This is a genomic window from Paenibacillus sp. BSR1-1 (assembly GCF_030403775.1).
Taxonomy (GTDB): domain Bacteria; phylum Bacillota; class Bacilli; order Bacillales; family Cytobacillaceae; genus Neobacillus.
The window spans coordinates 1-57671 of sequence record NZ_JAQMWQ010000027.1 but is presented as its reverse complement, the minus strand read 5'-3'; the positions used below and the strand labels follow the sequence as shown (position 1 = coordinate 57671).

The window sequence follows — 57671 nt, the reverse complement described above, 5'->3', positions numbered from 1 at the left end:
TTATAAGAGCATTTATGCTCTTTTAGAAGGTTTACACATTATCGGAAAAACAGTTATCGTTCTGACTCACGATGTCGATTTTGCAGCTAACTGGGCGGATCATCTGTTCCTGCTAAGCGAAGGCCGTCTGTTAGCGGAAGGGTCACCTTCTTTGGTACTTGATGAAAAACTAATGGAAAAAGCGCGCTTGCGATTGCCGTTGCTGTCACTTCCCTTTATAAACCTTCCTAGACACAAATTTCGTACAATACCTCGAACAGTCGATGAAGCTATAACCATACTTAGAGAATTTGTCCAAAATGAACATTTTACAGGGAGGTTTTAAAGTGGATAATGCAATCTTTGGCCTTATATTACTTTCCGTTTTCTTAGGATTACGGCATGGGATTGATTGGGACCACATCGCTGCCATCACAGATTTGACAGGTGGTGAGAAAGAACAGAAAAAAGGATTTATTTTGGCCTTTTGGTACGCAATGGGTCATGAAGTCGTCATTATTGTGCTTGGAGGAATGGCGGTACTGTTCGGAAGCACACTCCCTTCTTGGGTTGATAACGTGATGGAACCGATTGTTGGAGTAACACTTATTATTTTGGCCTCTTTTTTATTGCTTTCTCTTTATAAAAACAGCCAAGAAATCATCATGGTTAGTAGATGGAGAATCCTATTTACAGGTTTTTATAATTTGTTTGCCTTACTTACTGGTCGTTATTTCGGGAAATACCGAGGTTTTGATTCCAGCATCAATATCAATGTTTCCCGTACCGGTTCTTTCGTCATTGGAATCGCTCACGGTATTGGCGCTGAAACTCCTACCCAATTGATGCTGTTTACCGCTGCTTCGAGCGTTGGTCATTTGGATCATGGGATCATCGTGGTCCTTGCGTTTGTCGTCGGCTTGTTGATTTCTCATACCCTGTTGGCCCTGGCTTGTTTTTTCGGGTTTACACGTATTCTCAAGAATAAAATAGCCTTTCGAAGCTTCGCATTTGCTACAGCGATATACAGTTTAGGCATGGGAATCCTCTATGTCTTTGGTGAATCTTCATTTCTTCCGGCAATTTTTTAACCGGATGTAAATCATTTAATACTTTCCTAGGAGGAATATAAAATGGGATTTTTTGATAATCATGGACTTAAATACAAACCGAGCACAGGTTTGGACGCTGAAACCAAAAACGATCTTTTAGGTGTTATTGCCGCCCAGAAAGAAAAGGAAGTTCCAAGAGTGAAAGCAGAGGAAGAAATCAAGCGTGGACTGGAATTTGGATTGGAAGCTGCTGAATCCATTGGAGATAGAACGATTTCCTGTTTTTCTAGAGGATCTTTACCACCCTATTCCGGCATTAATACTTTTCTCAAAGTCCCTTATTTAGAAGATGTTCGTGAAGTTGGAAAATATGATGTAGCCTTTATGGGAGTTCCTTTTGATATTGGAACCACTTACCGCTCTGGAACCAGATTTGGCCCGCAGGCGATTCGTCGCATTTCTAGTTTATTTACTTCCTTCTCTTTTGAATTAGGTGTTGATTTAAAAGAGTCACTAGATATGGTGGATATCGGTGATGTATTTACAATCGCCAATATTGAAAAAAGCTTTGATCAAATTACAAAAGCCGTATCACACGTATTTTCTTCGGGAACCATGCCCATTATTTTTGGTGGAGATCACGCGATCGGTTATCCGTGTTTGCGTGCCATTGCCGAAAATGTGGACGGGAACGTTGGAATCATCCATTTAGATCGACATATCGACATGGGTGAAAAGGATATGGATGAAAGAATGCATGGTACACCTTGGTTCCATGCCACTAATATTCCGAATGCTCCGGCTTCAAATCTGGTACAAGTGGGTCAGGGTGGATGGATTAGTCCACGTGAAGGCTATTCCAATGCTGGAAAAAGAAATACCACTATTTTAACCATGACAGATGTGGAAACGATGGGTATTGAGAAAGCAGCTGAAATTGCTTTGGAAACGGCCTGGAAGAATGCAAAAGCTGTGTATTTAAGTTTTGATATCGATAGTCTTGATCCTGGCTTTGCGCCTGGAACGGGTACACCTGAACCAGGCGGTTTCCTGCCACGCGAAGCATTGAAATTTTTACAGCTTGTCGCTAAGGAAGGTGTGTGCGCGATGGAAGTTGTTGAAGTATCACCTCCATATGATGTCAGTGATAAAACCTCCCTGTTGGCAGCCCGAGCCGTATTGGATGTCTTGGGTACAATGGTGGCAAATGGGAAAATTGGTAAAAGAAATCTATATTCTGAAAAAACCATCATGCGATGATTGAATAAAAATATCGGTAAAGCCTAAAAGCCATGGGGACGGTTCTTATAGTCTAAATTAGTCTAAGAGAACCGTCCCTGCGGAATACAAAAAAAGATGCCCCACCCCAATGGAACATCTTTTCCTAATATACGTTATCCTATTTTCTCTTCTGTCCCTGTTTCTGCAGAAGTCACATCCTCAATGGAAACAAACTCCTCCGACATGGGACGAAGATTCTTGGATCCTACTAAGAAATAGTAGACAATTGCCACACCAAAAATCGTCAGTATTACACCCGCCAAAGGCAGCTGTACTCCAAACAATGGAAGAGTTGTCGTTAACACGCTGTATTTTACCACGCAGAAAAAAGAGAAAACGCCTAATACTAATGCAATCGCCGGTACCACAGGATAGCTCACCTTAAATGGTCTTTCCAAATTCGGCTCTTTTTTCCGCAGCACAAACAACGAAACCATACTTAGGCAGTACATCGTAATCGCACCAAAAACGGATAGGATAATCAACGCATTTGCAAAGTTTGCGGAGCCTGCTGCGATAACGCCAATCGCTCCAGGAACAATCAAGCCCCAATGCGGCACCCCGCGTTTCGAAAGATTTGACAAAAACTTAGGCAGGTATCCTGCACGAGCTAGGGCAAACGTTTGACGGGAATAACCGATAATAATACCATGCAAGCTGGCAATTAGACCAAATAAACCGATAATAGCAACAGATTTCGGGATAAAGCTGCCTTCTCCATAAATACTTGCCAATGCCTGAGGAAGTGGATAATCCGCTGGTTTACCGGTACCGCCGCCAAGTCCTGCCGTTACGACTAAGGTTAAAATCGTTGCCACACCAAGCGTTAAAATACCGGAAATAAAACCTTTTGGAATATCCTTCTTCGGGTCTCGCACCTCTTCTGCTGCCATTGCTCCCCCCTCAATCGCAAGGAAGAACCAAATGGCAAATGGAATCGCTCCCAAAACCCCGGACCAGCCATGACTAAAAGCCATATCATTAAAGATATTGGATGATTGAATATGAGGTAAACCGGCCACATAATAAATCGCGAGACCAATTAGTGCCAAAACCGTTGCCACTAACTCAATGACAGCGGCACCTTTTACACCGATAAGGTTGACCAAAATAAATAAAATAAACATTCCGACCGTTGCATAAACGGCATTTATGCTTGGGATTAAGAAATTGATATACGCACCAACCGAAACCGCAATCGCTGGAGGGGCAAATACGAATTCAAGTAAACAGGCTAAACCAGTTATAAAACCCATAAACGGCCCCATTGCCTTGCGGGCATAGGCAGACGGCCCACCGGCATGTGGGATGGAAGTTGAAAGCTCTGAATAACTAAAAATAAAGGTCGTATAAAAAACAATAATAATCAGTGCGGCAATGCCGAGGCCAATGGTGCCGCCTGATTCAAAACCATAGTTCCAGCCAAAATATTGGCCGGAAATAACCATTCCTACGGCAATACCCCAGAGATGGATTGGTTTCAGCGCTTTTTGTAAATGGTTGTTTCCCTGCTCCATAAACCTTCCCCTTTCAAAGTAAATCTCCTGGAAATATTAAACGAAAACCATATCCCTCTACAAGACTATTTCAAAAGCTAGTAGTTACTAGTTTAATATAGAATTGTAGAAGGATTCACAGGTTAAATTAACCAAATATTAAAGTGTCTTCAATATCGACATGACATTGCGAACAGATTGCGCTGATTGATCCAGCGCTGTTTTTTCTTCAGGGGTTAACGCAATTTCAATAACCGTTTCAATCCCATCACCGCCAAGAATCGTTGGAACCCCTAAATATAAATCCTGATAACCATATTCCCCTTCCAGATAGGCAATACATGGCAAGATTCGTTTTTTGTCCTTTAATATGGCTTCAGCCATTTGGACCATCGAAGCTGCTGGGGCGTAGTAGGCACTGCCTTGCCCTAGCAAACTGACAATCTCGCCGCCGCCTTTACGCGTTCTCTCCACAATCGCTTCCAATCGGTGAGGCGGGAGAATTTTATCAAGCGGGATTCCCCCGGCATAAGAGAATCGAACCAACGGGACCATATCATCCCCATGCCCGCCAAGGACAAAACCCGAAATATCTTCCACTGACACATTTAATTCCTGGGCAACAAACGTGTTGAAACGCGCTGTATCTAAGACACCGGACTGACCGATAACCCTATTTTTAGGAAACCCTGTTGTTTTATAACAAACATAGGTCATCGCATCTACGGGATTACTTAAAACGATAATGTAGCTATTCGGCGCATATTTTTTAATATTTTCCGAGACTTGTTCAATAATCTTTGCATTGGTAGAAACCAAATCATCCCGGCTCATCCCAGGTTTCCGCGGCAATCCTGCCGTGATTAACACCAAATCAGCATCCTGTATATCCGCATAATCTGAGGTACCCGTTATATTTGCATCAAAGCCCTGGACAGGACTGGCTTCTAGCATATCCAGCGCCTTCCCTTTGGTCGGATCGTTTTGAGACGGGATATCAACAAGAACGACATCTCCTAATTCTTTTTGCGCAACCATCAGTGCTGCTGTTGCACCAGTAAACCCTGCACCGACCACGGCAATTTTTTTACGTTTGAAAGCCATGTTTCCTCCTCCAATCTTTTAAAAATTATTCCGTTTGTGGTGGTGGCTCTTCTTGTTTTGTTCTTTGACCCCTTTTTGCAGGTTTTGGTTTTTCTTCACTCTTTTTCGGCGTCTGCGCCAACATTTGGCCTACTCCCTCATCCGGTCGCGGGATCACATGCGCAGTTACCAGCACCCCGACACTTTGAGCTGCATACTTACCGGCATCGACCGCTGCTTGGACAGCCCCGACATCTCCTTCTACTAAAATTGAAACGAGTCCGGCGTCCACTTTTTCTTTTTTAACTAAACGGACATCTGCTGCTTTCACCATTGCATCTGCCGCAACAATCGAGGCAATCAGCCCTCTAGTTTCAATCATTCCTAAGGCCTTTGACATCGTTTACGCACCTCCTTCTACATCAATCGAATCGATAATTCCGATAATGACAGCATCTATCGGCATTCTAGACTCACCAATAATATTTGCCGCCGCACTTCCCGTTGTGACCATCACTTTATCTCCGACTCCTGCACCAATCCGATCCACCGCAATAAACGGTGAAAGGATAGGAGAACCGGATGGAAGCTCCGGCTGGACAAATAAATATTTTAATCCTGTTAGATTCTCTTCCTTCCTTGTCGCCCACACATTTCCAATCACCGTTCCAACTAACAAAAAATCATCCCCTTAAGCTAATCCATAACCTGGATGGTTTTTTTCAATTCTCTTGCGGCATCCCGTGCCAATGGAGTCACCATGGTGCCTTTGTGAACCGTAATCTTCTCGTACTGCCATGCCTCGACATCTCTTTTGGTTAAGAGATTTTTTTGAAATTGAACTTCTTTTGGTTTCTTTTGTTCAGGTGATGGCAGATTGGTCACATGCTGGGGTTTTACGAAAGGCTCCCCATCCTTGACAAGAAAACCTGCCTGACCGCTTATAATGAATCCAGCATTGGCTTCATCGGTATCGATATGCATCTCAAGCCGATATCTCGGTGAAACCCTTATAAGAACTTTTTCAAACGAAACCGGTCGTTCCCCTTCTGTTCGGATTCGTACATACTCGCCGTTTTCGACGGCAAAATAAGCGGCATCCTCTGGGTGCATATGAATATGGGCCTGGGCAATGATCAGTCCTTCATTTTTGAAAATACTTCCTTTGGGCCCTACGAGAGTAATCGGTGCAGAACCAGCAATATTGCCCGATTCCCTTAGGGGCGGGTTCACCCCAAGCTTTACTGCATCCGTTTTGCTGACTTCTACTTGTGTTAAAGAACGGGCTGGACCAAGAATTCGCACTTTTTCAATGCTTCCTCTTGGTCCGACAATGACCACCGTTTCATTGGCCGCAAATTGTCCGGGCTGTGATAAGTCCACTTTTTTCGTTAACTCATACCCTTTGCCAAAAAGCGTTTCTAAATCAGCTTGGCTTAAGTGGCAATGGCGTGCAGAGACAGCCATCGGAATTGTATTGGGTCTGGAGTCCTTTTTTAACAATTGCTGAATCACTTCTTCAACAACTGTTCGAATGGCTTGTTCATTCATCGAATTGGCTCCTTACTTCTTACACTTCCGCTTCTAATTTGGGTAAAATGCTCTCTAATTCATTGTGCGGACGCGGGATGACATGAACCGATAATAGTTCGCCAACACGTTCTGCTGCTGCCGCACCTGCTTCAGTTGCCGCTTTAACCGCACCTACATCTCCGCGGACAAGAACGGTTACAAGCCCGCCGCCAACATGTACTTTACCGACTAAATGTACATTTGCTGCCTTTACCATTGCATCTGCCGCTTCCACGGATGCTACCAAACCTTTTGTTTCCACCATTCCTAATGCTGTTAATTCTCTAGCCATTGTAAATTCCTCCTATTAATTCATTTGATATTTTTTTAATACTTGATTTACCAATTCAGAAACTACCTGCGGATCTAGCTGGCCCGATATATTCACATTGCTTAATACCTGATTCACAATCTCATCTACCTGGCTGCTGGCACCCCATTGTGGAGCAGTACTTTTGCTGGATGGTTTTGGAACGTCTACCTCTTTTGTTCCATAGGCCATTCTTTTGATATTGATTAAATGGCGGGCCGTTAGATTGTCTGATGTAATATTACCGCCAAATGATCCACAGCCAAGGGTCAGCGATGGCATCAATTCCGTTGTGGCACCCACTGCACCAATGGAAGAAAGTGTATTCACCATCAGTCGAGAAACTGGCATGATTAGCGCAAATTCACGGGCTACTTTGTCATCCTCTGTGTGAAGGGATAAGCTATGTCCCATCCCGCCTAGATTTAAGATTTTCACACACAGTTCTTTAGCACTTTCATAGCTTTCTGCTGTATAAATCGGAAAGATCGGCGACAGTTTTTCAATGGAAAATGGAACGTCCTTCCCTATCCGCGTTTCTTCAGCAATTAATATCGTTGTGTCGGCTGGAACGGAAATCCCCGCCAATTCCGCAATCTTGACAGCACTTTGTCCAACAATTGCCGGATTCAGCTTTCCTGGCGATGGTGAAATAACCTTTTCTACTAGTGATTTCTCCTGCTCATTTAAGAAATAGGCGCCATTCTTTTTAAGCTCTCTTTCGGCCATTTCTTTCACATTCTTGTCAACCACAATGGCCTGTTCCGTTGCACAAATTGTACCGTTATCAAACGTTTTGCTTTGAACGATCATTTTGACCGCTTTTTGGATATTGGCGGTTTTTTCGATATAGACGGGAACGTTCCCAGGACCGACCCCATATGCAGGCTTTCCTGAACTGTAGGCAGCACGGACTAAATCTTTTCCGCCAGTGGCTAAAATCAAATCAATATCACGATGACGCATTAATTCAGTGGTTGCTGCCATGGTTGGTTTTGAGATCCAGCCGATAATTCCATCCGGTGCTCCCGCTTCAACGGCTGCCTCCAAACAAATCTTTAAAGCGGCGACTGAGCATTTCACTGCCCGCGGATGCGGACTAAAAACAATTCCATTTCTTGTTTTTAGAGCGATTAATGCTTTAAAAATCGCACTTGAAGTTGGATTTGTCGTTGGAATAATCCCGGCAATCACCCCAAATGGTGAGGCAACTTCAACGATTCTCTTTGTACGGTCCTCGTTAATGATTCCAACTGTCTTTTCATTTTTAATAGATTCATAGACAGCAAGTGAACCGACGTCATTTTTCATTTTTTTATGTTCAACCACACCCATTCCGGTTTCTTCGACCGCCATCTGGGCTAATTCAAGTGATTTGGCAGCAGCTGCTTCGGCAGCCCGTTTCACAATTTTGTCAACTTGTTCTTGGGAAAATGCCAAGTACTTTTGCTGTGCTTCTTTCGCTTTCTGAACTGCATCCCGCATTTCTTGAATGGATTGTAGATCTAAATCAAATGGCAACAGGGACACTCCTTTCTTTCTTGTACTTTTACCACTTACTACTAATTTTTTGAAACATACGACAAATTTCTGCTTACTTACGACATATTTTTAGTCACTTACTACCTATTTTTCGAAGCTTACGACAATTGCTGGATTTTATATGGAAACTACTCCAATCTCCATAAACTTACGACATATTTCTGCTCACTTCTGACATATTTTCAGCCACTTACTACCTATTTTTCGAAACTTACGACATTTGCTGGATTTTATATGGAAACTACTCAAATCTCCATAAACTTACGACATTTTCTGGATATTATTTGGAAACTACACCAATCTCCATAAACTTACGACATATTTCTGCTTACTTACTACCTATTTTCAGTCACTTACTACCTATTTTTCAAAACTTACGACAATTACTGGATAATATTTGGAAACTACTCAAATCTCCATAAACTTACGACATATTTCCACTTACTTACTACCTATTTTCAGTCACTTACTACCTATTTTTCGAAACTTACGACATTTGCTGGATTTTATTTGGAAACTCCTCCAATCTCCAATTACTAATACTGCCGTGGATTTCTCACAATCTCGATAATCACATCACGGAATGCATCTGCTGCCGCCTGGCATGCCGATTGCGACCCGGTCAATAGCCCTCCTCCAAAGTTTGTTTCTGAAGGCGGTCCAAAAAACTTCACCAGCTCCACATCCGCAGCCTTTAACGCCGCATCAATTCCATACACTGCCTCAAGCGGCGGAGCAATCAAATAGGCTAGAGCTTCTCCTTGATTAATTCCTGCCTCAGCTGATAGATAAGAACCCGTTCTTGCTACCACATGGGCATACAAGGCATGGCTTTTTTCGTCATTTATGGCTTCAAAATACGCTTCATTTTCTGCGGTTTGAATCACCGCATCCATCCCGCTTTTCACTTCATCTGGACTTGGACCTGCCAACACGCCGATCATTTCGCCAGATAATGGCCCTGAGGCATGCGCGGAACCTGCGTAGAAGGACTTTGCATAGACAACATCAACATCAGCTCGTTTCGTTGCTTCATCTAGGGCTGTATAGCCGACATCGTCAATCGTGGAGGTAAAAATCGCTAAACTCCGTTGATGGGGTTTTAATTGAAACTGTACGGCTAAAGCAGGGTCAACATTTGGAATAATCCGAACAGCCAAGATTTCTGCATGAATTCGTTCTAATGCCATTTATTAACCCTCCCCTTATTGCTCTTTTTGTACCAGCGAAACACCGCTAGCTTCATATTTTAATATTTTTTGCACGACCGTTCCGATATAGGCGCCGGCCTCTACCGGTGGAATGCCGCCCTTATGAATATTGGAGATTACCATCCGGTCGGCCTCAATCGTGCCGTGGCGTGGTTCGTAGCAGAGGTACGCACTTAACGATTCCGCACTCACGAGACCGGGACGTTCCCCAATTAAGTAAACAATCACTTTCGGTGTTAGGATCTCCCCAACATCATCCATTGCCGCGACCCGGCCTTTTTCGATAAAAAATGGTGTTCCGACTTCGAGACCTAAGCTTTGAAGCGATTGATTAAGAGATAAATAAACATCCTCTAAGTTTTCCTCCACCGCTTTCGAACTTAATCCGTCCGAAACAATAATTTGAACAGTTGGAGACTTTTTACATTTTTGATCAATTAATTGTTTTGCCTCATCAGAGAGCTTTCGGCCGAAGTCAGGACGACGAACATAGACCTCTTTATCGGAAACCTTCGTGTTCACTTTTAATAAGGATAAGCTTTCAAGTATTTTCGAATCGACATCACCATAAACGGCATCGACTGCCGCTGCATGGTCAAAGCGAAATTTCAGCCAAGTGTCCGTTTTAGGCCTTAATCCCGCACGGCCTACGCCAATTCTTGCCGGTGTTTTGCTAATTAGAAGATCCAGCTCTTCCTTATTAAACGGATTTTCAAGTCCTACAGGCGGCTTTGGTTCAAGAAGTATTTCTTGTTCATGGACTGAAACCGTGCAGCCCGGATTTTGATTGCATTCAGTTTCAACATGATTCGTCCGGTGGTTCCAAAATTTCACTTCCATTTTTGCCGGTGGATCTTCATTCGTTATTTTCTTACCTTCTTCCACCCCCGTATCGCCAGCAGCGGTCATCATCTGCAATTTTTCAACCACCATTTTCGTGATTTGTTCTACTAACTCAGGATTCACTCCTTCCACCTCCTATCGCGAAAAAATCGTCGGATCCCCTGCATATTTACTTAATTTCCCGTTTTCAAAAATACCCATTTTCTCCAGCCATGCTTCAAATGATGGTGCCGGACGTTTATTCAGCGTCTGTCTTAATGTCGCAACATCGTGATAACTTAAGCTCTGGTAATTGAGCATACAATCATCACCCATTGGCGCAGCGATAATAAAATTCACCCCTGCCGCGGAAAGCAGCACGCCAAGATCTTCAATGTCATTCTGGTCTGCTTTAATATGATTCGTATAGCAAATATCAACGCCCATTGGAATGCCATGCATTTTTCCCATAAAATGATCTTCAAGACCGGCTCGAATCACTTGTTTGTTGTTGTACAAGTACTCTGGGCCGATAAAGCCGACTACAGTATTGACAATATACGGGTCATAGTAGCGGGCAAAGCCATAATTCCGGGATTCCAATGTCATTTGGTCGATATCATAATGAGCTTCGGCGGATAATTCAGATCCTTGACCTGTTTCAAAATACAAGCGTTGTGGACCCGTTCCTGTACCGTATATTTTCGCCAGTTCATTGGCTTCCTCCAAGAGGGATGCGGTAATCCCGAAAGACCTATTCGCCGCTTCGGTTCCGGCAATACTTTGGAAAATCATATCTGCCGGTGCCCCCTGCTGGACAGCTTTCATTTGAGCCGTCACATGGGCTAGCACACAGTTTTGCGTTGGAATTTCCCATTTTTGAATAAAGTCATGAGTTGCATGCAATAACCGTTTGACACTTTCAACGGAGTCATCTACTGGGTTTATTCCAATTACGGCATCTCCAATCCCATAGGATAGCCCCTCTTTCATTGAGGCCATCATCCCCTCGACATTATCTGTCGGATGGTTCGGCTGCAGTCTAGAGGCTAAGACTCCTTTTTGACCAATCGTAATATTGCATTTAGTTAAAACTTCAATTTTATTGGCGGCGTGGACTAAATCGAGGTTGGACATGATCTTTGCCACCGCTGCAATCATTTCACTATTCAGACCTCGGCTAAGGCGTTTCAAGTCTTCACCGCTTGTTGTATCGTTCAGGATAAACTCGCGAAGCTCCGAAACAGACCAATTTTTAATTGATTGATAGACGGGTTCGTTGATCTGACTCTCGATAATCCTTGAAACCTCATCCTCTTCAGGTGATAGCAAAGGATTTTCCCTAATATCTTTTAATGTTAAATAACTTAACACTTGTTTTGCTGCGATTCGTTCCTGAACCGTCTCAGCACCAATCCCTGCTAAACGGTCGCCGGATTTCTCTTCATTTGCTTTCGCAAATAAATCTTTTAGTGAGGAAAATTGATAGACGGCACCTAAATAGGTGGACTTTAATCTCATAAGAATGCCCCCTTTCGTCATTTCTGGAATGTTAATGTTTTTATGATGACAGGAACAACATCGGATTCGAGCACTTGGCCAATATCCAAATAGTCCCCATTTTCTACTTTAATTTGATCAATACAAATGATGGATTGCACCGGAGCCTTCCGCTTGAGTGTTTGCCCGAGAACTTTTGCATAATCCCGGTCAAGCACAAGGACCAAGGCTTGCGTTTGATTCGGTTTTTGTTTCATTGCATTGAGTATGGATTCAGCAAATTCATCGATTTCACGGAATCTTAAGTAAGGCAGTTCTGAAAAATAAACCGCAAAATTCTGACCATCGCGCTGCGGATCGTAGAGATCGAGTGCTTCCTCAATCCGCTTGGATAATTGGTTTATTTCCGTTTTAAAATCACCCTCGAATCGAATCTGGTAAACCGGCAAGTTTTTCATCGGCAATTTTCGATGATCAGCTTCAATCGTTGCGCCGCTGATTTCAGTCGTTTGCATTCCGGCACCCAGTACTGTGGCCCGAACCGTTTCCTGCGGCTTTACCCAGTTCCACCCAGCAAGACTTGAACTTTCCTTTAAGGAAGCGGCTAACATTAACCCGATATCATCGTACCCGTCGGTCAGTACGGTTCCAGTCTCATGCCGATAAATGCATTCACTTATCCCGCCTGAGAACATAATTGCCTCAATATCCTCCACCCAGTTTGGTTCATGACCTAGCAGCAACGGTAGATCCTCGTTTGTGAGTGCCTTATTTAACATCCGTGCAATGACATCTGCCATAAAATCGGTTACTTGTTTTATCGCTGATGGATTTATGTTTTGCCCCTCCACCATCCATGAATCCCATTGTGACAGTAAATTCTTAACAGGCGGAGAAATATTCTGGATTTTGTTATCCTTAAACTCAATTAATCTGCCGCCTACATGAAGAGTACAAGTTCCACAAAGTCTGCCAGATTTATAGACGGCCACATTGGCGGTCCCCCCGCCGATATCGATGTTGGCAATTACCTTCCCCGTATCTTTCGAATATTCATAGGCGCCCGATCCCTTAGCGGCAATGATTCCTTCTAAGTCAGGACCAGCTGTTGCAACTAGAAACTCCCCAGCTTGATCAGACAGCTGATGCAGCATGACTTCTGCATTTGACTTTGTGGCTGTTTCACCCGTAATAATCACTGCCCCCGTTTGAATATCCTTCGGCTCAATACCTGCTTCCTGATATTCCTTTCTGACAAGGTCTTCAATTTTTTTAATATCAATTGTGGTTGGTGAAAGCAGCGGGGTTCGGTAAATTGGGCTGCGATGGATGACCTGTTTGTCAATAATTTCAATTCGCGGCACATGCGCCCCGCCAGCCATATTCATTAATGTGAACCGGCTGATTACCAGCTTTGTAGTACTTGTGCCTATATCGATTCCCGCACTGATCATTTCTTCTTTTTGCGGGCCTTTGAACTTCATCTCAACTCCCCCAAAAAAACAAAAAGCGCCCCTAGTAAACTATCCAAAATTAGATAGTTTAAAAGAGGCGCCATTGCCAGTAAATTCATTTGTATTCATAATATAAATTATTTTCTGGATATTGTAAAGGTTTTCATTTAAAAAATAACAAATGGAGATGGATTTCCTTCAAGATAGTGCTTCATTTCCTGTGTTGAACAGAAGTTTACTAGATTCCGGATCTCTTCTATTCCTTCATTTTTTAGGGAAGAGGTAATGATAATCGGACCTTTGGTTACGATTACCTTTTTTAAAAAAGAAATGGCTAGTTCAACGTCAGCCTGGTCAGAATCACTTTTTGTCACGACCCCAATGGGGATTTTATTGATACCGCTGCTGAATCCTGGCGGGAAAATCATTTTCTTCTTGGTCGCATCCTGTAAATACAGGACATGGGTCACCTCTAATGCCGTTGCCATGATATTTTTATAGTAGAACGGGTTTTCACAATATTCTCCTGGTGTATCCACAATCCAATCATAATAAATCAGGGACTGCGTTTTGACAGCAGGCACTTCCCGGCTCAGCAATGCATTCGTTAACGTCGATTTTCCCGCTCCTATGGAACCGATCAGCATGGCTCGGTTCTTTTTCATCATCAGATTTTCTCCTTTCTCCGAAAAATTCTATTATCTGATTCTATGACTTCGTGATCTCCGCCGGGGTATATTTCAGCGTATTCTGCAAAAAACGGTTGATTTCCACCATTGCCATTTCTACCTCAGAAACATTTCCGACAATCACAAGACTTCCAGTAAAGCGATCCAAAAAACCTAACTTGACATTAGCCGATTTGGTGGCTAAATCTCCGGCAATTATCACCGTCTCACTTGGGGTCAGTGTCAAAATCCCTAATGCCCCAGCCTCCTGGATCCCCAGTTTTTCAAACATATCCGGGTCCGGATTTGCAATAATATGGCTTAAAGTGACCTGTTTCCCTGGGACAAACTCCTGTATAAATCGCTTTTTCTCATCGTTCACGATAAACCCGCCTCTCAAATTAATAAAAAAATGCCTAATAGATTTTATTTTTATAAAAAATAAAATCTATTAAGCACCATTGCTTCAGCTATTCACTTGTAAACTAACTTGGGTACTTCGAAATAATGTACTTTGCCACTTTTTCCAATGGCATTTGGTTTTTCATGCTGAGGTCTCTCATCTTATTGTAAGCCATTTCTTCCGGTAAATTCAATTGTTTCATTAATATTCCTTTTGCTTTTTCTACGAGCTTTCGGTTTTTCAGTTCCTGATTCATTTCTTCTACTTTTTCTTTGTAAAGGATCGCATTTTCAGCCTGTTTCAAAGCAATTTCAACCGCCGGAATCAAGTTAGCCTCCGAAATCGGCTTTACAAGATACCCTAAAATATTTGCCTGCTTCGCTTTTTCGATATATTCCTTTTGACTATAGGCCGTTAACAGCAAAATTGGGATATTGAATTTGTTGGAAATAATCTCACTGGCCTTTAAACCGTTCAGCTTCGGCATTTTAATATCCATGATCATTAAGTCAGGCTTAAGGCTGTAGGCCAATTCAATTGCTTTCTCGCCATCAGCTGCTTCTGCCACAACATCATAGCCCGCATCCTTTAACATGAGGGAAACATCCAATCGGACGAGGGACTCATCTTCCACTACAATAATTCGCTTTTTCATTCATTAAACCTCCCTCTCAAAGGGAAATTCGACGATTGCTTCCGTTCCTTCCCTTGTTCCTTCCATGGAAAAATGGCCCGATAAATCGTGTTCAACCATCATTTTAACGATATCCAGTCCTAATGACTGCTTCATGGAAGGAGTATAGCCTATTCCATTATCTTTTACGAGGACTCTTACTGCAGAAGCCTCCTCCTGGATGACTACATCAATTTGGCCCTCAGTCATCTCCGCAAATGCATGCTTCACACAATTTTGAATTAATTCATTGATAACGAGAGCAACGGAAACAGCTAGATTCGATTTAATAAGCATCTTGGGGCCCGAATAGTCGATCGAAATCAATTTTCCTTCATGATCTTCACTAGAGACGAGCATATTGCCGATTTTTTCTATTAAACTAACAAGTTCTACATCATCCTGATTCTCAGAATTGGATAAGATGATTTCATAGACCGAGGCAATACTTAAAATTCGGTTAAGGCTCTTGACAAAATGAAACTTGCTTTCTTCGGGGATCCCTCTTCGCATTTGCAGCCGAAGAAGACTCGCTACCGTTTGCAAGTTATTTTTTACACGATGATGGATTTCCCGGATGGCCACGGTCTTTACCGTAAGCTCCCTCTCCTTTTCGCGCAGCTCTGTTAAGTCTCGGAAAATGATAAACGATCCGCTATTTTTCTCATGCTGAACAAGAGCAATTTTTTTCATTTGAAAGACTTTATTTTGAATGATGATTTCTTGGACCACAAGTTCATCCGGCAGCCTGCATATTTCTACAAGATTAGGAAAATAAGAAGTAAAAAGATTGCCGCTTTTACATTCCTCCGAGCAAATTTCTAAAACAAGATTCATCGCAGCAGGATTTGAATATTGAATCCGTAAATCCTCGTCAATGATGAATAGAGCTTCCTCAATCACTTCTGGGATATAAGGACGGTTTTCTGCCATTCCCAATAAGAGTTCGCTAAGCGTCTCATTCGCTTCTGTTAGCGCTTTCAGTTTGTTTTGATTTTGGAGCTTATCACTGTTGTCTTTCTCCATGATCAACGCGCCAATCACACTGTTTTGGGTTCCAACAATCGGAACAACGCTTTGTTCGACTTTTTTCCCTTCCTGGGTTAAGGCATGATTGAGAAAAAGCGGCTTACCTGTCCGAAATGCATAAAAAACAGCAGGCTCAAACGTTTCGTAGGCAAACTTTCCGACTACCGGATTTTTATAAACAGAATTGGCCGTTGCTGGTGCTGCTTCTGCCACCACAATAGCATGGTTTTTTTCTCTTGTTTGACAATCGACAAATACATTTGCTTGATTTAAATCAGCAATTAATTGCAGGTTTTGAACCACTTCTTGGAGCTTTTGTATTTCTAGTTCTGATAGGTCTGTATGAAGCTGACATAAAGTTACAACGGTGTTCATCTCAGTTTTAAACATGTCTTAGCCCCAATCTTAATATTCCAATATATAAAAATATTTTATATATCATTTATATTAGTGTCAATCTTCTGTTTTTTTTCAACTCTTTTAATCGTTTGTTGAACAAATAAAAGAAAGGTTCTCCTAATGGAAGAACCTCTTTTTGATAGGATATTACATTTTGAAAAAAGCTAATATATCAACCTTATTAGCTTCTCATTCTTACTGCATATGGATAAATTGGATCCTTTAATTGAAATTCATAAGTAAGACCATCTACAATTCCAACTACTTTTTCGCTATCGTAAAGATCAAGCATAAATCCAGCCATTTCTTTGGCTGTATGGTATTTAGGAAGAAGCCCTTCAAACTTAACATTTTCTTCTAAATTATACGATACTTTTGCAAATTCAGTTTCCGTTGCAGCAGGAGCTAATACTTTTGCTTGCATGCTTGCACCTTTTTCTTTTAATTCATGTGCAAGCCCTTCAGTAAATGCACTTACATAGAATTTAGAAGCACAGTATGTGATGGCATCTCCAATAATCGTATAACCTCCACCTGATGAAACGTTAATTAATTGTGTTCCTTCAACCGTTGAATAGTCACGCACATAAAGAGAAGTTAAAATAGTTAAAGCCTCAATATTTAAATTAAGCATTGTCTCAATTTTAGTTAAATTTTGATCTCCAACTGATGCAAAATTACCAAATCCTGCGTTATTAATCCACGTTTCAATTTCATATCCCTTTAAATCTTCATATAATGTATAAGCATTTTTCGTATTTGATAAATCAACTGTTTTAATAACGACATCTAATTCTGCATTTACTTTCACGATCTCTGATTTTAGTTTTTCAAGCTCCTTAGTTCTACGTGCCACAATGACTAAATTTTTACCGCGAGCAGCAAAAGCAAGAGCTGTTTCATAACCAATACCAGAACTTGCACCTGTAATAACTGTATATTTTTTCATTTTATTGCCTCCTACTATTTTGTTATATAACAAAAATTGATTGTTACCTTTTACGGATTTATTATAGTGATTAGAGTAAACACTAAGTCAAACCTATTTTTACACTTGATTAGCATTGGTTAAAAATGGAGGATTTTATGTATACAATTGGCGAAGTGGCACAACTAGCAGGAGTTAGCACACATACATTCGTTACTATGAAAAAACTGGCTTACCTTTTTTAATAAAGAACGTCCCTCATTTTCGTTCTCTAAACTACGAATTCATTCAATGAGAATATTACTACTTCTAATTAATTAATGCACACCAAAATGGGTTATGATATTCTTGTAATTATTACCATGTTTTAATTATTTTTATCCATTCTCAGATGAAATTAGAGGAATAAAATGACAAAAGCAAATTGGAACGTTAACCCTGCCAATAGTAATGTTAATTTTTCAGTAAACAAAATGATAGTTTCTTCGGTTTACGGAGCATTTCGTAAATTTAATGCTTCAATTGAGGCTGACCCAGTTGATTTAACAACAGCAAATATTCATTTCAATATAGATGTGTCTAGTATTAAAACTCATAATACTATTCTAGATGCTCACCTTAGGTCGAATTTATTTGATTATGAGCAATTTCCTACAATCACATTTATATCAAAAAATATTGTGAAAAAGGATACAGATGAGTATGACATTTATGGTTTATTAACTGTTCGAGGACTTTCACGTTATGAAACTTTCAATATTTCTATTAATAGATCTGGAAAGAATTCTTGTGAAAATGAAAAGGTGATATTTAGTAGTAAGGGACAAATTCATAGAAACGATTACGGTTTATCTTTAACTTCAACAATAAATCCATTTGGTTTTCTAATAGGAGATAAAATCTCCATTTTCATCCAAGTTGAAGCCTTAAAAGAATAATAAATAAACCCCATTATAAAATACAAAAGGCGAGACAATAGACCTCGCCTATTTTTAATCCGAAGAATAGCTGACAAAACCAGGAAAGAAACGCAAGCTGTGTGCAATAACAAAAGCTGCCAGAATGACAGTTTAATCTGCAACTCTTGCACCCTTCTGTTTAAGTGTATTTCTTCACAATCCACTTATTAAATTAAAAAGGGACACTTATTATTTCCATTTATTTTTGTAACTAATATTTGTCTTTAAATAACTTTTTTTAAAAAGTATTTATTAATAGCAAAGATAACGTAGCCAACTAAAGAACCTAAAAATATTGAAAATAAAATAACTTTTGTAATTACAATGCCACTAATCGAATCCTTCTGCTGAGATAAAAAGAAAAGAACAAAGACTATTATGGGTAGAATTTCCCACAAGATATTTCTTTTCAACATATTACCCTCCTATGAGAAAAGGTATTTTAAAAGGTAATTAACAATACCATATTATACCATAACCACAATCACTCTTATATACCTAACCTGCTACCGTTAAAACAAAAAAGACCGCCGCAGCGATACATCTTGAACTCTTGCACCCTTTAGTTCAACAAGAAATATATTGCAGTTATCAAAATATATCCTTATAGAGGTTTCCAATTTGGGTCTTTAATGTCTTCTTGATTTAGCTTTCTAACGAACTTAATGCTGCCTTCATTACAAGCACCAAATTTATTAAAATTTTGCTGTGCTTGTCTTAATGAAATAACATTTGCTCCTCCTTCGAAATCAGGGTCTCGAAATTGAACATCATCATCTTCCCAAAAGCAAATATTGCAAATATCATATGTACCAGGTGGTTCCAGATCTAAAGTTTTATACCCACAGCAAGGACAAGTATATTTCATTTAATCTCTCCTTTGCACAAGACATTGCAACCCGTTAGAAAAATAACATTTCAGTTCATACCTGAAAATGGGTCACAGACGTTCCCTTTAACTCCTTAATGGTAGATTCAATTTCCTTCCTTAAATCGATATTCAAATTTATATTCGTTAATGAAGCTTTGGCTTTATCAAAACTTTTTTGTAGGCCCAATAAAGCGATTAAGGACAATAAATTATCAATTAATTTATAATTGTCAATGTCCCAATTGCAAATTACCCAATTATCAATAAGTTGCTTTAGACCATCTTCTACATATTCAAATGTATTACTTTGTCGTTCCGCTAGTTCTTTTAAGGCTTCAGATATGCTTAAAGGACTTGCAGCATAATTTAATTCAATATAATTAAATAATTCGCAGAAATGAGATTTTATTTCTTTAACCGACAAATAATCAGGCAATTTCCTATAGAAACTTAAATCCACAAAAGCACCTCATTTCAACAATATTCGGTACTTTATTCTATGCCAAAGGCACGTATTCCTTCTTCAAGTAACCTGCTTACGTAAGTACAACAAGAAAAAAGGATCGCCGCAGCAACCCTTTTTAAACTAAAGAACCCGTTAGCTGAATAATATTAATTTCATCACTCCTTAATTGTTAGTTCATATATTTTACACATAAAATCCTTGTTGCACTAACCTGCCCCTTTAGCCCAAGAAGAAAAGATGCCCAATAAAAAAAGGGAATATCATCTTTAAATGCCTCCTATTCCCCTTAACTTATAACAGTTTTGAGGACCTCATTTCGTTTTCCAAAACTGCTAAACGAATAAGTTTCAACTTTATTTCCTTGCTAAGTGAAAGCCATTCTGGTTTATAAATTCTCATTTTATAGTCCCCCAATTGATTAATATTTGTCTAAAAAGTGTACTGTTCACTTATTATCCAAAGTAACATATTTAAATTCTCAGTTATTTTGTTTTTTCCCGCTTATTTTAATTTCCTAACATAGATTTCATTTGCATTTTATTCAATTATTCTACATATTTTTCTTATCTTGAATCAATTGGATAGAGATCGGAGATCACGCTCGACCTCTTATTGTATTGTTAGTGGAACAACAGAAAAAGGCTTTACTTCTTATGAAGTAAAGCCTCGTTTGCAAAAAAAACGAGATCTCTGCAGCTACCTAATCTTAAACATTAGCACCAGTTAGTTGAACAACTCCATGGCTAATTTAAACTGTTCATAATTTCCTTTGGATTAGAGATACGGTTCTCAATAAAAATAGTTCCCTATCCTTAAACAATTTCATATAAGCTTCTTCAATCATATTTGAATTCAGATAGGTAACTAGGCATACATCCAATCCAAGCTTTGACCCTAAGAATAAACTTGGTTATAAGTCTAATTTCAATAAGGAGAGAACTTCGAATTATAATATATATACGACAAATGCCATCTGCCCTGAGTCCCGGGGGTCTTCAACATTGTTTGTATCGTTTTACGTACTTGTGGCTTAGAAACGGAGACAATTTTTGGTTTTATTTGACGACTGTCGGGGAATCAAGAGTTTATGGATATAGGTTTTTCGGTGGAAGATGGAATAATTATTCGGTTGCTTTAAGAGATATTGTTAACTTCCATTGTTCTCCTCCGACTCCAACTCCATATTAAAACACTGAGCTGACCTTCCTAATGGTATCGTTCAGTCTTACTTTAATAATGTGGTCACCAGATATCAGCCACCTGCGTGTTCCCTTCCATTGTATTGAACGTTAATCATTTCGGTTAGCGTTGTTTATACTGAGATTAGACTACAATCCAAAACGAACATAAGTTTAATCCTGAGGCTTCGTTAAACTTCTCCTTTAGTGAAAAAGCGTACCTGTTTCATACAGCAACGCTATTGTTATTTGAACTAAAGGAAGGTTTCAGCAAATTGTTCTTCCGAAATGACTTTTAATCCATTTCTTTTTAGTAAAGCGGAAGTAACTCCCATTCCCGCAATTTTTTTACCAATAAATTCGCCGTTATAAATCATTGAACTGCCGCAGGATGGACTATTCTCCTTAAGAACCACTATAGTGGCATTTATTTCTTTAGCTTTTTCGAGTGTAGCATAGGCTCCTTTTAGGTAAAGTTGAGTAACATCTTTACCTAATTTATCAACTACTTTAGCCTTTACATCAAGCACATCTTCACCGTTTCCACCTACTATTTCAGCAGGTTCTCTGGGTGTTGGAAATCCACCAAGTAATTCTGGACATATTGTAATAGCTTTATTATCTTCTACTAGTTTACTTATATTTTTATTTAAACTATGCGTACCATTATATCTCACCTCTAACCCAGCTAAGCAAGAACTCACCAATATCATTTATTAACCCCCATCAATATATATCCTACTTATTAATTTTAGTCGAATAAAAAAAGGATCGCAGCAGTCCCAATCTTTTACTCTTGCACCCGTTAAATTTCAACTTAATTGATGAATAACTATCAACTGTTGCTTCCATTTATATCATTCCTTACCTTTTCAAAACATATATTAACTGTCCGTTCGTTTGAACGAGTCCGATGCATTGTATTAGCAGGTACAGTAAATATTTCACCTGGTTTCAATGAGACTGTTTCATCATTTTCTAAGTCTATGAAAAGTTCCCCTTCCAATACATAAAATAATTCATCACAATCCTCGTGTTTATGCCAGTGAAATTCTCCATTAATCACCGCTATTCTAAGAGCGTGGTCATTTATTTCACTTACAATAAAATTTATGTAATCACTTTGGTCTTTTATTAATTCATTAAGGTTAAAAACCTCTAATTGTCCTTTTTTCTGCATCTTCATTCTCCTTCAAATCTAATCATCTTAAATTGACTTAATTCGACAGAGGAACGAAAATACCTTTTCCTTACTAAACTATCCTGCTTCATTACTTAAAGAAGAAAAAAGCTACAAACCTTGGAGAAAAGTATTAAAGGCGAGGCAACACTTTATCATTCCAGAACACTTTATCATTCCAGAACTTTTCAAACTCCTCTTTAGTAATTTCTTTAGGTGAAAATTCTGACTCTGATGCAATCTCATCAAATGGTACAATTCCTAACCCTGCATTCAACACTTCAACATGGTTAAACGCAAAACCAACTTGACCATCTTTGTATATTTCAATTTTCCTTGTTTCAAATCGGTTTTCATCTAATTCAGAAATTATGATAAGGGCTTCATCAATAAAGTCATGTATCCATTCAACATAAATATACTCCACAACCAACAATCCCTTCGGTTGCACTTTCCTCTTATTTTATCATTTCTTATTTAACTAACCTGCCCCGTTAGTACAACAAAAAAGGGATCGCAGCAACCCTACCTATTTAACACTTGCACCCGTTAGCAGAAAAAGCCCCTGTCCTGCTCGTTTTAATGTTTATCCTCGAAACGATAAAAGCCCTCTTGGGATTCTTGTGGGCTTACTTTAGGTTTGTGCGAAATAGGATTGCTTTAGATTTAGCTACAATTTCTTGTTTATCGTTATAAATCGAACACTCCGTATGAATTAAAGTTTTGCCCTGTTTTTCAATTTTGGCATTTGCCATCAAGTATGTACCAGTAGCGGGTTTCAAAAAAGAAACATTTAAATCAACGGTTACAGCTTGTTGTATACCATCTTCATTTGCTGGTAACAAGTTTGATACGGCTACATCAGCCAATGAAGAAATGATACCACCATGTATAACCCCTGTACTATTAATGAATAGGTCCTGAACTGGCAATATAATTTGCAAATTATTATCATCAAGCTTTTTGTATTTCAAACCTAAATTCGTCAAATGGCTGTTTTATAAACATCTCATACACCTCTTATATATTTAATTTAACGCTGCATTACATATTTTTTTAAGTTCTTAAACAATCTTGCTCCGTTAGTACAATAACTTCCACATAAAAAGCGTCAATCCCTTCTTGGATCAACGCACCCGATACTTTATTAAGGAATATTTATTTTCGCCAAAACATCAGGGCTTAATAAAATCAATTACAAATCCATCGGATATTTTACAAATACTTTTCCAATTATATTGGCTAAGTTCAGATATGATTTTTTGATAAGTTTTCAGAATTACATCTACCTGATTGGAATTTTCATTATTATAATCCGCTGCAATGGCACCGAACTCATAATGCAGTTCTTTTGGCTTTACAAATTCTGTTTCCAACTCTATTTCATCATTGTCAGTTGAAATAATAACCACAGGTGGGAAAGGGAAGTCATACGATTCCACCTTTATAGAAATCGCTTCTACTTCATTTTTTATCTTCATTTGTTTTATTAGTCTCGTAACTATATTCACGGTTTTTTCAACTATTTCCTTATCAATATAAATTTCATCATTATGAAGATTTTTTTCAAATTCTGCAATAAACTCTTTATTATTTAATTTTTTAAATATTTCACTAGCATTATCTAATTCGCTTACTAATTTTTTTCTTTCATCATTCGATACAGTTTGATTACTATTCAACGCTTTTTTTAATGCATTAGCTACTTTACTGAAGTTTGTCATATATCAAAACTCCTTCATAACAATTTTTTTAACTCAATGTTCTACAACAATTATTGAAATTCCTTTTTTCACTATCCTGCCCCGTTAGTACAACACACAAAAGGACCGCCGCAGCGATCCCAATTGGGACAAATAAAGAAGGCTATAGCACGATACAAAGCTATAGCCTTCTTATTATATTAATTATAACTCACATATATAATGAACTAAGTCCTTATGATAGAGTTGACCACACAATACAAAACTCTATCTTCTTATATGATAACCTCGTTCATATTGTTTCGGTACATTTAACTGCTTGCTACGTAGTTCAATAGCTGCATGGGTTGACCAATATGGATCCACTAGCATTCCACGGGCAATTGCCACCAAGTCTGCATCTCCATTCCCAATCACTGCCTCCGCTACAGCAGGTTTCTCGAGCATTCCTACTGCAATTACCGGAATGCCGACTTCCTCACGAATCTTACGGGCAAAAGGAACCTGGTAGCCTGGGTAATTTCCTGGCTTTCTTTCACCTGGAATTGCTTCACCACCGCTACTAACATGAAGAATATCAGCACCTGCTTCTTTATAGGCTTTACTTAGCATAATTGCATGATCTAAATCATAGCCTCCATCAGCGTATTCTACTGCTGTGATACGGACAGATAAGGGCATGTCAGATGGTATTTCTTTTTTAACAGCTTGGATAACCTCTCTTCCAAAAAGGGAAAGATCCTCGCCGTATTTATCCTCACGTTTATTCGTAAGCGGTGATTGGAACTGATGAATCAAATACCCGTGAGCGGCATGAATTTCAATCATGTCTACACCCGCTTTAACTGCCCTTCCTGCTGTATCAGCAAACAACTGAACCATTTCCTTTACTTCCTCATTGGATAAAGCACGTGGAGTTTTATAGCCCTCATCAGGGAATTTTATAGCCGAGGGGGCAACTGGATTAGCAGCATCCTCGGCTTTTCGTCCAGCATGGGCAATCTGTATGCCTATTTTTGTACCATAGGCATGTACCTGGTCAATAATTCTTGAAAAGGCTGGAATTTGGTCATCTGACCATAAACCCAGGTCATAGTCCGTAATTCTTCCTTCAGGATCTATATCAGTCATTTCCATGATGATTAGACCAGTCCCTCCGATGGCTCTGCTGATGTAATGAACATAATGCCACTCGTTAGGCTTCCCGTCCTTTTCAGTAACCGAGTATTGGCACATCGGAGCCATAACAGCCCGGTTCTTTAGTTTTAAAGATTTCAGTTCAAAAGGTGAAAATAATTTATTACTCATTCCTTTTCATCTCCAAATAATTTTTTAATTTCTGGATCAGCTTTTTTTGTTCCTTTTTTCCTTACAAATCATATAAAAACATCCGTGTGAATTATGAAAAAATAATCAAATATTCTCTATGTCCTTTTTTAACTATTTTTCACTTATTAAGGTACACTTATTCTGACATTAGCCTTGTTAAGCTAAACTGCTCCGTTAGCACAACAAGAAAAAAGACCGCCGCAGCGATTAAATATTTAACTATTGCACCCGTTAATTTAAGTGCAATGGTTCACAATCTTTTTATTCCGGAATAAGGCAACCCGTTTTAATAACAGCTGGATTATTTTATCCTCTTAAATTCTCTATAAAAAAGATTCTTCTAAAGCTGAAATTAAAATAGACTAGACTTTGTGTTTTTTAATTTAATTTTAAACTCTTCCAGTACCTTTTTTCTTTCCTGATAACTTTCATCATCGCCTTCCTCCCATAGTGCAAGATCTGCACCTTTTTCAATTAACTGGATCGCCTTTTTTTAACCGAAGTTGTCAAAACCCTATGTCTCATTTGAAGACCTGCAAGAGAAATGAACAGAATTGATTCATCTGCCTATTTCTCTTCTTCATCATCGTAATCAGAAAACTCTTCCTGCCACGATTTTAGAATTATTTTTGTAGCTTTTCTAGGACTTACCCCTTCATCCATTAGTTCATTCCATTCATCTTGAATATCGCAAGATAAATCATCTTCCCATAAGCTAGAACCCCAAGCTCCCATCCTTTTTCCTCCTCCATTTATAATTATTTACAGTTGTATGCTGTCTTTTTTAACCAAGTAATGGTGGATGACCCTCTAAACTAGCAATCACTCTAAACCTTATATTTGCACTTTTATCAATAGCTAATTCCTTTAATACTCCGGAGGCTTCATCGTAATAATGAGATAATTTAACCAATCTGCTTCAAGCAACTTCCCATACGTACCTGTCGATTGTTTTTACACATTTTATAAATGGCTCTAGTGTTTTTATAGTAAGTTTTTCTTTCTCAATTATTTCTATAAAGGAATCAATTATTTAGTAAAGAATTTCTCGTTTTTCGGGTTCTACTACCATAGCATTTACGTGCTTTACTTCGGATTCTCTTGAAAAAGACAATTCATTTAAATTCTTTCTATTAGTTGATTTTGTTTGTTTTGCATTTTAAACTTCATAGTAGGGTTCCTCCTTCAGGATTTGAGTTAGAGTGGTGTCTATACTCATATCTTACTGAGGAGCCCTATTTTTTTCAAAGTCGAAAAATAACGATCAACAGGAATGCTAAACTTCCCCGTTAATGCAATAAAAAAGAGATCGCCGCAGCCATCCCAATCTTCAACTCTTGCACCCATTACTTGAATAAGGGGCATAGTTAATCCCAATGATTAAAGATTACATCTCCAATTCTTTCTGGTTTCCAATATGCTAATTGCTTCAATTCCGCACTGTTTAATTCATTTTGTTCGGTTAATAGCGGTTCGTTCAGTTCCTTAGTTCCCAAAACATAATAAAATGAACTAAATTGTTTATATAATTGGGGTTCATTAATAAAATTAACTTCTCCAAAATTTACATCCGACGCAAAAGCTAAAAACGGATAATGTGCATTCATCAGAATATGAAGATGTTTGTTAAAAACATTAACTTTTACATCAAAAAAATTAGTTTCCTCTTGAGGTGCTTTAAATTCTAAAACCTTTCCTCCATTATTTATAATGATGTTAAAACAAAATTGTTTAAATTGTTTTTCATCAATTTTTGGAGGTTCATTTAGCTTTTCATAAAAACCAGTTACACCCATAGGAAGTTTCATTCAATATCACCATCAATCAGTTGTAATTAATTATAAATTCGAGTTCCTTCTTCAACTATCCTGCCTCTATAGTTCAATAAAAAAGAAGGCTGCGCAGCAACCCTTTGTTCCACTAAAGAATTACTATAAACCATTAAAAACGTGTATTGATTTATAAATCGATACACGTTTTTTTATAATGTTTATTGTCAATTTGATTTCCTATTATTTTTTTCTTCCGTTCGAATACATTTTATAAAGGACTTTTTTTTGAAAATATTTATTTCAGACGAAAGGTGATGATATGTTTTCCATTCTTACATTTCCAAACCCAATTTTGTTTCAAAAAGCAATGGATGTTGAACACATTTATAGTGTAACTCCACTTTTGAATGAAATGAAAACGTTCGTGGAAAATTCGCCACATGTATTAGGAATTTCATTACCGCAAGTCGGCGTATCAAAACGGGCTTTTGTTGCTCGATTTACAACAGGAACAGAAATTTTAATCAATCCAAGTTTTGATATACTTGATCCAACACCCAACTCATTACCATCTGGCGAAGGATGTATCTCTCTCCCAGGGATTATAGGGATTGTTCAGCGCTACCTCATGATAAGGATTTCCTATTTATCAATCTTTGGTGAAAGGATATTCCGTGAGATGGGAGGTATGGATTCGATTATATTCCAGCATGAATTTGATCATTTGGAAGGAATTCTTTTTACAAGCAAAACTTTGCAGGCATTTTAAAAAGGCAACGGATTTTGGGGCTGTTGACAAAAATAATAGGATTTTCTAAAACCTGAATAGAATTTTTTCTATACAGGTTTTTTATTAGGGGAAATTTTTATGATGGGTCGTAAAGATGATTATCAAAGTAAACTTGAATTTAATGATTTAATTATGTTTCTTCTTCAAATCATATTCTTCGTCAAATTAATTAAAAAATAGATTTCTACCACGGTAGTGGAACAAGAAAAAAGGCTTCCGCAGCAACCTGGTCATATTCAACTCTAGCACCCTTTAGTTTAAGTACAACGTTTCACAATATCTTTGTAGAGTGCATCATTCTAATTGTAAAATAGGTGTTCAACTAGTCCACAAAATATGAATTTGAATAGACTATTGATATACCAAGACAAATTCATATGGAGGTCATTTAATGATGTCAAGAAATAGAAATGTTCCACCAAATATGTTTCCAAATGCCATGCCAAACGCCTTGCCTAATCTGATTGCTCCTATACAACAAATGCCATCCCAATTCTGCCCACCACAACCATGTCCGCCAATATACTGTCCGCCACAAGTATTTCCTACACAGTATGATCCAGGACTAATTGACCCTGCACAACAATATGTAAAAACAAATTTATTTAATAAGGTTGTCAAGCATATCCATCCTTCTCATACGACAACAGTTAACAAGCTGCATATTAATCATCAACACTATTTTCCACACACAGAGTCCTATGTAAACGAATGCTGTGAAACACATACTATGTGCGGTGTTCCAGTCAACCCTTGTTGTCCTCCGTTGGGACCATTTGGTTTTTAGCTTCTTATTAACCACATTTTTGGGGTTTATTTTTTATCATTTTCTGGACATTTGTATAAACTAAAATCGTTCCTAGATACAAAATCTCCATGGTACCCAATGGGTACCTTTTTTAAATAAAAATAAATCTCTTCTTAAAGTATCCTGCCCCATTAGCACAATAAGAAAAAGCTGCCGCAATGACAGCCCTGCTCTTCAACTCATGCACCCGATACTTTAAGTGTAATATTTCACAATCTAAATTTAGTTATTATTTTCATTTAAAGTTATCTCCGCTACCATTTTAAGTAAACTATCACCATCTGCTACCTTTTTTAATGCTTCTTTTGATAGTTCAGGTTCGAGGGAATAAACGTTGCTTGCTACTGCAAATTTGACATAATCATTTTCGTGATTGAGGTACATACTCAATTTTTTCAATTGATTTCTTTTACTTATTTTTCCAAATATTTTTTCTGCTTTTGTATCAAGTTTATTATTAATTTTATCATTAGCATCTTCAAATGCTTTCCCTTGTTCTATAAATAAAGAAACATATTCTTCTATAAGTTCATCGTTTTTCATATCATACCGCCCTAAGTAACTATACCTTTTTTTCTGTAACTACAAGTTCCTTATTTTGAATCTCAGTTGTCTCTATAAAGGTATTCCACTAAAGCACCCTTTACTTGAATAAGAACTATTACACAAAAACGATGCGAAAAAATGTATTTTTAAAACATTAAATTAATGTGAGAAGTTTTTCCTTTCTTTGAAGGATAGATTCCAAAAGACTCTGGAAATATTTGCGTTGAACGGTATAGCAATTCAGTTACCGTTACACATTTATACCCGTTCTTGTCTAAAAACTCCAAAATGTTTTCTAATGCTTTTGTTGTAGAACAGGTTTGAGTATATTCACTACCATGCCAATCATGAAATATAATGATATTACCTGGTTTTACTCCTTTTGTTATATTATTGTATATTTGATTTGGTGGAGGATCTGCCCAATCACGAGAATCTTGACCCCATGTCCATAATACGACCTCTTTGCCATTTTTTATAGCGGTATTAATAATTACATTATTATAAAAACCCGCTACTGGACGATAGAGAGACGGTTTTAAACCTGTGAATTTCTTAATAATTTTATCTGTTTCATCCAATTCAGAGGATAGTTTTGCAGAGGTTATATTCCCGTAAATATGATGGAATGTATGATTGGCAATTTCATGTCCTTCTTTAACTTCTCTTTTTAAAAGATCTGAATATCTGACTACTTTATTGCCAGCTACAAAAAATGTAGCTTTTGCATCATGTTTTGCTAATATATTAAGTATTTGAGGTGTGAAAACAGGATGAGGTCCATCATCAAAAGTAAGGGCAACTAACTTTTCTTTTGTGTTTACTTCCCAAATAACACGCCCAGTTTTTTCATATACTGCTCGACTGTTAACGGATGCATCCGAATTTAATTGAAAGGAGAAAAAAGAAATCAATAAAAGCACTGTAATGAACAAAATTTTTTCCATTGGATAAGCCCCTCCTTTAGGATGAACTTATTTTTTCAAATTTTTATTAAAAATATTTATCGAAAACAGATTATGAAATGTTGTAGGATCTAGTTTCACTGTTTGTAACTATTGTGTTTATTAAAGTAAACTGCCCCGTTGGTACATTAAAAAAGGAGACCGCCGCAGCGATCTGGTATCTGTAACTCAAGCATCCCGTTACTTTAAGTACATTTCTTCACAATCTGCTTGGAGAAACATTTTATCTACAAAAAAACTAATCGGAAAAACTTCCGATTAGTTTTTCTTACTTATTGATTTGCCTTTTTTACCCATTCTGCAACTGTTACAGTACGTTTTACTTGATGTTTTACAGTAGCTTGAACATCTTCAATCATTTTTCCATCGTGCCCAACAGTAACACTTGTTCCATATGGATTACCTCCAGCTCCAAAAGTAACTGGATCAGTATATCCAGGAGCGGCAACAATTGCACCCCAGTGATACATGGTCGTATAAAGAGATAAAATGGTTGCTTCCTGCCCACCATGAGCGTTTTGTGCAGAAGTCATGGCACTTACCACTTTATTTGCAAGCTTGCCTTGGAACCATAGACCGCCAGTAGTATCGAGGAACTGTTTCATTTGTGAAGGCATATTAAATTCCCCGCTAATAAAAACACTTTACCACAATTACACATAATTCTACGTCAATAAACTGCTCGTTAGTTGTGGTATGACCCCAATGTTTATAAAATTAATATCATAGAGCTTGCTATGGCAAGCCAACTGACAAATGGAAATCATATAATAGTGTTTAAGGAAGCTAACCCCTAATGAATATATTTTTATTTAGGGGTGTAAGTCAATAACCCCTGTGAGTTTCTTATTTTCACAATTGAATCGGTTCACGGTTATTTAAGAACCGGTATATTGGTGGTAACAAGAGTAGAATAGTGATTAACCGTAATGATTGAACAGCTACAACAAAAGTTGAATCCGCACGAAGAGCAAGAGCTGCGGTTGCCATCTCAGCCACTCCTCCAGGAGCGAAGGCTAGAATACAGGTTACTAGTGGAATTCGTGTCGTGATAGAGATTAGATAGGAGCACAGAAGCATGGTGATCACTAGAAAAATGGAGCTTAGTAATCCTACGATAACGATTTTACCTAAACCTTTGAACATATTCTTATTTACCCGTGAACCAATACTGCTTCCGATCAAAACCTGAGCAAGGATTATCAGTTCATGAGGCCAGAAAGTTGCGATGGCATGTCTAAATAAGACAGGGAATATCAATTGAACAATTGCCGCGCCTACCATACTTCCCATAAGCCAAGGGGCCGGCATCTTGATTATTTTGCTGAGATACGCTCCAGCCAGTGCCCCGAGCATGATAATTCCGGTAAAAAACAATGACTGGAGGGAAAAGGATCCTTGATGGCCCCCTAAATCGATTGCTACTGTTCTAGTTGTAAGGGTTCCTGCGACAAAAGGGATAACCCCGACAACCAGTAAAATACGCAGTGTTTGAATAATACTTACGACAAAGGCATTTGCGCCTACCTCTTCTGCAATTGTCGGCATCGCAGAAATACCGCCAGGAGTGGTGCCAAAAAGGCTGGTCATCATATTTATGTTACTAAAGCGCCATAATAAGATCCCCGAAAGAAAGGCAACCGCAATTGAAGAAATCACCATTAATATAATAATGAAAAAATAGTCTTCAAAGGTATCCATAATGGAAACGCTAAAGCTTCGTCCTAACTCAATTCCTAATATTGCTTGTCCAATTTGCCGCCAATAAGGGTGGATGCCATTTTTCTTTATTTGAGTTTGAATACATTTAGTAGGTAAGGAGGACAAAAGTGTAGCAAATATTAAGCTTCCCATCATCCAGGCAATCGGAATCCCTGAAATCGAAAGAATAAGTCCGCCAATCATGCTAAAAAGAATATAAAAGGTATTTTGGGGAAAGGTGTAATATGTGATTCTCATCCATTTTCTACTTCCTTTTTGAGTGAATTCGTCAATTAGTTAATGTGCCCAAAACGCGATAGACTTAATCAAAAAATAAAAAAAAGCCAGTCTCCTTTAGCGGTGTTTCCCTCAATTCTTTGCAATCCGATTTTTCCAAAAATGGATACTAACGTTTTGAAACCGCGGACAAATTTGCAAAACGTCAGTTGACTCTTTAAATTTCTCATACAAAATAGCTCTCCTAAATATTTTAAACGGTAGATGAAAATAGAAGATGGAAATAGAAGATGGAAATAGAAATAATATTTCTTCACAATTTAAGATTTTTGTTGGAAAGGTCATAATCCTACTTAAAGTCATGCCTCAAAAGGGAATATTATGGTCTTTGTAAATGGCTCCTTTTTCGTTCCCCATTTTTTTGCCAAAAAATAATTGAAACAATTACAACAACAAAAATCCCGAATGCAAAAATATACATACTATATTTGGATAGGTACTCGTGAACAATTTTCCATTGTGGACCAAGAAAATTTCCTAGCGTAATAAAAGTAATACACCATAATGCCGCACCTGTAAAAGCAAATAAAGAGAATCTTTTGATTGATATCCATTTATGCCAGCAAGATAGGCAGTAATATGACGCACGCCAGGAATAAAGTATCCAATAATAAGCAAATACAGTCCTAACTTAGAATATAATTTTTTTATTTTAACTATTCTAGGTTCCGTTATATGGATTTTTGGACCGAACTTGCATAAAAGGCAGACCTAATTTCATTCCTAAAAAGTAACTAAGGGAGATTCCTGTTACAAATCTTTTAGCAGCACTTTGAAATAACGGATAAAGTTCAGAAGATTGCTGAATATACTCCTTTATTTCTATATTGCGAGCAACGGATTTTAAAGCATCTGCAAATTGTTTTTCAATGGATAGAAGTTCCGATCATATCCTTCGTTTCATTTGAATTTCCATAGCAATTATAATACAAATAAAATTCAAATAAATTGACAATTAGCACAATAAGAAAAGCTGCCAAAATGACAGCTTTATCTTCAACTCTTGCACCCGATAGTTTAAGTACAATTCTTAACAATCTTACAAACCACAAAAATATTCGTAGCTAAATTTCAGACATTCCTAAAAATATATAAACCGAATCCTAGTTTCTCTTCCCCATTTTTAAGTACATTTCTCTCCAACTTCTAATTCTATCTAACATTTCAGGACAATCAGGGTCTTCAGGTGGTTATATCAATAGAAGAAACGCTCACCTTTAGTTAATGTTTTTTTGATTATCCTATTTAATATTAGTCAAGTAATAATGAGATAGAACAGAAAAGGTAAATCAAGTCCTTCCATTATGAAACTCCCATTCTTATATCCTTACAAGGAAAATTCACCAAAAAAAGAGGATTACTACAAAGTTCAGTATGAACCCGGTAAAAAAACAAAAACTAAAGACACGAGCAATTCTTTTTGATTCATCAAGTGATTAATATATAGTAAATATGATTCAAATTTAGGGAAAAAGGAGTCTCATACTGTGCCAAAACAAATACTATTAAAAAATAGACCAACAGGGATGCCAACACATGAGAATTTTGAAATAAGAGAAACTGAAATTCGCCAACCAGGACAAGGTGAATTACTAATCCGTACCGTTTATATTTCAGTTGACCCTTATTTGCGGGGGCGTATGAACGATACGAAGTCTTACATTCCACCCTTCCAATTAAATGAGGTTATTTCAAGTGGTGTAATTGGCCAGGTTGAAGAGTCTCAATCAGACCTATTTAAAAAGGGCGATCTTGTTTTAGGTTCTTTAGGATGGGAAGAATATTCCATTGCAAAAGAAACAACCGTTCGTAAAATAGATTCAACCATTGCACCTGCTTCTTCATATTTAAGTGTGCTCGGAATGACGGGACTTACAGCATATTTTGGTTTAATAGACATTGGTAAACCAAAGACGGGCGAAACGGTTGTTGTATCTGGTGCTGCCGGAGCAGTAGGATCAATAGTCGGTCAAATTGCCAAGCTTAAAGGCTGCCGAGTGGTAGGAATTGCCGGTTCAACCGATAAGGTCAAGTACTTGGTGGAAGAACTCGGGTTTGATGCAGCAATTAATTATAAAACTCAAGATGTTGGTGAGACCCTTAAAGAAGTGTGCCCGAATGGAATTGATGTTTACTTTGAGAACGTCGGGGGAAAAGTGACAGACGCAGTCTATCCTTTATTAAATAACTTTGCTCGAATTCCGGTATGTGGTGCCATTTCCTCCTATAATAACGAAACTGAGGATATCGGACCACGCGTTCAGTCCTATCTAATTAAAACGAGCTCATTAATGCAAGGCTTTACGGTTGGCAATTATTCATCACGCTTTGGTGAAGGTATCCAAGTATTGGCGGGTTGGCTTAAAGACGGCAAATTAAAGTATGAAGAAACCATTACTGAAGGATTTGACAATACAATTGAAGCTTTTCTAAGTCTTTTCAAAGGAGCCAACCTTGGAAAAGCAATTGTAACAGTCTCAGAAATTCAGTAATGAACTAACAAAAAAACAAACAGAGTAATACCAAACGTTCCGTTTTGAGGTGCATATCGATAAATTGACAAACAAAATGACACTTTATCTTTATACTAAGGTTAGTTAGTTCAACGATAATAAAAGGGCCACACATTTTATATATGTCTAAAATGTGTGGCCCTGTTTCATTTGGGTTGCTTTTTATTTTATTGAATTAAACTCCACGTTCAATAAGAAAAACGGGATCGCCGTAGCCACCCCGTTATTGAACATAAGCACCCGTTATCTGAATAATAACTTTTGTTTAATTTTCCTGTTGCTTTTTCTTATACATCTCTTTAAGTACATCTGGTTCAGGGATGTTATTTAATATCTTTATTAGTTCATCTACACATTTTTCACATGTAAAGTCGCCTTTTCCACTTTTCGCTATTTCTAAATAAGCAGCGGTCATCATTACAATGCTTTTAGCATCTAACTCATCTAAAGCAATGATTTTTTCTCTTGTTTTATCTAAATCCAACCTAAAATTTTCTCCCTAAATTTTGATTGAATGTATTGTATATTCGCTTTGAGAAAAAATATTCCTTCTTAAAGTAACCTGCCTCTTTAGTTGAAGAAAAAAAGCGATTACCTTTATTCAGCAATCTCACCCGATAGTTGAATTACACTAATAAAGATTGACAATTTTAGCCACATCTACAAAAGCACATTTAAATGTTTATTGAAATGTAATTAGGAGAATTCTTATTTATGTGATACACTTTGTTTACCATTTGATTTACTGTTTACATGTTCCCTACTCATTCGTGAGTGGGGTTCCTTGCTTTTAAAAACAAACAAATAAAAAACAGACTCTGTAAAGAGCCTGCTTTAGTTTGGTTTTATTATTAAGCTTTACGCACGTTAGCTGCTTGAGCTCCACGTTGACCTTGCTCAACATCGAAAGTCACAGCTTGACCTTCTTCTAAAGATTTGAAACCTTCGCCTTGAATAGCTGAGAAATGAACGAATACGTCTTCTCCACCTTCACGTTCGATGAATCCGAAGCCTTTTTCGCTGTTAAACCATTTCACTTTACCATTTTCCATTTTTGTTGCCTCCTAGTGTGTAAAAACACACATTGTGTTACTATCCTTGCTCTCAGTGATCATCAAGACGAAAAGTTTTACTAATACTATCCTTTACACCGAACAAAAATAATTCTTATATAGATTAACATTTTTCACAAGTATTTGCAATAAGGCATAAAAGAGACCATTTTTGCCATTTATGAATATACACATCTGGTTTTGCATTCTTTTGTTGTTCTTATTCAAGTAAAGCACCTGTTGGCAGATTAAGAAAACTCGAGAAAATTATTACGAAATTCAAAGGATAAAACATCCTTTATGTCGAAAATAATAGATAAAGGGGATGACCCAATGAATAAAGTTGGTTTATTAAAAAATCTTCGCGATGCCAGTCGAGGTAATTTTTTTTCAACAGAGATTCCTAAGGCTACAAAAGAAGATGAAAAAAAGATTGAAGACTGGGTTGGAGAATTAGAAAGTGAAGGAAAAATCAAGTTAAGAGAATGTGTAAAGCGAGAATACTCAGTTTATTTACATGGAATAATTAAGTATGCATCCGAATAATCAGGTACCTTTTTATTCGGGTGAAACACAACAGGAGATCCGAGTTCTTCAACATATTAACTCTGTTAACGAGTAAGAAAAAGTCTGTCACAATAGCCTTTCATCCTAATATGATGACTTGTAAATTATAACAAAAATTTAAATCGGTTTTCAGTCTTTTTAAATTTTTGTGTCTTCATTTTTCCTTTTGGATCGGCTCTTAAAAAATTGTAGAGCGATTACAAGCAGCAGATTATTTATAGTTTTTCCGTAACAAAATCGTGTTCTAAACGTCTCTCTAATTTTTCTAAGTTACCCCCATCTTCTACAAAAGTTTTGAATTTATCAGCCATTAACTTTCCTGAGTTTTTATTAATGTGTTTAACTTTGAGTAATGTATTCACCTTCACTATATCAGGAGTCACATCTCCACGGTGTAATTTACCTGGAATTTTTGTCCACAATTTTTCCCAATCATCTAATAACCCAATCTCTTTAAAATAAAGTTTTTGTAAGCCGCATAGCCACGCAATACAAGAGGTGTTACGTTTTTGACAACCTTCCTTATCCTTTAAGAATTCACACCCATGACAACAAGAATTTCCACTTCTAATACAGACGCTGCAAATTTCATTAGCCCCTATTTCTTCAAACACTTTTAACCCGTACTGGATAAGATGCTCTTTTTCCATTTCAATACTCATTATTTTCTCCTACTTTACTGCTTAATAAAGGGATTTAGTATTTAGTATTTGTAAACATCCACTTTATATTAGTTTTGTACCAAATTCAACAATCCGACCCTCTAATAACCTAATTTAAAGCGGTTGATTCTGCAGTTTTTATAGTTGCTTACACCGGAAATCTTGTTCCACTACCTGCCCCGTTAGTACAACAAGAAAAAGGACCGCCGCAGCAATCACCTTCTCTAATTCTAGCACCCGTTAGCCATCCATGAATCGAAAAAATCATCTCTTCACCACAAAGAATGAAAGTAGGGTTTTTGTGGTCATACTGATATTGCGACATGAGGTTTAATTTTAGGCTCAGCTTTTTTTAAAATTAAAATTGCTGGGTCTACTTTGGCATTGTCTTTTTTAGATTTTCACTGTTTTGTACTTTCATGGTAGTTAATAAGAAGCTTCAATTTATTTAGTTAATTTCTTTCTTATATAGAATTAGATTAATAGGTCTAACTATGAGGAAAAGGATTAAAAAAAATATTGCACCTATACCACTGAAATAAGTGAAAAGGCGAATTCCTCTAGTAAATTTATTTAACGGTTCAGGCAGGAAGTAGCCCAAAAATAACTTGTGCCAAATATATCAATTAAGGATGGAAGAACCTTTAAACAATGATCTTTTACGCCCTTTCTTTCGAAATATTTCAATGAAAGATCAACTAATCTATATATTAAATATAGATAGATAAACCCTATAGCTGAACTACCAATGAAATATATCACTAGTTTTTTCCTCCCTGTTAACTATAAAAAATAATTCCACCCACATTTTTACCATAAAATCCCTTATTTGCTTCGGATTTTTTTTACTGTCAAATGATGTTTTCTAGGCTATCCTAATTCCACTGAATACTTCCATACTTGAATAAACACTGTCCCAAAAATTGTTTCAACTCTCTCCTATTTTACTTTATAATCATTACTAACAAGGGGGAGTTAGATGGAACAAGAAAATACAATTACAAAATTAAAAAACTACGCAAGAAAACTAAAACAAAATTTATTCGTTCTTTATTTATCATACAAAGATAATAGAGTACCTTGGTACGCTAAATTGGTTGCTATCTGTGTAGTAGCTTATGCTTTTAGTCCTATCGATTTGATCCCTGACTTCATTCCTGTATTGGGTTTATCTAGATGATCTAATTATTGTTCCACTGGGCATTTCACTGGCACTAAAATTAATACCACCTTACATTATTGAAGAAAACAGAGAAAAGGCTGAAGATATTAGGAATAATGGTAAACCAAAAAACTGGTTTGTTGCTGTACTATTCATTCTGATTTGGATTTTACTTGCGTTTGGGTTGGTAAATTATTATACCGTATATTTTATTGAAAATAGTTATTAAATAACCTTTGGGAAATGCTTCTTTTCATTTCCTTTCTTCATCAAACCTGCATCCGTTAGCGGAACAAGAAAAGCGATTGCTCTTATTGAACAATCGCCCTCGTTAGTTAATTAACAACATAGTATAATGTGTTTATTTTGAGTGAGGCTTTAACAGATCCTTACTCCTTCAACTGCTAACATATACATCGTTAAAGATTCAGCATCACGCATCATCCATTCTCGATAATCGTTTTCAGCACTCACATAATCCTGTTCACAAATAAAACCGTCTCTCGCCATTTGAACTCCTCTGCTTGAAGCAGTATCAGCCCATATCCCAATGCGAGTTGGAAAATCAGGGTCCCTTCTGTTTGTTACCTCATGAATGGGGGTTATAGTAATATCTTCTATACCAACTTTTCGAAACAGTCCAGGAAGGTTATCTGCAATTGTATTATCCATACCTGCTTCTGCACGCCATTTCAAATAGGCAGCGTAAAAGTAGAGCATACTTGAAGGTGGCAGGGGATTCCATGAAATCTTATCATGGTTATAATCCGCAATTAAAATGCGACCTCCAATTTTTGCAGCAGATGTCATCTTTATCAATCCTTTTAATGGGTCGGATAACCATATTAAAACCCGTGAACAGGTAACAATGTCAAACTGTTGTTCATAAGGAAGATTATAAATGTCGCCTGTTTCAAATGATAATCCTGGTATTTCGCCATATGATTGACGTGCTTTTTCAATTAAGGCTGGATTACTGTCAATTCCCACTACACGTCCATTTGGACCCACAGCTTCTGCTATGCCTCTAGTAATTGCCCCTGTACCACATCCAACATCAAGAATTGCCATGCCTTCCGTAATAATTTCTGCGAGTCTTTGGTGTGAGTTTGTTAATGTTCTGGAATCTAATACATTTGTTAACTTTCCAGATAATTCAGCACGATTTCGAGCCATTTTTGTATCCAACCATAATTCCCCTTCCCTGTATTTATTGCAATTTTCAATAAATTAATCTTACCATTTAAGATTTTATTGTTCTAATAAATAATAACCACTCTTTTAATTCCATAATGGAATTAATAAGGTACTTAATTAAAATTTAATTCCGTTGTTGTTGCACTAAACTGCTTCGTTAGCACAACAAGAAAAAAGACCGCCGCAGCGATCACTTTCTTTAACTCTTGCACCCGTTAGTGGAATAAGACCCTTTCCAAAAATGTAATTACGAAAATACTCAACCCATAAGCCGTAATTGACTTGTGTAGATTATTTCACTTATTTTCAATTACAACACATCATCGCTTAATCAATCCCGACAGGTCTACTTCTAATACTTTATCTTCTTTATCGTTGTAAGTAGATAACAATACAGTAATGATTCCCGATTCATTCTTCGTCTCTTTCTTATCGATAACCTCGGCGATGGTATACAATTCATCACCAGGATACACCGGTTTTATAAATTTCAAATTATTCATCCCTGTTCCAGCGATGATATCATCACCATAGATACCTTGTTCAATCCAAAGCCTTACTGAAATGCTTAATGTATGTAGTCCGGAAGCGATGATTCCATCAAATCTCCCCTGCTTTGCTTTTTCCTCATCTAAATGCATGTATTGAGGATCAAATTCTCCTGCAAATCTCATAATATCCGCTTTTGTCATTTTGAAGGACTTAGTTTCAAACACCTGTCCAACTGTAAACTCATCAAACTTCATAATTACACCTCTTATTTAGAAACTTTTGCACTTGTTTATATTAAGGTAGCATCAAATGCACATCAAGTTAAAAAAATACTCAAAATCCTCTAAAATCAATAGAAAAGAATACTTTTTGGGGATATATATAATTCATCTTTGCAATTGTAAATACCTTATTTAACTATCCTGTTTCGTAAGTTCAATAAGAAAACAAGACGCTGCTGCAGCAACCTCTTGTTTAACTCTTGCACCCGATAGTTTAAGTGAAAACATTCACAAATAAAAAAACGCAATCGGCACATCTTCCGATAGATGTAATCTTTATACTTTTGTGTGAAGGGTTAAACTTTCAAAGTTTTTTCATGTTGGTAGATAATGTGATAAAAAATAATCCAAATTGAGTGAACCAAAAGGTATATCATAAACGAAATCCCAATCCAGTAGCCATTATTATAGTGAAAAAGACCTGCTACCCCCCCCAGCCATTCGAAAAGTGATGAAGCCAACGACCAGAATAAAATGTATATTGGAATAAAATTTGTTTTGATTTTAATGAAATCATAAATGTAAAAAAACAAATAACTGAATGGACCGTACATTAATAAAGAGGGAACATCTGTAAGGTCAAAATCGGATGTATTACCAGTATCATATAAACTCTTTGGGGTTGTGCCTATGTAATGGTCGGCTAATGTTCCGAAGGTTAAACCACATAAAAAAAATAGAATCGCAATTTTTCTTGGGAAACGCGACGGAAGTTTAATCATAAAGAAGAGTCCAATGCACAATCCAATAATACCAAACCATTCATTAGCATTGAATCGATTATCGTAAACGATTGTAGCTATCATGTATGCTCCTCTTTCTGGTATAATCAAACCTTTTGTACCACTTCAACAACCCCCATGTAATTAAGATTAAACACAAATATGCTATTCCAATTGAGGTCCTTACGTACAAAATTTGATACTTGATAATTTTAAAATGGTCGAGTGTCCAATCATATGTGGTGAGCCCTATCCAAATGGCAATGGATAAGGTCCAATTTGTTTTTCTTTCTTCTGAAGGCTGTAAAGCATTAAAAATCATCAGGATTAGAAGTGGAGACGTAACCAAACGATATATCGTGACTGCCCACAAGTTTACACCGAGCATTGGAAAGGTAATAATGTTAAAATTCAACTCAAAAATTGTAAACGAAGTTGAGGTAAGGCATAGTAGAACACAGTATAAAAAGACAAAATCGAGTATAGACAGCTTTTTTGGTATAATCGAAATTAAAATGATTGTTATCCAAGCGATACATGAACTTATGAGCAATTGCATACTCTACCGACAACTCCAATATTACCCTTGCAATAATTTTTTTTATTATTTCCATTTAATTTACTTGTATTCTATCGTAAATTTATTCCTGCTACATTTTCTCTATCGCCTCGGATTTAATCGAAAAGTTAACTTACTCATTACTTGAATAAGGAAAAGCGTGACTTGTTACAGCATCTCACCCGTTACTATAAATATAATCCTTCACAAACTAACTTCAAAGTTTTTCTTATATGTAATCAAACCAAATCAACATGAAAAGAGTACATGGAATACTAAGCAATAAAGCCAACTTGTAATTAACAAAGTGTAGTCGATCCATGATAATGTTTAATTGAGTGAAAATATTTCAACCCTATCCATTCGATTAAAGCAAGTAAGGAAATGAGCTAAATTGAACCAATAATGACCTGTCGGCTCCATTCCTACGATCACTTTTTCCATTTTATTTTGATCCATCAACTTTTTATGCCACTCTATGAAACAGTTAAAGCTCGAATTTGTATTTTCAAAATAAAAGGGTGCCGAAAACTCTAAACCTCTAAAGTCCTTGGCTCTTGCCACATGCTTGTATTTAGCAATATCAACACCTTAATTAATGTTTGAGAAGTAATTTGAGCAATCTTTTCATTTTGGTTATAATTCATTTAAATAGCCTCCTGGTATTATGTTTGTGTCCTTTTTGCCGCCAAGCTTTGGACACTCATATCTTACCAAGGGGCTTTTTTATATTCAAACCTCATATTTCTTCATTACAGGAATGCTGCCCGTTAGTTGATCAACAAAAATAGCGGCCAAATCGGCAGCTGATTCTTTAACTCTTGCACCCGTTAGCTTAAGTACATTAATTCACAATCTTTCTTATAGTTTAAGAACTTATATTCTTAGGTATCGTTGCCAAACAGAAGAAGTACAAAAGTATTTCCAAGAAGGAAAAAACTTTGTGAAAAGCAATTCGGAGAACTAAGTGCTATTCTAGCAAAAGATGAATTGACATCTCCTGCTTCATGGGTATCTGAAGTTACAAATTCCACTGTTTCCCCTTATTCTGATAAATTAATGTTAAATCATATTGATATTTTGGTTTCCGCAGCAGTTGGTTATTTTGCAGCTGGTGCTTCTATTTCTCAAAGAAGAGGCCTTGCCATGAAATTCACAAAGCACATGGCTGAGATAGGGCTGTATACGGCGGACGGAGCTCAACTTTTAATTAAATATGGTTGGATGGAGCAACCACCTTTAGCTGAAGATCGTGAAAGTTTAAGAAATATAAAGTAAGTGTACCTTATGAATTGGCTACCAATGTTATTTGTGATACCGGGTGTAATAATTAGATTGAAAAAATAATTAATCACTCCTACTAAAGAAAATACATTTTCTCATTCAGGAAAAATGGTATTTTTATGTTAACGAAATTTATGTAACCGTTCTATACGTGTTGTGGTGAAAAAAGGTCTAAAAACTTAATGGCACCCAAATAATTAAGTCGGTGTATTTATTCTGCGGATAAGTTTTATCTAAAAATTGTTATAAATTATATTCCCATAGTCCTAGTTTTCCTTTCGCTGGAATAAACTCATCCAGTATCTGCATGTCCTGAACTTCCCAAGCAAAACCTCCCACTTGAAAGTCACCTAAAAAATAGTCATTACCTGATACAATTCTTCCATCCTCCAGGATTGAACTCGTCTGGTTGTTTTCAGTCACCATCAAACAATTTTCCAGCCTGCATACCGCAATGATCATGCCAGTTGGAAGGTTCTCTTTTGTGTACCCATGCTTTCCAAGCAACGCCTGGATTGCTACATGGTTGCAGACAGCCTTATCTATTTTTTTACTTGTGTGAATGGCCAATGGCCCTCGATAATTCGTTCTCCATGTCCTTGTTTCATATTTGGCCTCACGAAGGACAAAAAGACTTGCCCAAGGCTGGATCATTGATAAAACCTTCATTCTAACGGCCTCCAACCGATAAAAGTTTACTTTGTTTATAGAGTTTCCCTGCAGAAAAATTTTATCAACATAGACCTTGAAAAAACATCCATTTTTAATTATGGGAAACCACTCTGTTTTGCTGTTTCATTATGTAACTAACTTTTAAATCTATCGCTCAATATTGGGTTCCTTACTGAAAACAAAATATAAAAGCCAAAACTAAAGAGAAAATCTAACTAGTCGATTAGCTCTTCTAACTTTATTGATTCCCTTTCTTCACCCATTCCGCAACCGTAACGGTGCGTTTTGCTTGGTGCTTTACAGCGGCTTGAACAGCAGAAAAATCCTCAATCATTTTGCCATTCTGGTCAACAGTTACACTTGTTCCATAAGGGTTTCCACCTGCTCCAAAGATTACTGGATCAGTATAGCTTGGAGTGGCAATAATAGCTCCCCAATGGTGCATCGTTGTATATAATGACAAAATGGTTGCCTCTTGACCACCGTGAGGGTTTTGAGCAGAAGTCATAGCACTTACTACTTTATTTACGAGTTTTCCATTAAACCACAGCCCCCCTGTTGTATCTAAGAATTGCTTCATCTGTGACGGCATATTTCCGAATCTAGTTGGAACGCTAAAAATGATTGCGTCTGCCCATTCTAAATCTTCAAGTGAAACAGTTGGAACACATGCTGCAACTTCCTCGGAATAATGTTTCCATACAGGATTTGAATCAATAACTTCTTGCGGAGCTAATTCAGGAACTTTTAAGACCTTAACATCTGCTCCAGCTTCTCTTGCTCCTTCGGATGCCCACTGTGTTAATTGATAATTTGTTCCTGTTGAACTATAAAAAATAATTGCAAGATTTACATTTGTCATTGGAGCCAATCTCCTTACGTTTTATTAAAATAAGAATCCACATTGATAATGTTGCCCTTCCAATAATTTTCAATCCCTCTTTAAACTTCTTTTTTAGATGTTTCTATTGTTATTTATAAACTTAAAAAACTATGGGTTGTGTAGTGTTAATTGGATAAAGATTACCATTAATCGCAAATGAAATTTGGCCAGTTTCCTCTGAAACAACAAGAGCAAGGGCATCACTTTGCTCAGATATTCCGAGAGCTGCACGATGACGGGTTCCAAGCTTCTTTCCATCAAATACTTTATTAGTTAAAGGAAGTACATTGGCTGCTGAAACCACCACTTTTCCTCGGATCAAAACAGCCCCATCATGGAGAGGGTTCCCAGGGTAAAAGATAGCTTCTAATAATTTATGTGTGACCATAGCTCCAATTGTGGTTCCTTTTTGGATAATAGTTTCAATAGAGTCACCACGTTCGACTACTATCAATGCTCCATGTTTTAATTTGGAAAGGTGCTGTACAGTAGTTGACAGGGCCTTATATGTATTAGTAAAAGAGGATAAATAGCATTCTAAATAATACGAGGCTGCCGTAGATTCAATTGAATTTAGCTGGTTTTTAGCATCCTCTAAACTACCTAATACACAATAATTTTCATTTCCTAGAACGTTTAGGTTAGATTGCAGTATATGTATTAGGTGTTTAATACCATTTTCTAAATTCTCTTTCATTGGTGAAAAATCACAATTTGTGTTCTCCAAGACGGTCCCTCCAGATCGTTTATTATCATTAACCATTGAATGAGTAAATTCCAAATATGCCCCTTCTAAAATGATTCTGATTTAACTTAATATAAGAATGGTATGTTGTTTAAAGTGTTCCCTTCTTTTGTTTAATGAATGACAAGTAGCATGGGCTTTTTAAAATAAAAAATAGAACTTCTTATCTCTCATATAATCGAAAAAACAAAAGCTAATCGTTAGTTACGATTAGTCTTTAAACGAATAGTTTATTGATTTTCTTTCATAACTCATTCTGCAACTGTTATTGTACGCTTTGCTTGGCAGGTATCAATACCATTTGTAACAACAAGCCACTCATAATGGTATTTATGCATATATTACTTCATGAATAAAATTCTTATCCCCATGAATAATTGGAGGGAAATTCACATGAACCCTGTAGTTTATAGTTGCCCAATTTGTAGAAACCATTTTTACGGTATTCCTACCGAAGTTTCTGAAACGTCAAGAATTACAACTACAGATCGCAGTTCTCAGAATTTGCTTACTCCGACTGACCATACTCTGATGGTAATTGATCATCACCCCAAATGACATTTTCAGTGCAATCACATGATATTGCACATTTGCGAAATAACCTCTCTTGATTGGCAAAAACCGCAAAATTATTTAGTATCCCTACTATAATGACAACTATTACACCCAATCACTTGGTTACAATATTTGTTAAAATTACAGCGTGATTTTGCTATTAAAGAAACTTACAATGAGACACTCGATATTATAAAACAACACGGGGGTGCTTACGGACTAGGAATTAAATGCTTTTTTATCTTGAAGTAGACCAATCGGGCCGTTTTCTGTATATTTGAAAGTTTTCCCAGCTACAGAAACTGAATCAAGATAAGCCTTCATAACTGGAGGGAATGAAAAGTTCCAAAATGGTGTAACAAAAACATATTTATCTGCAGCTACAAATTGGTCACTTAACTCGCCTAAACGGCCAACTTTTGCTTTTTCTTCGGTATTAACTGCATCAAATGATTGTCCAGATTGAAGTTTTCCCCATCCGCTAAATAACTTTGTGTCCCTAATAAGTGCACCTTAATTGTTCAATTATTTTGCTATTACGCTTTCGCTTTTTCCGTTAGTTTAACTCTTGAAGTATTGGACCGACGGACGGATTGCATGAACCAGAGCATCGTGAATAACGAGAAAATGCATACCGCAATTAAAGCGCCGTACACATTTTCATAGGCACGGACCATCGTATTCCTTTTTTGAAATTCGGGTAATATACCGCAAACCACAACGGAAAACGAACCGCCGAAAAACTGGATGAGCTGCATGAGTCCCATGCCTGAACCGATCAACTTGGCCGGCAAAATACGTGAAGTTTCGTAGTTTAAGAAAGCTAAAGTTACAGAGGTTGCAGGCGAGAAGAATAGGTACCCGAACAAGATGACATTTGGTGATGTGCCTAGGACCGCCCAAAAGGCTATCAAAACGATAGCTAAAATCCCATGCCCGAGAATCAGAAACCGCACACTGCCGTACTTATCGATCCAGCGTCCGATGAAGAACGTGAGAAAGGCTGAAAAAACGGCGCCTGGTCCGATAGTAAAGCCTATAGCAGCGGAGATTTGCCAAATAAATTAGCAAGTGCCAGATAGAAAATATTTTTCTATAAATTGTTACCCACAAACCACATCCACTGATTTATTGCGAGCCACTTTAAAATTTATATATTTCATAAATTAAAATGGATGGTAATAAAAATATTGGATTGGAGGGTTACAAAGCTGTTAAATCTTTTATTATGAAAGAATAGCTAAAATTATGTAATTTTATAATTTTTAATAGAATACAAGCAAGCACTTCATATAAAAAGGGGGAGAAACATGAATAGTTTTCCAGAGGATAGAATTAGCAGGAATAGAGTATCCTATAAGGATTTAAATCATAAAAATATTTCGGCAGGTTTGATTGCAGGAATATTCATTATTACGGGACCTACTGCTCTTATATTGGAAGCAGCAACAAAGGGAAACTTCAGTACCACACAGACGATTCTATGGATATTTGCAGTCTATGTATTTGGAGGATTATTTGGCATTATTCTTCCCATGTATAGTCGGATACCGATTGTTGGTGGCCATACGCTTACTGGTATTGCATTCCTGACAACGATGACATCGCAGTTTAGCTACCATGAATTAATCGGAGCATATATTATTTCAGGCATTTTAATGGTACTCATTGGATTTCTGGGTTTTTTCTCAAAATTGATTAAGTTGGTGCCTAAAGAAATTATTTCGGCAATGCTGGCAGGAATGATTACAAACTATATGGTGAATTTTATTGTTTCCATCAACAAGCTAATATTAATTGGATTTATTCCATTGGTGGCCTTTTTTATTTTTAGCAGGTGGAAAATAAAAATTCCGCCTGTAATTGCAGCGATTGTCATTGGAACTATATTATTGATCTGGTTCTATCCATTGAATAACATTAAATGGAATACTGGAGTGATTATGCCCCAAACTCAATTACCTGATTTTAATATAGTAAGTTTCCTTTCTGTCTCTATCCCGCTTGCATTTCTCATTTTAAGCAACGATGCAGCAGTTGCGGTCGGTGCATTGGAAAAAAATAATTATCGGACCCCTATCAATCAAATTATTACAATTAGCGGATTATTTTCAATCATAACAAGCTTTTTTGGAGGTCAGTCTGCAAATATTGCTGGAATGGCAACAGTAATATGTGCAGATGAAGAGGCAGGTCCAAAGGAAAAAAGATACATGGGGGCTGTAGTGGCGGGTGTTCTTCTTCTCGTTTACGGTTTATTCTCTAGGAAACTGGTTCCACTAATCCAAGCATTACCGAAAGAGTTCATTTCAATGATTGTTGGATTTTCGCTTCTCGGTGTATTTGGAAATAGTTTGCATCAATCTTTCTCAAAGCAAACAATGAAGATAAGTACTGTATTTGCCTTCATTATTGCCTTATCAAAGATTACCTTATTAAGTATAAGTGCGCCCGTTTGGTCCTTACTTGTTGGTTCTCTCATTGCACGGTATATTGAAAATGATACTATCGGAAAAATTGAAAAAAAGGAAAAAGAAACAGCTTAACTTATAAAAGTAAAATGAATTTTGGCCCTATAAAAAGGTAGAATTCAATTAGCGAATTCTACCTTTTTTCTGTAAACTGTACACTTTCTTTGCATCAGAGCCTATATGAACAATTTTCTCAAATCAGATTAAAATCCGTCCCATGTAAAACAGTGTTAATTTAGCATTTAAAGAAGTATGGTTAAATTAAATTAAATTCGTTCTTATTCAACTTTTAGAACAATCTTACCAATGTTCCGATTTTCCTCCATATATTGATGAGCTTCGGCTACATCCTGCCATTCGTAAACACGATCAATAATCGGAGCCAGTTTTCCATTTGCAAACTTTTCATTCGAAAATGCTTCAAACTTACGAGTTAGCTCAATCTTAAAAGACTTACTCGTTGATCTTAATGTCGAGCCGATAAATTTTATCCTTTTTTGCAGAAATGCCCCCAAATTCACATTGGCTAATTGTTGCCCTCCTAGTACCCCAATCAAGATCCATCTCCCATCGATCCCAATGGATTTGATATTGGCATCCCAATAGGAGGCCCCAATAAAGTCGAGAATCAGTTGGACCCCGCTCCCATCGGTAATTGCTTGAACCTTTTTAGAAAAATCTTCCTCTTTATAATTTACAGTATAATTGGCCCCAAGAGCTAAACATCTATCTAACTTTTCAGCAGATCCGGCGGTGACAATGCTGGTTGCCCCTAATTCCTTTGCAATCTGGATAGCAGCTGTCCCGACACCACTTGCTCCGGCATGAATCAGAACATGTTCTCCTGATTGCAAATGACCTAATTCAACCGTGTTTAAAAAGGCTGTCAGAAAAGCTTCCGGAACGGCAGCGGCTTCCTCAAAACTCATCCCATCCGGTATTTTCATCGCCATCTCTGCGGGAATGACAACTTTCTCTGCGTATCCGCCGCCTGGCAACAAAGCATACACATGGTCACCTTCTGTCCAACCGGTCACACCGCTACCAACACCTTCAATCACACCAGCCATCTCTAATCCAAGAATGTTCGATGCGCCAGCAGGCGGGGGATACAATCCTTTACGCTGCAACAGATCGGCACGGTTAACAGCAGATGCTTTGACTTTTACAAGCAACTCACCCTCTGTTGGGATAGGGTCATGGACATCACCTATATACAAGTCTTGATTTCTTTCATCCACAAGAACAGCTTTCAACCTGATGACCACCTTTTTTTAATCATTTCATTGATTTACTTCGTAACTCCTTTATCTGTATTGCCTCAGGCAAAGATTCAAAATCTGTTTGTAAGGACGAGATTGGGCAAATGTCAAAACATCTAAAGCGTTCCATTCTGTCTATAAAAAACACCTTTAGCTTCTCTTTTGGCGCTTTAGAGGCATTGCTATTCGAAAATCTATCCAATCGTTCCATTATCTTATCGATAATCGCCGCTCCTAGATCCTCCTTTTTCTCAAAATGATAGTGAATGCTTGCCTTTGTGACACCCAGTTGTTTAGAGATGTCATCGTAGCTAAACGCTACATACCCTTTTTGTCGAATCAACTGTATTGCTAAATCAATTATTTGTTCTTTTCGATTTTCCATAATGCGATTTTAACTTACTAATAGGTAAGTGTTAATACCTCCATGTTGTTATGGTCACTTTTTATTTACCAAGTCTATTTTTCTTCAATTGTTCATTTATATTCCCTATCTCTACCGAGCTTCTTCCGTTATGTTACCCCTCGATGGAGAAATACGCGGAAGGACGATTGTTAATCTATAACTAGCTTAGTTTAAATCACAATAGATATACATCAGTTATGACTTGAACATTTTATGTCCAAAACGCCTCAGAAATCTTCTTCTAAGGCGTTTTAATATGATTCATAGAGTCTTAACTAGTCTATACTAGTGTCGTAGATTTTTCATGCTTAGAAATAATTAGTTCCAACACACTAAACTGATTTATTCAACAACCTGGAGAGTGACGTCAATATTCCCTCTAGTTGCTTTTGAGTATGGACAGAATTCGTGAGCCTTATGTACAAGCTCTTCTAATTTTCCCTTTTCCACACCAGTCCCTTTTACATGCAACGTTACTGCAATTTTGAATCCTTGATCGGCCTCATCTTTTAAGAAATCTACATTTGCCGTTACTTGTGATTCGAATTTGACATGTTCCTGCCTTGCGATGTGCTGTAAAGCTCCATCGAAACAAGCAGAGTAACCACAAGCGAACAACTGCTCAGGGTTTGTAGCATTTGGTAATTCTTTCGCTCTTGGGGAACCTGGCATTGCTAAATCCACTTTTATTTTACCATCAGATGATTCAACTCTGCCTTGTCTTCCTCCAGTAGCTGTTGCAGATGATGTGAATAATGGTTTTGTAGTCATCGATTTTCTCCTTTTTTGGGGGATTATATCTTGCCTTAATGTTTTAACAAAGAGAGAGCTTATTACCCTTTGCTCAAAACTTAGCATTTTGAAAAGCTAATCGGAAATATTCCGACTAGCTTTTCTTTTCGATTAGAATTTTATTGATTCGCTTTTTTAACCCACTCTGCAGCTGTAACGGTACGTTTAGCTTGATATTTAACAGCTGCCTGAACATCTTTGATCATTTTCCCGTCTTGTCCAACAGTAACACTTGTTCCATAAGGGTTACCTCCTGCTCCAAAGGTAACTGGATCTGTATAACCAGGAGCCGCTACAATAGCCCCCCAATGATACATGGTTGTATAAGCGATTAAATCGTTGCCTCTTTTTTTGCATCTAAAATGAACTAGTTCTTTACGAAGAGTTTTATCAGTAATGGAATCGTCTTCCTTAAGAATTTTTCCAAGTTCACGGGAAATATACCTGGAATAATCATCTAACAAGTATTCACCAGAATGCCTTGCTTTAAATTCATCATGGGTGTATATTTTTCGGTCCTTTGTGCTATTAGCATTAACCAATTCTGTCCGTTCATTTCGATCGTATATATGACAACGTCCAATTATTTTATCGGAATCTGGACCAGTGAAACCTCTACTAGGCTTCACACAATATCTTCAGACTTGTTATTTTTAAAACCAAGTCTTCCATCTTCTGTATCGGGCAAATGAATATAAGTCACATGCTTCATAATTGGTTCCGAATATTCCTCGCATCTTTTACATACTCCAATATTATTTACTACTAATTTTTGCGCACAATGCTTACAAATATTTTCATGTTAATACTATTTATTTACTATCCATTATGTGCCATAAGACTTGAATTTCTCATTTGTGATTTTATTAAACGCCTGGCGGGTAGATGATAGGCGATTGTATTGATTTAGTTATTCATGATATACCCATAATTGATTCGGTACTAAACCGTCAGGTATAAATGATTTGTTACAAACATTAACTGATGTTATTTATACTTAAATGCAATTGCCCCTTATCATCTGTAAACAAGTTTTCTTCTTCAATTAATTTACAGTAGAAAAGAATTTTAGGATAGCAAATCTAAATTATTATGCCGTGCCTTGGCTATTTTCACAAAAGAAAGCGGCGGATAAAATGATCCGCCGCAACAAAAGAATGAATACTATAATGCTTCTACAATTAACATTTTTCATTAAAAAAAGCACTGTGCGTCGCATGTGTAATGGTTTAAACATAAGGCTGTGTTAAGGCTTGCCGTTGATTTTATAAATAACTAAACCCCGCCAAGTGATGGCGGGGTTTAGTTAACAACCGATCTCCGTTACTTTAACCATTTATTTTTTCATTTATTGTAAAACAGGCTCTTCTTCTTTATTCAATACTTCTTCTAGATTGATTTCACGAGCACGTTTAAGAATATCAAGGCGTACATTCATCTGTTTTTTCGCAAACTCCAACATGTCATTATTATCAATTCCAAAAGGTTTAACACCACTTTGAATATGTTCGTCTGGGTTTTTACCATTTGTAATTGACCCTATGCACAATGGCATCAATTCATTAATTCTGTTGGTTATTACATTATAAATGTGGTCACCGTGTTCTTTAATTAATCGCTGCAGTAAATATGTACCATAACTAATGTGACGTGATTCATCCATTTTTAAAAGACTAATACCTTCTAACAACCCAGGTAATTTCCCCAATTTCCCGACACCCGAATAAAAAGCATGGTATCCTGTTTCAGCCATTATACCTTCCACTACCATATTGTAGGTTGTGGATGCTATTGCCTGTGCTTCTGGTGACTGATCATGTACTAGCCTTTCCATTGCTGCTGGTAGTTCTTCATAAAATATTTTCTTATAAGCCTCATTATGATACCGTGATAAATCTTCTTTCGAACCAACAACTTCTTCCAGGAAGCGTGTGAAAAATTCTAAATGCTTAGCTTCCTCAAATAAAAATGTAGTTAAATACATTTCCTCTTCTAAGCGTCCTTCTTTTGCAATCGTCATAACTAACGGGAGTAGGTCAATAGTAACGGCTTCTTCTCCACCGGAAAATTGTGCAATTTGTATTAAAATATTCTTTTTCTCAGCTTCTGTCAAAGTTTCCCAATCAAACCTATCTTGACTGAAATCAATATCTTCTGGATTCCAAATACCAAATTTCTTTGCTTTTACATAGAGCTTGTATGGAAATAGCTCAGTATTAAGACGACTTTTACTAACTGATTGTACTTTATTACGCATAAAAGATTCCCCCAAAGAAATAAATGAATGAATGTTCATTCAATTTTGCCTTTAATTAACTTCATCATTCATATTTCAAGTGTCTAGCACTCAAACAATGAATGAATGAACATTCATTCTAAAATCAATTTTAATATATTTTTATAACATTTCAATTATATTTTTTATAATTTTCGTAAAAATCCTACCTTTTTTTCCATCTTTTTAATTAGATGAACAATTTTCATGAGGTTTTGGTTTATCTACTAATCTCTTATCTTGCACCCGTTAGCTTAAGTACATTTCTTCACATACTCACTTTGGGCAAAAAAAGAAAGTGACCTATTTAAGAAATGAATAAGTCACTTTGGTATTAGGCTATCTTTTACGGAATCCAAGTGCAACAGCAATAAATGATAGGACGACAGCAACAATGGATAAAAATTAAAGGAAGAGAATTCGACTTATCAAAGTCTGTTGTTGCTTCATCCTTTTTAGTGTCTTCAGTTGCAGCCCTATCATCATGACCATCTGTTGAAGTTCCTTTAACAATATCCGTAAATTAGATAATTAGTCCATAATCGATAATTTCAATGAATCCAGATTTTTTTTCATAACACCAATATAGTCTAAACCTTGTTCTTGCTCTTTTTTCGTTAATCCTTCTAATGGATTTAATACTTCTGTTTTAGCTCCTATTTCTTTAGCTAACGTTTCGGCCACTTTTGAAGATGCCATCTCCTCAAAATAAACAACCTTAATATTTTTCTTCTTTGTTAATTCCGTTAATTCAGCTAATTTCCCTAATGTTGGTTCAACGTCGGGTGATAATCCTGCGATAGGAATTTGAGTCAGTCCATATTGTTTTGCCAAGTACCCAAATGCAGCATGTTGTGTTACAAATTCCTTCTTCTTGGCTTTATCAATTGTCTCTTTATATAAACGGTCCAAATCAGCAAGCTCAGAATTTATTGACGTTGCATTTTTTTGAAACTGGTCTTTATTACCAGGATCTGCCTGTTCTAAAGCCTTAGCAATTGTGTTAACTTCTTGCTGAGCTAACACTGGAGAAAGCCAGACATGTGGATCTTTAGAAGCAGCATGCTCCTCGCCTTCCAGTGCATCCATCATTTTAATCCCACTAGAAGCTTCAACAACCTTTAATTTTGAATCATTAATACTTTTCAATACTTTTTCAGTCCAAAGTTCAAAATATTGGCTATTGTAAATAAAAATATCAGCGTCTTGAATTTTTGCCATATCCTTTGCTGTCGGTTCCCAATCATGTGGTTCTACACCATTTGGTATTAAAAGTTCCACGTTTGCTGAGTCGCCTGCCACCTTTTTTGCAAAATAGTACATTGGATAAAAAGTAGTGACAATTTGCAGTTTTTTAGATCCTTCACTTGCTTTTTCACTTTTCGTTGAAGCTGCGTTTGAGCAACCACTTACCATTAATAGAAAAATAATTAATGGGACTAAAAGCCTTTTCATGTTAATTTCCCTCCCAAATTGCCTTTAATTAGGAATTATTACGATTTAAAACGAATAATTATTTTGTATTATTTAAGATTTATAACAATATATAAATCGTAATTATTACGAATTAAATCTTATAACGATTATTTATTTATGTCAATCATCAAATTTTAATGAAATGAATTAACTAGAACTGCATATCCATATGATAGAGTTGATAGATTTGAGGAGGTAGAATGGTTGTGAGCTTTATAAATAAGATGGTAAAAGATAGCCTCGTATTACTATTATTTTGTTTATTCCTTTTTCTATTTCTTTTTGCGGAGGAATTAAAAAACATTTCTTTTTTTACTAGAATCCCTAGTACGTTTTTTAATGTAAATACCATTTTTCTTAGTATTATTTTAGAAGCCATTCCATTTATTTTACTGGGTGTATTTGTATCAGCAATTATCCAATCATTTGTTTCCGAAAATGTAATTCGAAGAGTTGTGCCCCGTAATGCCTATTTAGCCCTTATACCTGCTGCTTTACTTGGAATAATCTTTCCTATTTGTGAGTGTGCCATTGTTCCTGTCGTTCGCAGGTTAATAAAAAAAGGTATGCCTTCACATGTAGGTGTGGTATTTATGCTTAGTGCTCCGATTTTAAACCCTGTCGTTTATGCATCTACTTATTTTGCATTTAAAAGCACGCCTTATGTAGCCAATGCAAGGATGTTTGTAGGATTTATAAGTTCCATTATTATCGGATTAATCATTTACAGACGTTTTAAAGGTGAAAATATTCTTAAAGTGCAGAAGGAGGACCAGCACCACCACCACCACCAAAGAGGAAATAAACTATTAGTAACCCTCTATCATGCAAGTGATGAATTATTTGATACAGGGAAGTATTTATTCATAGGTGCATTTCTTGCCAGTTTATTTCAAGCTTTCTTAGACCGAAATGTTCTCTTATCAATAGGGACAAGCACAACCTTTGCACCAATGGCTATGATGGGATTAGGATACGTCCTTTCTGTATGCTCTTCAGCAGATGCCTTTGTAGCTTCGTCATTTGGTTCCACTTTTACAGAAGGTTCCATCCTTGCATTTCTTGTTTTCGGTCCTATGATTGATATAAAAAACACCTTAATGTTATTCGGTTATTTTAAGAAAAAGTTTGTCATTTATCTACTATTGGTAACTCCTCTTGTCGTCTATTTTTCGGTATTTATTTTTCAGCAAATTTTTTTATAAAGGGGGTGTCCAATATTGAGATCTAATAAAATCCAAGATTTTTCTTTTCATCATCTTATCAGGGGAATCATTTTAATTGGATTTATGCTACTGTTATTTAAATTACTTCTAACGAATAATATATCTCTTTTAATCGCACCAAAAATGATTCGATTTATTTACTTTACTCTCTTTATATGCCTTATTCTTGGAGTTCTTCTGATTATAAGAGGAACTTCAGGGAAAGATCATTCTTATCATTGTGATTGTGACGGCGGTCATACCTATCCTTCCTCTTTCGGGAAAAGTGTCTTTCTTTATTTATTGTTTATTATTCCTATAACCACAGGATTTCTTTTCTCGAACAATGTTCTGGGCAGCTCTGTTGCAATGAATAGAACAATTAAATTGGGAGCTACCTCTCAACCGACTGAACAAAAAAAAATCATAAATAACAGTTCAAATTTACAATCATCATCTAATACCAATAAATCTAATACATCAAATAACACACAAAGTGTACTTGATAATCAACCTGAGCCTTTAACTCAAACAGAATATGATGCGTTGAAGAATAAAATATTAAAGGCAAATATGATTAATATAGAAGATAACCAGTATGTAAACATAATGAACATTATTCAAGATAATCTAAATGCGATGATTGGAAAAACGGTAACCACAAAAGGATTTGTATATCGGGAAAAAGAATTTATGCAAAACCAGATAATTGTTGCTCGATTTGGAATCACATGTTGTGTTGCCGATGCTTCGGTATATGGAATGATGGCAAAAGGAGATGTAGCTACATTGCCGAAGGATAAATGGGTTCAAGTAACAGGAAGAATTGAGCAAACCCAATTTAATGGAGAGACAATTCCCGTTATAAAAATTGTCCAACTTTCAAAAATAACTGCTCCGCAGCAGCCCTATGTGTTTGATTTAGGCATTAAAATTGAATAGTCCTTGAGGCTTAAATATGACCAATCCATTTAAAATTAATATAAAAAAAGCCGATTTTCCTAAATTGAGAAGATCGGCTTTCTATAACTTTGTGAAGAAATGTACTTAAACTAAACTGCCCCGTTAGTCGAATAAGAAAAAGCCACCAATATGGCAGCTACGATCTTTAGCTCTTGCACCCGTTAGTTGAACAAAAGTCCTTCTTTATTTAAGGTTTCGAATGAATGTTACTTAACATTTTCCTTTTCAAAGATTCCTTCCTGCCATATCTGATAAAGATATAGAATTACTGCTAATATTGTCATTGCTAAAAGATTTTGTAGAGGAGAGAAACTGCTAGCTTCTCTTATCTCTAGTTTGTTTAACATTTTAGTAAGACCCATCCCGTAGAAGAGGTCGATAATTAAATTAACAATAATATATATCCAAAATCTACGAAATGTAAAATAAAATATCCATATAGTACCCACCAAGAAAACACCATAAACTGTAAATAATGGTGCTAATTTATCCCATATAAAAAGAGTCTCTTTAAATTTCCACCAGTTATATGACCAAGCCATTTGAGCTAATATAGTGTTTAACACGGTGGCAAATAGAGCAACAGGCATATATCTTCGAATCGCTTTACCGTTTAAAAAGAACAAAGAAATCCATGGAATAATAAATAAGGACCAAATAATTACCTTAACCATATTTTTGTCCCTTCTAATTGACTTTAATATATTATGCCCTTTCTGGTTAGGTAATATTATTTTCTATTCAACTAACCTGCCCCGTTAGCTCAAAAAGAAATAAGACCGCCGCAGCGATCACCTTCTTTAACTCTTGCACCCCGTTATTACAACAAGAAAAGCCACCTTTGTCGGCAGCTGAAGTCTTCAATGTATTCACCGTAAATTCATTACTTTTTATTTAACTTTTTAATGAATTCCTTTCTAACCTACATATCCACTTATAATATCCTAATAAGATTAACAGAAGTATTGGGTCAACAATCGCTGAATGCCATAAACTCCACCATTTGTAATGAAAATAACCCCAAGGTTCAGGAAGTAATGTGTTTATTTCATAAATTAAAATACCTACTACAAAAAAGCACATATAAAAAATTCGATTTATCATTTTGGATTTAAAAGGGAACCAATTTAAAAACATCATATTCACTGGTGGAAGTAAAACTGTATGTGCAGGCAACGCTTTCCAATCAACACCTGAGGTAATATACCAGTAAGCATGATATTTCATATCTATAAACAAATCGAAGATATTTTGGAAAGCAATAGTAAATGTCCAAATGCAAACTATTTCAATTGAATTTAGTCGTTTGTTTGTCTTAAAGGCAAAAAAATTAAATACAATTATTGCAATAATGAGTCCTATCATAAGATGTTCCTTTTTATTATTAAACATTTCCAATAAAGGGGTAATTATTCAACTAACCTCCCTCTATATAGAAAGGAAAATCTCACGATTTCTCTTGTTTTCTCCAAATTTCGTAGTAGTTTGTTTTAAAGTCCAATTGAACA

Annotated in this window: 59 protein-coding genes and 5 pseudogenes (1 of these 64 running past the window's edge); 13 read left to right on the top strand and 51 right to left on the bottom strand. The window is 36.8% G+C overall.

The annotated features are described in order from the left end of the window. The 3 genes in view from PH210_RS25520 to PH210_RS25510 are tightly spaced (at most 42 nt apart) and all read left to right on the top strand, a layout consistent with a single transcriptional unit that may run on beyond the window. Positions 1–325 carry the 3' portion of an ATP-binding cassette domain-containing protein gene (locus PH210_RS25520; protein WP_289989182.1) on the top strand. 515 nt of this gene lie to the left of the window's left edge, so the window shows 325 of its 840 coding nt (coding positions 516–840); the start codon falls outside the window, past its left edge; it ends in the stop codon at positions 323–325. A gap of 1 nt (position 326) precedes the next feature. Beyond that, on the top strand, positions 327–1070 hold the full coding sequence (locus tag PH210_RS25515; RefSeq protein ID WP_289989181.1) for a HoxN/HupN/NixA family nickel/cobalt transporter: 744 nt from the start codon (positions 327–329) through the stop codon (positions 1068–1070). A 42-nt stretch (positions 1071–1112) separates the two neighbouring features. Beyond that, positions 1113–2291 carry an agmatinase family protein gene (locus tag PH210_RS25510; protein WP_289989180.1) on the top strand — a complete coding sequence of 393 codons (1179 nt, stop codon included), beginning with the start codon at positions 1113–1115 and terminating at the stop codon, positions 2289–2291. 134 nt (positions 2292–2425) lie between these two features. Here the strand turns inward: PH210_RS25510 and eat are convergent, their stop codons facing one another. From eat to PH210_RS25430, 16 genes and pseudogenes are all read right to left on the bottom strand, one after another. Beyond that, a complete protein-coding gene (gene eat / locus PH210_RS25505) occupies positions 2426–3829 on the bottom strand; it encodes an ethanolamine permease (protein WP_289989179.1) in 1404 nt (467 codons plus the stop codon). A 138-nt stretch (positions 3830–3967) separates the two neighbouring features. After that, a complete protein-coding gene (gene mdh, locus PH210_RS25500; RefSeq protein WP_289989178.1) occupies positions 3968–4912 on the bottom strand; it encodes a malate dehydrogenase in 945 nt (314 codons plus the stop codon). A gap of 25 nt (positions 4913–4937) precedes the next feature. Next, entirely contained in the window at positions 4938–5291 is a 354-nt protein-coding gene (locus PH210_RS25495) for a BMC domain-containing protein (RefSeq protein ID WP_289989177.1), read from the bottom strand. 3 nt (positions 5292–5294) lie between these two features. Further along, on the bottom strand, positions 5295–5570 hold the full coding sequence (locus PH210_RS25490) for a EutN/CcmL family microcompartment protein (protein WP_289989176.1): 276 nt from the start codon (positions 5568–5570) through the stop codon (positions 5295–5297). Positions 5571–5812: 242 nt separating this feature from the next. Next, a pseudogene (locus PH210_RS25485) lies at positions 5813–6442 on the bottom strand (phosphate propanoyltransferase); the annotation flags it as partial. Positions 6443–6461: 19 nt separating this feature from the next. Continuing rightward, positions 6462–6755, bottom strand: coding sequence for a BMC domain-containing protein (locus PH210_RS25480; RefSeq protein ID WP_289989174.1), 294 nt, complete (start codon positions 6753–6755; stop codon positions 6462–6464). 15 nt (positions 6756–6770) lie between these two features. Next, positions 6771–8294, bottom strand: coding sequence for an aldehyde dehydrogenase family protein (locus PH210_RS25475; RefSeq protein WP_289989173.1), 1524 nt, complete (start codon positions 8292–8294; stop codon positions 6771–6773). A gap of 557 nt (positions 8295–8851) precedes the next feature. Then, on the bottom strand, positions 8852–9505 hold the full coding sequence (eutL, locus tag PH210_RS25470; protein ID WP_289989172.1) for an ethanolamine utilization microcompartment protein EutL: 654 nt from the start codon (positions 9503–9505) through the stop codon (positions 8852–8854). A gap of 15 nt (positions 9506–9520) precedes the next feature. Then, the gene (gene eutC / locus PH210_RS25465) at positions 9521–10492 is read right to left on the bottom strand and encodes an ethanolamine ammonia-lyase subunit EutC (RefSeq protein ID WP_289989171.1); all 972 of its coding nucleotides are present in this window, start codon (positions 10490–10492) and stop codon (positions 9521–9523) included. 12 nt (positions 10493–10504) lie between these two features. After that, positions 10505–11869, bottom strand: a complete 1365-nt coding sequence (locus PH210_RS25460) for an ethanolamine ammonia-lyase subunit EutB (RefSeq protein ID WP_289989170.1) — start codon at positions 11867–11869, stop codon at positions 10505–10507. A gap of 17 nt (positions 11870–11886) precedes the next feature. Continuing rightward, the gene (locus PH210_RS25455; RefSeq protein ID WP_289989169.1) at positions 11887–13332 is read right to left on the bottom strand and encodes an ethanolamine ammonia-lyase reactivating factor EutA; all 1446 of its coding nucleotides are present in this window, start codon (positions 13330–13332) and stop codon (positions 11887–11889) included. A gap of 137 nt (positions 13333–13469) precedes the next feature. Beyond that, on the bottom strand, positions 13470–13970 hold the full coding sequence (locus tag PH210_RS25450) for a EutP/PduV family microcompartment system protein (RefSeq protein WP_289989168.1): 501 nt from the start codon (positions 13968–13970) through the stop codon (positions 13470–13472). Positions 13971–14010: 40 nt separating this feature from the next. Then, the gene (gene eutS, locus PH210_RS25445) at positions 14011–14352 is read right to left on the bottom strand and encodes an ethanolamine utilization microcompartment protein EutS (RefSeq protein WP_289989167.1); all 342 of its coding nucleotides are present in this window, start codon (positions 14350–14352) and stop codon (positions 14011–14013) included. A 103-nt stretch (positions 14353–14455) separates the two neighbouring features. Further along, entirely contained in the window at positions 14456–15028 is a 573-nt protein-coding gene (locus PH210_RS25440) for an ANTAR domain-containing response regulator (protein ID WP_289989166.1), read from the bottom strand. A gap of 3 nt (positions 15029–15031) precedes the next feature. Then, on the bottom strand, positions 15032–16465 hold the full coding sequence (locus tag PH210_RS25435) for a GAF domain-containing sensor histidine kinase (protein WP_289989165.1): 1434 nt from the start codon (positions 16463–16465) through the stop codon (positions 15032–15034). Positions 16466–16655: 190 nt separating this feature from the next. Continuing rightward, positions 16656–17423: an SDR family NAD(P)-dependent oxidoreductase gene (locus tag PH210_RS25430; RefSeq protein WP_289989164.1), complete on the bottom strand. Its 768-nt coding sequence runs from the start codon at positions 17421–17423 to the stop codon at positions 16656–16658. Positions 17424–17812: 389 nt separating this feature from the next. Here PH210_RS25430 and PH210_RS25425 point away from each other — a divergent pair, with 389 nt between their 5' ends. Further along, positions 17813–18340 carry a YceI family protein gene (locus PH210_RS25425; protein WP_289989163.1) on the top strand — a complete coding sequence of 176 codons (528 nt, stop codon included), beginning with the start codon at positions 17813–17815 and terminating at the stop codon, positions 18338–18340. Positions 18341–18585: 245 nt separating this feature from the next. Here the strand turns inward: PH210_RS25425 and PH210_RS25420 are convergent, their stop codons facing one another. The 11 genes from PH210_RS25420 to PH210_RS25370 all read right to left on the bottom strand — a co-directional run bounded on the left by PH210_RS25420 (position 18586) and on the right by PH210_RS25370 (position 26896). Continuing rightward, positions 18586–18774 (bottom strand): hypothetical protein, encoded by a 189-nt coding sequence (locus PH210_RS25420; RefSeq protein WP_289989162.1) that lies wholly within the window; start codon positions 18772–18774, stop codon positions 18586–18588. A gap of 191 nt (positions 18775–18965) precedes the next feature. Beyond that, positions 18966–19229, bottom strand: a complete 264-nt coding sequence (locus PH210_RS25415) for a CPCC family cysteine-rich protein (RefSeq protein ID WP_289989161.1) — start codon at positions 19227–19229, stop codon at positions 18966–18968. A 55-nt stretch (positions 19230–19284) separates the two neighbouring features. Then, positions 19285–19692: a hypothetical protein gene (locus PH210_RS25410; protein ID WP_289989160.1), complete on the bottom strand. Its 408-nt coding sequence runs from the start codon at positions 19690–19692 to the stop codon at positions 19285–19287. Between the two features lie 1438 nt (positions 19693–21130). Beyond that, positions 21131–21589, bottom strand: a complete 459-nt coding sequence (locus tag PH210_RS25405) for a 2-thiouracil desulfurase family protein (RefSeq protein ID WP_289989159.1) — start codon at positions 21587–21589, stop codon at positions 21131–21133. 122 nt (positions 21590–21711) lie between these two features. Then, entirely contained in the window at positions 21712–22056 is a 345-nt protein-coding gene (locus tag PH210_RS25400) for a cupin domain-containing protein (protein WP_289989158.1), read from the bottom strand. A gap of 133 nt (positions 22057–22189) precedes the next feature. Continuing rightward, positions 22190–22483, bottom strand: a complete 294-nt coding sequence (locus tag PH210_RS25395) for a DUF6881 domain-containing protein (protein ID WP_289989157.1) — start codon at positions 22481–22483, stop codon at positions 22190–22192. Between the two features lie 202 nt (positions 22484–22685). Then, positions 22686–23030 carry a PaaI family thioesterase gene (locus tag PH210_RS25390; RefSeq protein ID WP_289989156.1) on the bottom strand — a complete coding sequence of 115 codons (345 nt, stop codon included), beginning with the start codon at positions 23028–23030 and terminating at the stop codon, positions 22686–22688. Between the two features lie 201 nt (positions 23031–23231). Next, entirely contained in the window at positions 23232–23780 is a 549-nt protein-coding gene (locus tag PH210_RS25385) for a hypothetical protein (protein WP_289989155.1), read from the bottom strand. Between the two features lie 246 nt (positions 23781–24026). Beyond that, positions 24027–25067, bottom strand: a complete 1041-nt coding sequence (locus PH210_RS25380) for an NADH:flavin oxidoreductase/NADH oxidase (RefSeq protein WP_289989154.1) — start codon at positions 25065–25067, stop codon at positions 24027–24029. Positions 25068–25655: 588 nt separating this feature from the next. Then, positions 25656–25823, bottom strand: coding sequence for a hypothetical protein (locus PH210_RS25375; protein WP_289989153.1), 168 nt, complete (start codon positions 25821–25823; stop codon positions 25656–25658). 632 nt (positions 25824–26455) lie between these two features. After that, positions 26456–26896, bottom strand: a complete 441-nt coding sequence (locus PH210_RS25370) for a hypothetical protein (RefSeq protein ID WP_289989152.1) — start codon at positions 26894–26896, stop codon at positions 26456–26458. A 283-nt stretch (positions 26897–27179) separates the two neighbouring features. Here PH210_RS25370 and PH210_RS25365 point away from each other — a divergent pair, with 283 nt between their 5' ends. Then, a complete protein-coding gene (locus PH210_RS25365) occupies positions 27180–27629 on the top strand; it encodes a peptide deformylase (protein ID WP_168243875.1) in 450 nt (149 codons plus the stop codon). 412 nt (positions 27630–28041) lie between these two features. Then, a complete protein-coding gene (locus tag PH210_RS25360) occupies positions 28042–28437 on the top strand; it encodes a CotD family spore coat protein (protein ID WP_289989151.1) in 396 nt (131 codons plus the stop codon). Positions 28438–28680: 243 nt separating this feature from the next. On the opposite strand, the gene PH210_RS25355 is transcribed toward PH210_RS25360, so the two are convergent. The 5 genes and pseudogenes from PH210_RS25355 to PH210_RS25335 form a co-directional block, all read right to left on the bottom strand. Next, positions 28681–29001, bottom strand: a complete 321-nt coding sequence (locus PH210_RS25355; protein WP_289989150.1) for a hypothetical protein — start codon at positions 28999–29001, stop codon at positions 28681–28683. A 149-nt stretch (positions 29002–29150) separates the two neighbouring features. Beyond that, positions 29151–29951, bottom strand: a complete 801-nt coding sequence (locus tag PH210_RS25350) for a polysaccharide deacetylase family protein (protein ID WP_289989149.1) — start codon at positions 29949–29951, stop codon at positions 29151–29153. Between the two features lie 290 nt (positions 29952–30241). Then, a pseudogene (locus tag PH210_RS25345) lies at positions 30242–30589 on the bottom strand (NADPH-dependent FMN reductase family protein); the annotation flags it as partial. Positions 30590–30821: 232 nt separating this feature from the next. Next, positions 30822–31928, bottom strand: coding sequence for an AbrB family transcriptional regulator (locus PH210_RS25340; RefSeq protein WP_289989148.1), 1107 nt, complete (start codon positions 31926–31928; stop codon positions 30822–30824). 784 nt (positions 31929–32712) lie between these two features. Next, positions 32713–32838: pseudogene (locus PH210_RS25335) on the bottom strand (proline dehydrogenase family protein); the annotation flags it as partial. 616 nt (positions 32839–33454) lie between these two features. Between PH210_RS25335 and PH210_RS25330 the strand changes: the two are divergent. Next, positions 33455–34459 carry an NADP-dependent oxidoreductase gene (locus PH210_RS25330; protein WP_289989147.1) on the top strand — a complete coding sequence of 335 codons (1005 nt, stop codon included), beginning with the start codon at positions 33455–33457 and terminating at the stop codon, positions 34457–34459. 286 nt (positions 34460–34745) lie between these two features. Here the strand turns inward: PH210_RS25330 and PH210_RS25325 are convergent, their stop codons facing one another. Next, positions 34746–34964, bottom strand: coding sequence for a hypothetical protein (locus PH210_RS25325; RefSeq protein WP_289989146.1), 219 nt, complete (start codon positions 34962–34964; stop codon positions 34746–34748). A 367-nt stretch (positions 34965–35331) separates the two neighbouring features. After that, positions 35332–35532: a cold-shock protein gene (locus tag PH210_RS25320; RefSeq protein ID WP_028401851.1), complete on the bottom strand. Its 201-nt coding sequence runs from the start codon at positions 35530–35532 to the stop codon at positions 35332–35334. 333 nt (positions 35533–35865) lie between these two features. Here PH210_RS25320 and PH210_RS25315 point away from each other — a divergent pair, with 333 nt between their 5' ends. Further along, complete coding sequence (locus tag PH210_RS25315) at positions 35866–36078, top strand: hypothetical protein (protein ID WP_289989145.1); 213 nt, start codon at positions 35866–35868, stop codon at positions 36076–36078. 236 nt (positions 36079–36314) lie between these two features. Here PH210_RS25315 and PH210_RS25310 read toward each other — a convergent pair whose 3' ends face one another. Next, entirely contained in the window at positions 36315–36761 is a 447-nt protein-coding gene (locus PH210_RS25310) for a DNA mismatch repair protein (RefSeq protein ID WP_289989144.1), read from the bottom strand. A gap of 979 nt (positions 36762–37740) precedes the next feature. Between PH210_RS25310 and PH210_RS29940 the strand changes: the two genes are divergently transcribed. Then, positions 37741–37941, top strand: coding sequence for a YkvA family protein (locus PH210_RS29940; protein ID WP_483312145.1), 201 nt, complete (start codon positions 37741–37743; stop codon positions 37939–37941). Between the two features lie 360 nt (positions 37942–38301). Here the strand turns inward: PH210_RS29940 and PH210_RS25300 are convergent, their stop codons facing one another. The 4 genes and pseudogenes from PH210_RS25300 to PH210_RS25285 form a co-directional block, all read right to left on the bottom strand. Then, positions 38302–39111, bottom strand: a complete 810-nt coding sequence (locus tag PH210_RS25300) for a class I SAM-dependent methyltransferase (protein WP_289989143.1) — start codon at positions 39109–39111, stop codon at positions 38302–38304. Positions 39112–39440: 329 nt separating this feature from the next. Then, positions 39441–39866, bottom strand: coding sequence for a MaoC family dehydratase (locus PH210_RS25295; protein ID WP_027323056.1), 426 nt, complete (start codon positions 39864–39866; stop codon positions 39441–39443). A gap of 323 nt (positions 39867–40189) precedes the next feature. Then, positions 40190–40699, bottom strand: a complete 510-nt coding sequence (locus PH210_RS25290; RefSeq protein ID WP_289989142.1) for a hypothetical protein — start codon at positions 40697–40699, stop codon at positions 40190–40192. A gap of 853 nt (positions 40700–41552) precedes the next feature. Further along, positions 41553–41821 (bottom strand): annotated as a pseudogene (locus tag PH210_RS25285) (IS110 family transposase); the annotation flags it as partial. 247 nt (positions 41822–42068) lie between these two features. On the opposite strand from PH210_RS25285, the gene PH210_RS25280 reads away from it, so the two are divergent. Further along, positions 42069–42452 carry a DUF3231 family protein gene (locus PH210_RS25280; protein WP_289989141.1) on the top strand — a complete coding sequence of 128 codons (384 nt, stop codon included), beginning with the start codon at positions 42069–42071 and terminating at the stop codon, positions 42450–42452. A 249-nt stretch (positions 42453–42701) separates the two neighbouring features. On the opposite strand, the gene PH210_RS25275 is transcribed toward PH210_RS25280, so the two are convergent. The 5 genes and pseudogenes from PH210_RS25275 to PH210_RS25255 form a co-directional block, all read right to left on the bottom strand. Continuing rightward, positions 42702–43127 (bottom strand): ASCH domain-containing protein, encoded by a 426-nt coding sequence (locus tag PH210_RS25275; protein WP_092268213.1) that lies wholly within the window; start codon positions 43125–43127, stop codon positions 42702–42704. Between the two features lie 241 nt (positions 43128–43368). Then, positions 43369–43992 carry an NAD(P)H:quinone oxidoreductase gene (wrbA, locus tag PH210_RS25270; protein WP_289989140.1) on the bottom strand — a complete coding sequence of 208 codons (624 nt, stop codon included), beginning with the start codon at positions 43990–43992 and terminating at the stop codon, positions 43369–43371. Between the two features lie 121 nt (positions 43993–44113). After that, complete coding sequence (cdaS, locus tag PH210_RS25265; RefSeq protein WP_289989139.1) at positions 44114–44740, bottom strand: sporulation-specific diadenylate cyclase CdaS; 627 nt, start codon at positions 44738–44740, stop codon at positions 44114–44116. Between the two features lie 798 nt (positions 44741–45538). Then, positions 45539–45811, bottom strand: a pseudogene (locus tag PH210_RS25260) (NAD(P)H-dependent oxidoreductase); the annotation flags it as partial. A gap of 38 nt (positions 45812–45849) precedes the next feature. Continuing rightward, on the bottom strand, positions 45850–46353 hold the full coding sequence (locus PH210_RS25255) for an MFS transporter (protein WP_483312147.1): 504 nt from the start codon (positions 46351–46353) through the stop codon (positions 45850–45852). A gap of 270 nt (positions 46354–46623) precedes the next feature. On the opposite strand from PH210_RS25255, the gene PH210_RS25250 reads away from it, so the two are divergent. Further along, positions 46624–47859, top strand: a complete 1236-nt coding sequence (locus PH210_RS25250) for a benzoate/H(+) symporter BenE family transporter (RefSeq protein WP_289989138.1) — start codon at positions 46624–46626, stop codon at positions 47857–47859. Between the two features lie 203 nt (positions 47860–48062). Here PH210_RS25250 and PH210_RS25245 read toward each other — a convergent pair whose 3' ends face one another. The 6 genes from PH210_RS25245 to PH210_RS25220 form a co-directional block, all read right to left on the bottom strand. After that, positions 48063–49040, bottom strand: coding sequence for an NAD(P)H-quinone oxidoreductase (locus PH210_RS25245; protein WP_289989137.1), 978 nt, complete (start codon positions 49038–49040; stop codon positions 48063–48065). A 22-nt stretch (positions 49041–49062) separates the two neighbouring features. Beyond that, positions 49063–49431: a TetR/AcrR family transcriptional regulator gene (locus PH210_RS25240; protein ID WP_289989136.1), complete on the bottom strand. Its 369-nt coding sequence runs from the start codon at positions 49429–49431 to the stop codon at positions 49063–49065. A 363-nt stretch (positions 49432–49794) separates the two neighbouring features. Then, the gene (locus PH210_RS25235; protein WP_289989135.1) at positions 49795–50223 is read right to left on the bottom strand and encodes an organic hydroperoxide resistance protein; all 429 of its coding nucleotides are present in this window, start codon (positions 50221–50223) and stop codon (positions 49795–49797) included. A gap of 140 nt (positions 50224–50363) precedes the next feature. Then, entirely contained in the window at positions 50364–50873 is a 510-nt protein-coding gene (locus PH210_RS25230) for a hypothetical protein (RefSeq protein ID WP_289989134.1), read from the bottom strand. 719 nt (positions 50874–51592) lie between these two features. Beyond that, a complete protein-coding gene (locus tag PH210_RS25225) occupies positions 51593–52501 on the bottom strand; it encodes a R2-like ligand-binding oxidase (RefSeq protein ID WP_289989133.1) in 909 nt (302 codons plus the stop codon). A gap of 549 nt (positions 52502–53050) precedes the next feature. Continuing rightward, a complete protein-coding gene (locus PH210_RS25220) occupies positions 53051–53974 on the bottom strand; it encodes a metal ABC transporter substrate-binding protein (RefSeq protein WP_289989132.1) in 924 nt (307 codons plus the stop codon). 245 nt (positions 53975–54219) lie between these two features. Between PH210_RS25220 and PH210_RS25215 the strand changes: the two genes are divergently transcribed. After that, entirely contained in the window at positions 54220–55200 is a 981-nt protein-coding gene (locus tag PH210_RS25215; RefSeq protein ID WP_483312146.1) for a permease, read from the top strand. Positions 55201–55215: 15 nt separating this feature from the next. Next, positions 55216–56142 carry a TIGR03943 family putative permease subunit gene (locus tag PH210_RS25210; RefSeq protein ID WP_289989130.1) on the top strand — a complete coding sequence of 309 codons (927 nt, stop codon included), beginning with the start codon at positions 55216–55218 and terminating at the stop codon, positions 56140–56142. A gap of 227 nt (positions 56143–56369) precedes the next feature. Here PH210_RS25210 and PH210_RS25205 read toward each other — a convergent pair whose 3' ends face one another. Further along, complete coding sequence (locus tag PH210_RS25205; RefSeq protein ID WP_289989129.1) at positions 56370–56837, bottom strand: hypothetical protein; 468 nt, start codon at positions 56835–56837, stop codon at positions 56370–56372. Positions 56838–57671: the final 834 nt, after the last annotated feature.

Bases quoted from the DNA above. Each gene is read 5' to 3' on its own strand.
- PH210_RS25510 (WP_289989180.1), top strand. From the start codon at position 1,113: ATGGGATTTTTTGATAATCATGGACTTAAATACAAACCGAGCACAGGT.
- eat (WP_289989179.1), bottom strand. From the start codon at position 3,829: ATGGAGCAGGGAAACAACCATTTACAAAAAGCGCTGAAACCAATCCAT.
- mdh (WP_289989178.1), bottom strand. From the start codon at position 4,912: ATGGCTTTCAAACGTAAAAAAATTGCCGTGGTCGGTGCAGGGTTTACT.
- PH210_RS25495 (WP_289989177.1), bottom strand. From the start codon at position 5,291: ATGTCAAAGGCCTTAGGAATGATTGAAACTAGAGGGCTGATTGCCTCG.
- PH210_RS25480 (WP_289989174.1), bottom strand. From the start codon at position 6,755: ATGGCTAGAGAATTAACAGCATTAGGAATGGTGGAAACAAAAGGTTTG.
- eutL (WP_289989172.1), bottom strand. From the start codon at position 9,505: ATGGCATTAGAACGAATTCATGCAGAAATCTTGGCTGTTCGGATTATT.
- PH210_RS25460 (WP_289989170.1), bottom strand. From the start codon at position 11,869: ATGAGATTAAAGTCCACCTATTTAGGTGCCGTCTATCAATTTTCCTCA.
- PH210_RS25455 (WP_289989169.1), bottom strand. From the start codon at position 13,332: ATGAAGTTCAAAGGCCCGCAAAAAGAAGAAATGATCAGTGCGGGAATC.
- PH210_RS25450 (WP_289989168.1), bottom strand. From the start codon at position 13,970: ATGATGAAAAAGAACCGAGCCATGCTGATCGGTTCCATAGGAGCGGGA.
- PH210_RS25440 (WP_289989166.1), bottom strand. From the start codon at position 15,028: ATGAAAAAGCGAATTATTGTAGTGGAAGATGAGTCCCTCGTCCGATTG.
- PH210_RS25435 (WP_289989165.1), bottom strand. From the start codon at position 16,465: ATGTTTAAAACTGAGATGAACACCGTTGTAACTTTATGTCAGCTTCAT.
- PH210_RS25430 (WP_289989164.1), bottom strand. From the start codon at position 17,423: ATGAAAAAATATACAGTTATTACAGGTGCAAGTTCTGGTATTGGTTAT.
- PH210_RS25425 (WP_289989163.1), top strand. From the start codon at position 17,813: ATGACAAAAGCAAATTGGAACGTTAACCCTGCCAATAGTAATGTTAAT.
- PH210_RS25415 (WP_289989161.1), bottom strand. From the start codon at position 19,229: ATGAAATATACTTGTCCTTGCTGTGGGTATAAAACTTTAGATCTGGAA.
- PH210_RS25405 (WP_289989159.1), bottom strand. From the start codon at position 21,589: ATGATATTGGTGAGTTCTTGCTTAGCTGGGTTAGAGGTGAGATATAAT.
- PH210_RS25400 (WP_289989158.1), bottom strand. From the start codon at position 22,056: ATGCAGAAAAAAGGACAATTAGAGGTTTTTAACCTTAATGAATTAATA.
- PH210_RS25385 (WP_289989155.1), bottom strand. From the start codon at position 23,780: ATGACAAACTTCAGTAAAGTAGCTAATGCATTAAAAAAAGCGTTGAAT.
- PH210_RS25380 (WP_289989154.1), bottom strand. From the start codon at position 25,067: ATGAGTAATAAATTATTTTCACCTTTTGAACTGAAATCTTTAAAACTA.
- PH210_RS25375 (WP_289989153.1), bottom strand. From the start codon at position 25,823: ATGGGAGCTTGGGGTTCTAGCTTATGGGAAGATGATTTATCTTGCGAT.
- PH210_RS25370 (WP_289989152.1), bottom strand. From the start codon at position 26,896: ATGAAACTTCCTATGGGTGTAACTGGTTTTTATGAAAAGCTAAATGAA.
- PH210_RS25365 (WP_168243875.1), top strand. From the start codon at position 27,180: ATGTTTTCCATTCTTACATTTCCAAACCCAATTTTGTTTCAAAAAGCA.
- PH210_RS25360 (WP_289989151.1), top strand. From the start codon at position 28,042: ATGATGTCAAGAAATAGAAATGTTCCACCAAATATGTTTCCAAATGCC.
- PH210_RS25355 (WP_289989150.1), bottom strand. From the start codon at position 29,001: ATGAAAAACGATGAACTTATAGAAGAATATGTTTCTTTATTTATAGAA.
- PH210_RS25350 (WP_289989149.1), bottom strand. From the start codon at position 29,951: ATGGAAAAAATTTTGTTCATTACAGTGCTTTTATTGATTTCTTTTTTC.
- PH210_RS25340 (WP_289989148.1), bottom strand. From the start codon at position 31,928: ATGAGAATCACATATTACACCTTTCCCCAAAATACCTTTTATATTCTT.
- PH210_RS25320 (WP_028401851.1), bottom strand. From the start codon at position 35,532: ATGGAAAATGGTAAAGTGAAATGGTTTAACAGCGAAAAAGGCTTCGGA.
- PH210_RS25315 (WP_289989145.1), top strand. From the start codon at position 35,866: ATGAATAAAGTTGGTTTATTAAAAAATCTTCGCGATGCCAGTCGAGGT.
- PH210_RS25310 (WP_289989144.1), bottom strand. From the start codon at position 36,761: ATGAGTATTGAAATGGAAAAAGAGCATCTTATCCAGTACGGGTTAAAA.
- PH210_RS29940 (WP_483312145.1), top strand. From the start codon at position 37,741: ATGGAACAAGAAAATACAATTACAAAATTAAAAAACTACGCAAGAAAA.
- PH210_RS25295 (WP_027323056.1), bottom strand. From the start codon at position 39,866: ATGAAGTTTGATGAGTTTACAGTTGGACAGGTGTTTGAAACTAAGTCC.
- PH210_RS25290 (WP_289989142.1), bottom strand. From the start codon at position 40,699: ATGATAGCTACAATCGTTTACGATAATCGATTCAATGCTAATGAATGG.
- PH210_RS25275 (WP_092268213.1), bottom strand. From the start codon at position 43,127: ATGAAGGTTTTATCAATGATCCAGCCTTGGGCAAGTCTTTTTGTCCTT.
- wrbA (WP_289989140.1), bottom strand. From the start codon at position 43,992: ATGACAAATGTAAATCTTGCAATTATTTTTTATAGTTCAACAGGAACA.
- PH210_RS25250 (WP_289989138.1), top strand. From the start codon at position 46,624: ATGAATAGTTTTCCAGAGGATAGAATTAGCAGGAATAGAGTATCCTAT.
- PH210_RS25240 (WP_289989136.1), bottom strand. From the start codon at position 49,431: ATGGAAAATCGAAAAGAACAAATAATTGATTTAGCAATACAGTTGATT.
- PH210_RS25235 (WP_289989135.1), bottom strand. From the start codon at position 50,223: ATGACTACAAAACCATTATTCACATCATCTGCAACAGCTACTGGAGGA.
- PH210_RS25225 (WP_289989133.1), bottom strand. From the start codon at position 52,501: ATGCGTAATAAAGTACAATCAGTTAGTAAAAGTCGTCTTAATACTGAG.
- PH210_RS25220 (WP_289989132.1), bottom strand. From the start codon at position 53,974: ATGAAAAGGCTTTTAGTCCCATTAATTATTTTTCTATTAATGGTAAGT.
- PH210_RS25215 (WP_483312146.1), top strand. From the start codon at position 54,220: ATGGTAAAAGATAGCCTCGTATTACTATTATTTTGTTTATTCCTTTTT.
- PH210_RS25205 (WP_289989129.1), bottom strand. From the start codon at position 56,837: ATGGTTAAGGTAATTATTTGGTCCTTATTTATTATTCCATGGATTTCT.